This window comes from Hyphomonas sp. (assembly GCF_965284475.1).
Taxonomy (GTDB): domain Bacteria; phylum Pseudomonadota; class Alphaproteobacteria; order Caulobacterales; family Hyphomonadaceae; genus Hyphomonas.
Map to the genome: position 1 here is coordinate 961,418 of NZ_OZ260087.1, position 54,031 is coordinate 1,015,448.

Here is a 54,031-nt window from a genome sequence, read left to right on the forward strand (position 1 = left end):
CTGGCGCAACCTCTGGTCTACCGATGACCTCAAGGCCACTTATGAAGGTGCCATCGCCGCCATGCGGGCGAGCCGCAAGGCCGCCGCCAGCCTGCCACCCGACGCCGCCGCCCGCGAGACTCTGCTCGTCGGCCAGTCCGTCATCCGCACAATCAACCTCGATCCCCTCCTGCCGGATGACATCGGCGACGCGGACCTGTTCCGCCAGATGGTGATCGAGATGGACGCCTATGACGCCTTCGGCCGGTCCTGTTGGGAGAGGCTGGGCTAAGGCGCCCCCAAGGGAAGCATCCCGGTTCGGTACGGCCCACCTGAGCGCGAAATCCTTGCTCACGGGCGCAGCTTGTGGCTCAATCCTTTTCAGGAACAGTCACTTGGGGCTCGGGGGAGCAAGACAATGATCCTGTTTGTGCATGGCGTGCCGGACACGCCTTTTCTTTGGGGCCCGCTGATCAAGGCGCTTGGCCTGAAACCGGACCAGTGGATGGCGCCTGCCCTGCCCGGCTTTGGCTGCCCGGTTCCGGAAGGCTTCAAATGCACGAAGGAGGCCTATGCAGACTGGCTGGTCGGCCAGATGGACGCCGTGGGACGGCCGGTGAACATTGTCGGCCATGACTGGGGCGCCCTGCTCACCTTGCGCGCCTGCTCCCTGCGGCCGGACCTGGTGGAAAGCTGGTGCGTCACCAATGCCGTAATCGACAGCCAGTATTCCGGCCACCGCATGGCGCGCATGTGGGCGACGCCCCTGCTCGGCGAACTCGTGATGGCGGGCATGCGGGACAGCGCCAAGCTTGAGGCCGCACTGGCCGAAGGCGGCATGCCTGCGAGCATGGCGGCGCATGAAGCCCCGCTGGTCGACAAGACGATGCGCCGGGCGATCCTCAAGCTCTACCGCTCTGCCCGCGGCCTGCGATTCTCGGGTGACTGGGAGAATGACCTGGCAAACCTGCCTGCCAAGGGACAGCTCTACTGGGGCGAGACCGATCCCTTTGTGGATGTCTCCGTGGCGCAGCGTTTCGCAAAACGCTGGCAGTATCCCCTACACATCGAGCCGGATGCAGGCCATTGGGCCTGTGCCGAACACCCCGGCAGCTTCGCCCTCGTTCTCAAGGAATTCTGGGCCACCAAGCGGATGATGTAATATGGCGCGCGCCTAGGCTGCTTCCGCTTTCGGATTGCCGAGTTCCATCTTCACGCGCTCGGCCAGCTGTCGGGACGTGAATGGCTTGGCCAGAAAGGAAACGGCGCGGTCATCGTCCAGCTGCTTGGCAAGGTCGCGCTCGGCATAGCCGGAGATGAAGATGACGCGGGCATGGCCCAGCAACTCCTTCGCCTCGCGGATCAGGGTCGGGCCGTCCATGCCAGGCATGACAACGTCCGAGATAACCAGGTCGAAGCTACCCGGATTGTCTTCAAGCACTTCCATGGCTTCTTCGCCATCACAGGCTTCCGACACGTCATAGCCGCGCTTGCGCAACTGGGTCGCGGTGATCGCGCGCACGCCGTCTTCGTCCTCGATCAGCAGGATGCGGCCGCGTCCGGAAATATCCATCGGGCGATTGGCCAGTTTCTCCGCCTGGGTGATTTCAACAGGTGCCGGAATGTCTTCAGCACGAAGGGCAGGCAGGTAGATCTGGAATGTCGTCCCCTTGCCCACACTTGAGATAGGGCAGATATAGCCGCCCGACTGCTTGATGATGCCATAGACCGTGGCAAGGCCGAGGCCCGTACCAACGCCGGCTTCCTTGGTGGTGAAGAAGGGCTGGAAAATCTTGTCCATGACGTCACGCGGCATGCCATGACCGGTGTCTTCCACCTCGATCAGCATGTAGTCGCCATCCTCGACATAGCCAAAGCCCCTGGCCTGCGCATCCTTACCGGTGGCGCGTGCCGTGCGGATGGTCAGCTTGCCACCATTATTGTGGCTGATCATGGCATCGCGCGCATTGGTGGCGAGGTTGATGATCGCCGTTTCAAGCTGGTTCTTGTCAGCCTTGATATGGGGCACATCGCGGCCGTGCTTCACTTCGATCTCGACGCGCTCGTCAAGGATCTGGCGAAGCAGGATGGAAAATTCGGACAGGAAGTCCGTCACGTTGAAGATTTCCCGCTTGAATGTCTGCTGGCGGGCATAGGCGAGGAGCATGCGGACGAGATCCTTTGCCCGGATCGAGAATTCGTGGATCGATTTCAGGTTATTGTAGGATGGATCACCCACAGGGTGGCTGGTCATCAGATCCTCATTATTGAGAATGATGCCCTGAAGCACATTGTTGAAATCATGCGCCACGCCGCCGGCAAGCTGGCCGATGGCCTGCATCTTTTCGCCATGCGCCAGGCGCAGTTCCAGCTCGCGCTGCTCCGTAATGTCGATGACATAGGCAACCGATGGCCGGCCATTGCCATCCAGCGTGACGAAGACATTGACGTGACGCTGTTCGCGTCCGGCCAGTTTCAGGCCGACAGGCTTGTCGATTGCATCGATCAGCGACGTGTTCAGCGCATCCGGGCCGTCTTCAGCCACAAACAGGTTCGCGAAATGACCACCTGGCGTCGCTTCGCCGCCTGTCATTTCCATCAGCGCGCGGTTGGCATCAAGGATGATCGCTCCGTCGACGCTGTCGCCCTGCAGACGCACGGCGCCAAATGGCGCGTCGTCAAACATCGGATCGCCTTCAAGGCGTGGCGGACGCGACGAGGACGCAAAATTGAGGCGCTCTTCCTGGCCGTTCATCACCTGCTGGTTGGCAAGGATGATCGTGCGGCCAGCCGCCTCGGCCCCGCGGCCGGCCCATGTCGTGATGGCCTGGACCGGAACTTCGACGCCATCGCGGGCGCGCAACTGTATATCCGCACGTCCGGGCGCGCCGGTCTTGCGGTCACGCGCCAGCATTTTCACGAATTCAGGACGCATGATGTCGTCGATGCGAATGTTCTTCGCCGATTCCGGCAGGCCGAGCAGTTCACGAAGCCATGAATTGGCATAGGTAATCGTGCCATCCGGGCGGGCGGCGAAGAAGCCCATCGGGGCATCCTCGACATAGAGGGATTTCAGATCTGAGGCACCAGTCGCCTCCTGCTGGCCCGCGATCCGGCGGATACGCCAGAGTACACGCTGGCGCGGCAAGGGCGAGACGCCGATTTCGAACTGGGCGGGCACCTGTTCGGAGCCGATCGTGATTGGTGGCAGGACTTCGCGGCGGGCCTGGCCCGCCATCGCCGCCTTGGACAGACGGTAGACCGGTGCGGCAAGGCCCGGATTGGCGCCGAACAGGCGATCAACCGTGACAGCACCGCCGTCCGCCTGACCGACCATCAGGGCAAGCTGGCTGAGTTCGGCATAGGACTGGTTGGCCGCGACGGGCGCGCCGCCCTGATCAGTGATCAGCACCGATTCGTCGAGCGCCTCGATCCAGCCGAAACGGGGCATGTTCGTCTGAACAGCCCGCGCAGCCGATCCACGCTCCGGAAACAGTCCGAGGAACCGACCTGCCCCACGCACGATCCAAAGCAGGAATACCAGCCCGCCGGACGCCATGGTTATGAGCAGGATGGGCCCCGGGGCACCGGACGCTTTCGGCCAGGCGAGCGCAACACTTGCGGCAGCAATGGAAATCAACAGGCAGCCCCAGAACAGCAGCTGCATGACGTCGATGCGACCGCCCCATGCGGACATGCCCTCGTCGCCCGTGGTTTCGCCGTCATCGCCCGTATTGGCTGCCTGCGTCAGTTCCAGGGAATCCATGCGTATTACATCTCCTGCACCGACAGCATCGCAACATGCCGGATCACTATACACTGATTCCGCCGGCACCACGCCGACTCAGCCGTAGCGGAATCCTAATCCAGTTACATTGACACAGCAAAGGTTAACGAAACCGAAAAAAGCGTTAAGACTCACTGTGGAAATTGCACAAACCTCATTTGATTCGGAGCCTCCCCATGATGCGAACCGCCACCGCCATTGCCGCTGTATTGCTTCTGGCCGCCTGCACCACGCCGCCGCCCGCGCAGACTCCTGTCACAGAAACCGTCGCACCCGCCGAAGCAGTACCTGAGGCCATTGCAGACGAAAGCGCCCGCCTGAACACCTGGTTCGAGGCGAAATTCCTTGAAACGGTTGCCCGCAGCCCGATGACGCAAACCTATCTGGGTATCAAGGACGATTATGGACAGTGGGACGATGTCTCCGATGCCCACGCGCTGGGAGATCTTGAGCTTCAGCGTGCCATCGTGGCCGAAATGAAGGCGACGTTTGAGTATGACAGGCTGGACCCGCAGGCGAAATTGTCATGGCGCCTGGCCGAATATGAATTGTCGCAGGCCGAAGCGGCCTTCCCGTTCCGTGGTCACGCCTATGTTTTCAACCAGATGTTCGGCGTCCAGTCGGGAATCCCGGCTTTCCTGGTGAACCAGCACAAGGTCGCCAGCCTGTCGGATGCCGAAGCCTATATTTCAAGACTGGAAGGCATTCCCGCCTATCTTGACCAGAACGTCGCCAACGCGCAGGCTTCAGCCGCGAAAGGCATCCTGCCGCCCCGTTTTGTTTATGACTATGTCCTGTCGGATTCGCGCGGTGTAATCACAGGCTATCCCTTTGTCGACGAAGGTGAGGACAGCCCGCTCATGGAGGACTTCCGCAAGAAAGTCACGGCCCTCGTTGATGCCGAAACAATCACGCAGGACGAGGCAGAGCCGCTTCTCGCGCGCGCGGCTGACGCGTTGCGCGACGGTGTCGGCCCCGCCTACGAGGCCGCCATTGTCGAACTTGAGGCCCAGACCTCTGCCGCAACGACAGATGATGGTGCCTGGAAGCTGCCTGATGCCGACGCCTATTATGCCATGCGTCTGAAACAGATTACCACGACCGACATGACGGCGGATGAAATCCACGAGCTGGGACTGGCAGAAGTCGCGCGCATCCAGGACGAGATGCGCAGCATCATGAAACAGGTCGGCTTTGATGGCACGCTCGAGGAATTCTTCGAGTTCACCCGCACGGACCCGCAATTCTTCAAGCCCAATACGGACGAAGGGCGCTCCGAGTATCTCGCCGAGGCAACAGCCGCGATCGACGCCATGCGTGAAGACCTGCCCACCGTGTTCAAGACCTTCCCGAAGGCTGACCTGATCGTGAAGGCTGTGGAACCGTTCCGCGAACAGTCAGCAGGCAAGGCCTTCTACTCCCGCCCCGCCCCCGATGGCAGCCGCCCGGGCACCTATTATGCCAATCTCTACCGGATGCAGGATATGCCGACCTACCAGTTGCAGGCACTGGCCTTCCACGAGGGCATTCCCGGACACCATATGCAGATCGCCATGGCGCAGGAACTGGAAGGCATTCCAAGCTTCCGCAAGTATGGCGGCTACACGGCCTATACCGAAGGCTGGGGCCTCTACTCGGAACTGCTTCCAAAGGAAATGGGTTACTATTCTGATCCGTATGATGATTTTGGCCGGCTCGCGATGGAAATCTGGCGCGCAGCGCGTCTCGTGGTCGATACCGGCATCCATGACAGGAAGTGGACCCGCGAAGAGGCCGTCCAGTACCTCCTCAAGAACACACCCAACCCCGAAGGCGACTGCCAGAAAGCCATCGACCGCTATATCGTGATGCCGGGCCAGGCGACCGCCTACAAAATCGGCATGCTGAAAATCGTTGACCTGCGCGAGATGGCCAAAGCCGAGCTTGGTGATGCGTTCGACATTCGCGACTTTCATGATGTCGTGCTGAGAGATGGCGCCGTTCCACTGGCCATTCTGGAGCAGAGCGTGCTGGCGTGGGTAGAGGAAACAAAGGAGAACTAGCGCCATGCGCAAAGGCCTGCTGAAACCGGCAGCGGCGGGGCTGAGCCTCGCCCTGCTGACCGCCTGCGCGTCGGTGGTTGCGCCCTTGCTCAAGCCGGACGTGAGCACCGAGGTGGCCGAGGTCAAGGCAGGCGACTATTCACTCGACAGGACACATGCCGCTGTCCTGTTCCGGATCAACCACCTTGGTTACTCCACCTATATCGGACGGTTTGAGATGTTCGATGCGAGCCTCACCGGGGACGCGAACGATCCGGCCAGTTCCAGCGTCGAAGCCGTGATTGATATGACCTCGCTGGATATTGCCAATGATGAATTTGCCGCCGAGCTCATGGGCCCTGACTGGTTTGATACGGCGGCCTTTCCTCAGGCGGTGTTCACGTCCACCACGGTCGCGCTGACAGGCGACACGACAGCAACCGTCTCGGGCGACCTGACGCTGCATGGGGTCACGGCGCCCGTTGCGCTGGACGCCACGTTCAATGGCGCCGCTTTCGACCGGTTGCGCGGCGCGGACGTCATCGGGTTTTCTGCGACAGGCCGGATCGACCGGACACAATTCGGCGTCTCGAAATATTCGGGCCTGATTGCCGATGAGGTGGAAATCGAGATCCAGGCCGAATTCATCAGGCAGGCCGACGCGCGCTGATGGGAACATTTTCGGCTTCACGGCGCTAACGCCTGACACGATCACGTTTCAAATCAAGGGGGCCGGGCCATGCTGGCAGGGTTTATTCAGGAAGTTTTTTCGCTATCAGGCCTGTTTACGCTCCTGATGCTGCTGATGCTTCAGGCCGTTCTCGGCTTCGACAATCTTCTCTACATCTCGATTGAATCCAAGCGGGTCGGTGAGGAGAAAGCCCCAATGGTGCGGCGCTGGGGCATCGGCCTTGCGGTCCTGTTTCGCGTCGTATTGCTGTTCATCATCGTCGCCCTGTTCGATGCGCTCGCCGCGCCCCTGTTCGATATCAACCTGCCGGGCATTTTCGTCGGCGAGTTCACGTTCCAGAGCCTGATCACCTTCGCGGGCGGTGCCTTCATCATCTACACGGCAGTCAAGGAAATCACCCACCTGCTAAGCGTTGAATTCATTGAGCACAGTGAAGGCGGCAAACCCAAAACGGTCCTGCAGGCAACGCTCCTGATTGTGGCAATGAACCTGGTCTTTTCCTTCGATTCAATCCTGTCCGCCATGGCCATCGCCAATGAGAAATCCGTCGATGCTGCAGGCGGCATCGTGATCACTTACCAGGTCTGGCTCATGGCGATTGCGATTATCGCATCCGGAATCGCGATGGCACTGATGGCCGATACGGTCGCCAATTTTCTCAAGAAAAACAGGATGTACGAGGTTCTTGGCCTTTTCATCCTCTTCCTCGTCGGGGTGCTGCTTGTCACCGAGGGCGCGCACATTGCGCATCTGACGATCTTCGGCTTCGCCATCGACGCGATGAGCAAATCCAGCTTCTATCTGGTCATCTTCGTACTCGTCGTGACGGATATTATCTCGACCAATTACCAGAAGCGTCTCTGGGCGCAGAGAGAGGGCGAACTGCGCAGTGCCGGGTCGCCGGACGCCTCACGCGCCGCCGCCGAGGCGCACATGGCGCGTAAGCGGAAAGTGCGGTGAAGCTGACCTAGCGCAGGGCCGGGCCGCGTTTCGTGATGCGCAGGGCCATCTGAGCGCCCTTGCGGCCGATCTGCGCTTCGGCGGCGACCGGGCCATTACGTCCACCCGAGAGCAGTTCCACAGGTTGGTCCGCCGGCAGCCCCAGCAGCAGGGTGGAGCCCGCCTTCAGGTCTGTCAGACGCGACAGAGGCACGCTGAGGCTTGCGATCCGGGCGGTCAGCACGGCTGTGACCGCTGCGCCGGATGGGGTGGCGGCAGATGTGGCAGCAGTGCCGAGCGCGTGGGGTGTGGGGGCGGTCGCCACCAGGTCGAACAGGTCATCGCTGGCCAGGATCATCCGCGCAGGCATCCGCACCGAATCAAACCGGACATCGAGATCGATGACGTCTGCCTCACCAGGCCGGGCAAGGGCGGCGGCGAAATCGGCATCGGTTTCGATGCGCGAGAAGCTGAGCGTCGGAGAGATACCTGCCCCGAGCGGGCGCACGAGGCCCTCTAGCAGGGCGGCATCAAGCGGTGTCAGTTCACGTGGCGCGAACGGACCAGGCTTGCCGCCGCAGGCGCTCTCGATGAGAGCTGCAGCCAGCGGCGCACTGAGGCTGAGCATGGCAATGATCTCGCCACCAGGCGCGGCGAAACAGGCAATGGCGCGGCCCATCTCGCCGGAATGCTGAGCCAGCGCCGAGGCGAATGTGCCCGCTGACGCGTCTGTGACTGTGGCGGCAGCACGCAGGCCGCAACCCTGGCGGAATGCCAGTGACAGGCGCGCGGCCAGGCGCAGCGCGTCTTCGGGCAGGTCCGCTCGGGCTGTGTGGGGCTCGTCGAGGTCTGGTATCGGGCGCGGTGTGATGGTCTTCGCCGGCGGGGGGGCCGGTTCGGGCGCCATGTCCGACAGGTCCGGGCGCAGGAGTGCCTCGATCTCGGCCGAGCTGAGCTTGCCGCGAAGCACAGGCTTGCGCGCCGATTGTTCAAAGGTTTCGAAGCTTGTCGGCATATCGAGCATTACCGCGGTTTCACGCCTTGGAGACATGTCCCATCCGTCATCGGCAGTGGCGGGCAGAGGTCGGTTCATGGGCGTTGGCGGCTTCCGGTGGATCAAGTGGACATTGTGGCCCCAAGAGGGTTAACGCTTGGTTAGGACTTTTCGCCAGCTGCAGTGTTCGCAACATGCCAGGCAGGGGTGCGTGTTAATGGATTCAGGTTCAAAGTTAAACAAGCACTGCTTGAGTTAAGGCCCTGATTACTCTCAAGTAAGGGAACGTTTGGACCTTGATGCGATCATCCCCTTAACGCACGAGGCACGACGCAGAATCGCCGCGGCGTTGGGTTGATGGGAAAAAGGCGGCGGCACTTCCGAAAACCGGGAGGCCGCCGTTCTCTTTTGCAACTTGCGAATAATCGCGATCAGTCGTCGCGAAGGGTGCGTTCCTTGCGCTCGTGACGCTCCTGCGCCTCGAGGCTGAGCGTTGCCGTCGGGCGCGCTTCCAGGCGGCGCAGGCCAATTGGCTCACCCGTCGCCTCGCAGAAGCCGTAGCTGCCATCGCTGATGCGGCGCAGGGCGCTGTCAATTTTCGAGATCAGCTTGCGCTGACGGTCACGGGTACGCAGTTCCAGTGCCTTGTCGCTTTCGGCAGAGGCCCGGTCGACAATGTCAGGCAGGGAACCGGATTCGTCCTGCAGATTGTGAATCGTCTGTTTTGCGCCGTCGAGAATGTCCGCCTTCCAGTTCTCGAGCAGCCGCCGGAAAAAAGCCAGCTGACGCTCGTTCATGAACTCCTCGTCGTCGGAGGGGCGGTAGTCGTCTGATAGTTCAATACTCATAGCAGACTCCTTTAATCAGGATGGGCCCGATATAGAGCGGCAAGCGATTCATCGCAATCGCCGTCGCGCAGTTATTTTTCCCAATGTTTTCAGTTAATTGTGGCGTTAACACGCATAAATGGTGGTATTGTGACATAAAGAACAGGCTCCGGAGGCACCTTTCCAGAAGCAATTAGCAGGCCAAGGCTTGATCTTTGGGGCGACCCCGCGCTCTATGAAACCTCGTCCAAAGTGCAGCTTTCGCAACGGTTTCAGTGCTCATGGCCCGCCGACGGAAAAGATCAATCCGCTCCTCCGGTTGGATGCAGGCCGTGATTTTCAACTCACTGCTCATTCTCATGCCTGTCATCGGAGCACAGATACTCGGTGGAGCCTTTTCAGGCGCCACCTTCTCTGATGCGCCCTCCGTCGAGGCGATTGATCAGACACGCCACAACATGGACGAAGCCTTCACCGCGATGGCTCCGCGTAACGCCGCTGATAAATACAAGTTCTGGCACGACATCGTCTCGCGTGAACTTACCGCCCGCGATGTCACGGCCGCGCGTGGCTTTCTCATGACCGCGCCCCAGATGTTGAGCCGCGACGAGGTGAAGGAGTTGATGGTGGCGGCCAATGCCGAAGTGACCGGCACCGAGGACGAACGCATCGCCATGGCCGCCCTCCGGAAGCTGCCTGTCGATGTCAGCCAGCGCTTTGCTGCTGCGCTGGGGTCCGCACGCAATCAGAACACACTGGCCGAACCGCCGGAAGAAAACGGTGAAGACGTGCCGTCCGAGGCAGCAACTGAGGAAGATCCGGCCGCGGAAGAAGAAGCGCCCGTTACGGAAGCCCGGTTTGCCCTTCTGGGAACGCATGCCGATCTTGCCAACCATTCCGAACGCTGGCTGGAGGGCGACCGTGTCGACAAGCTCGTCCTGAAGATTACCGGCATCGGTCTGGCCCAGGCTGGCCAGCCCGATGCCGAAATTGAAACGAATATCCGCGCACTGTCGATCCTGAAATCGGCGCGCCGGTCCCGGCGTATCACGCCTGAATTCACCGAATACCTGACCGATCGGCTGGATGATGCGTTGCCCGACGCCGCCCTGAAGCCGGCCCTGGAAGAGGCCTTTGCAGAATTGGCCACGACAAAGGTGCGGGTCGAACGCGTCAGGGCGGCATATAAAAGCGCCATTGACCCGCATGGCCTGGCGCGGCTGGAGACCGATCTTGCCCAGATTGACCGTATCGGATCGCTGACCAATCCGTCAGCGGCAGTGACGCTGGTCGAACAGGTGAAGGACAGTGCCGATCTGCGCCGTGTGCGCCTCATAGCAGAGGCCGGTGGCGACAGGTCCGTGGCGCTGGTCAAGCAAATGGGACCACACGCCTTGCGCATTGCCGATACCGGTGTGCGCTGGACGCGCGAGCTGGTACTGCAGTTCATGGGACTGACCGCTGCGGGCCTTGTCATGTTCTGGGTGACGCTATCGACATTCCGGCGCAACTTTCACCGGCGCCCACGCCTCGAAGCGCCGCAATAGGCATCAGCCGAGGCCGAAGGCGCCCTTGATGCCGTCGATCAGCAGCTGCACCGACAGCGCCGCCAGGATCACACCGAGGATACGCGTGAGCGCCCCGGCCACACTGGCCCCCATCAGGCGCACAATCGGGCCTGCCGCCAGGAAGATCACCAGAGTCAGAAGCAGGTTCAGCCCGATGGCCGAGAGCACGACAGCCTTCTCGGTCCATATGGTCGCCTGTGACATGTAGAACATGGCGGTCGCGATCGACCCGGGTCCGGCAATCATCGGGATGCCGATCGGGAAAACGGATATGTCATCGGGCTCGGTATCGTCGTCATGGCCTTCCAGCAATTCTTCGGCGCGATGCTCTCGCCGCTCCGTCCGCTTCTCGAACACCATGTCGAGTGCGATCAGGAAAAGGAGTGCGCCGCCAGCCGCCCGGAAGGCATCAATGGAAATATGCATCGCGCCGAGCAGCCACGCCCCGCCAAAGGCAAAGGCGAACATGATGATCGAGGCGACAAAAGTCGACTTGAACGCCATCCTGCGCCGGTAGGCCGCGTCACCCTGCGCCGTGAGGCTCGCGAAAATCGGTGCCACGCCGGGAGCATCAATCAGCACGAAGAATGTGACGAATGTCGCGGTAAACAGGGAGATCAGTTCTGCGCTCATGCGCGAGGCCCCTAATCCCTCTGGACGGCAGCGTCGAGTATTTCCTGCACAAGTGGAGAAACTTTCACAGCACCGTCACTGGCGGAGAATTGTGAGAGATCCGCCGCACCGGAGGCAAGCGCCACCATCATGCGGTGTCCGCGAAGACGCTGGAGCAGCCCGTCATCGCCGCGATGGCCGTCTGCAATTGCGGTGCGACCATTGCCGAGATCGACAACCAGGCCGTCACCCTGCCCTGCCTCAAGGCGCGTGATGGCCTCGTCGAGACCAAGGCGGCCATCGCCAGACTGGGCGCGCGTGCGCATGAGGCTGCCATCTGCCATCAGCTTGCACCTGCCGTTTCAGCTGTCATCAGCTTACGGCAACGGCTGAGCGCCCGATAGAGATCGGCCGCCGCAACGTCTGCAGATATTTCCAGCACGGTCGCGCGCTCGTCTTCTGTCGAGGCGGCAGCCAGCAGTGCGGCGACGGCTTCCGCCGTCTGTGTATAGGCAGGACCATCAATCTCGCCGAGCAGATACATCTGCATGATCGCGAAATAGACGCGCCGCACGGGCGTCGTTGCCTCATTGGGGCGCAGAATGTCCTTTTCCCGCAGGACCCGGGCCTGGTTTTCCAGAAGAAGCACACCCCGCCGGTCGCCATTGCGGACGACAGCGCCGTTGACCACGAACGTCTCTCCGGGCTTCAGGGAAAGCTTCAAGGGCATTGCAAGCGAATCCAATTCTGCCTGATTTCCTTGAATTTTGCAGAAAGGCGTTAACGCTTGATTGCCAGGCGTTAATCCTGCCAGGCAGCCCGGTGGCGTTATAGTGCCATGCGCCCGTTATCATCGGGCATTTTGGATCATACGGCCTGCACCCACCCTGGAACGTCTTTCCTGCATGGGAATGACAGTCCAGAGGCAGGCGCGACGCTAAGCTGAAGCTGGTGCTCCGTGGCGGCGCGCATGGCCATTCCTCCATACCACAGCTGGCAAGTGGTGCGAAGCTGTTTCCGTAGGGGAATGGCGCGATTACCACTTTTTCACGGAATGTCAGTCTTCCCGCAACGTCAAAGCTTGCTCAGCGAAGCACGCAGCCTATTGTGTCGGCGAAACACGAAAAGAGGACCCCGGCCCATGCGTTTTGAAGGCACCAAGGATTACGTCGCCACTGATGACCTGAAAGTGGCCGTGAATGCCGCCATTGCGCTGGAGCGCCCCCTGCTCATCAAGGGCGAGCCTGGCACGGGCAAGACCGTGCTGGCCATCGAGGTCGCCAAATCGCTCGATTGCGAGCTGATCGAATGGCATATCAAGTCCACCACCAAGGCCAACCAGGGTCTCTATGAATATGATGCGGTCTCACGCCTGCGCGACGGCCAGATGGGTGAAGAGCGCGCCAAGGACGTCAAGAACTACATCAAGAAGGGCAAGCTCTGGGAGGCGTTCACGGCCAAGAAGCGCCCTGTCCTGCTGATCGACGAGATCGACAAGGCTGACATCGAATTTCCGAACGACCTGTTGCAGGAACTCGATCGCATGGAATTCTATGTCTACGAGACCAACGAGGTCGTGAAGGCCAAGGTTCGCCCGATCGTCATCATCACGTCTAACAATGAGAAGGAATTGCCGGACGCCTTTCTGCGCCGCTGCTTCTTCCACTTCATCAAGTTCCCCGATGAGGAAACGATGCGCGAAATCATCGACGTGCACTTTCCCAAGATCAAGAACAAGCTGGTCGGTGACGCACTGACCACGTTCTACGCCATGCGCGAACTGCCGGGCGTCAAGAAGAAGCCGTCAACGAGCGAGCTGCTCGACTGGCTGAAACTGCTGATGAACGAGGATATCGACCTGGAAACCCTGCGCGAGAAGGATCCCGAGCGCCTGACGCCGCCACTGCATGGCGCGCTCCTGAAAAACGAGCAGGATGTCGCCCTGTTCGAACGCCTTGCTTTCCTCTCACGCCGTCAGGACGGCGGCGGACGCCGCGGGCCGGCGGGCTGAGGCACGTTCTGCAAGAGTGTCGAAACTGAAAGAGGCGGGCCCGTGATAAAGCCCGCCTCCTTCAATTTTGCAGTGCAGCAGTCCAGCCGCCCCTAATGCCCGAGAATATCCATTTCGGCCTGGGCTTCCTCGCGCTCCAGCGCGTTGGCGCGCTTGTTGACGTCTTCCCGGCTCTTCAGGAAGTCGGCCATCTTTGACTTGTCATGTCGCTCGTCGAGCCAGGTTTTGACGGCAATGGTGATCCAGATCACATGGAACAACAGGCCAAAGCCAATGGCGACCTCACCCGGGATCGGACCAATGTGCGCGCGGCGCACGAATTGCGACCAGGTTTCGACATCAGTCGGGTGGATCGCGATCTTCGCAAAATAAGCGGCGCCGAGAATGGCGAACAACCAGCCATAATTGCGGCGCAAACGGCGGCCGATGGCCCGTATGTTTGAAATCCGGTATTGCGGCTTTTCGTAATCGTCCGACAGGGCCGTGCCACGATCGACCGGGATGCGTGCCCCTTCCCCGCGCAGCATCGGCACATAGAAGGCTATTTCCAGCACGCGCGCACGAAAGCGCCAGACGTAGAAAAACCGATAGCGGCGTGATTCCAGCGTCAGGAAGACGATGCAGAGCGCGCCAACAAGCACGATGGGGAACGGCGAGGCCTGCGCACTGGCAAAGGCCACAGACAGGCCGATACCGGTCGAGATCACGGCCCAGTTCGTGGTCTGGTCGAGGCGCTGGCGCCAGACGGTCGAACGGTAGACTTCCGCGCGGTAGAGGTGCGCTATGGCGCCCACTTCCTTGCTGCCGCAAATGGCTTCGGGTGGATCGCCGTCAGGATCGGCCATGTCATTGTCAAACTCGGTCATTGCGGCCCCTTATGAACCGGTTCCCCTCTGGCGGAAAGCCTGACTGACAATCTGTCTCACTTACGGGCGCTGGCAATAGCCAAGCGTGACAATCGGGCCATAACCTTCCAGCGCATGGCGGACATGCCGCGTATCATCAGGATCAGCCTCTGACCGTATCCGGCTGGCCAGATGACCAGCATTGCCCGCGATCCGGGCCCGCCAAAGGGCATAGCGCAGACTGTCCGGCGCTGACGTCAGGGCAACGGCCCGGTCAAAGCCGGACAGATCGCAGCGCTGCATGGACAGTTCGGCCAGCGCATGCCCGAAATCGCCCTTCTCGAAATCATCACCCAGGCCGCCGCGCGTGGTCTTTGTCTGCGCCAGGTCAAACATGGCCGCCATCAGGCGGCGCCTCGTGGCGTCATCATTTGCGAGGCGCACACCCGCCGCCATGATCTCCGGCCGGCCAATATTGAACGGCGTGATCCCGGAGCGGGCACGCTGCTCGAACCCGCTCCAACCGGCCTGCGCAATCACGGCCTTTGCCTGGTCCCTGGCATATTCGTTGGGGGGTGTTCGATGGCGCGCACTGGTCCCAATGCGCATTTCCCATGATTTCAGGAGTGCGGCATCATCCGCGCGGCTGACCGTTTCCAGGAATGCCGGCTGGAGGCGCGCCTGCTTTTTGGCCGGCAGCGCGCCTGCCGCGTCCCAGATCGCTTCAAACATGCATTTGGCTTCGCCCGGGCCGCTGCAGGCCGTTGGCGCAGCCTGGGCCAGTGGCACAAGGGACAGGGCGGCGAGCAGGATCAGGATGGCCTTCAACATGGCCTGGTTCCTAAGCCATGACGGGTGAACTGGACATGACCGCCCTGCTTTTCGCTGCGTCAGCTTGGACATGGGCCCCAAGGCACGTTATCTTTTGGCCTCAAGACAGGAAAGACGCCCCATGTTCCTCAACTTCTTCAATGAACTGCGTGAAGCCAAAGTGCCGGTCACGCTGAAGGAATACCTGATGCTGATGGAGGCGATGGACAAGCAGGTCATCAATATGGAAGTGACCGACTTCTATTACCTGTCGCGCGCCGCCCTGGTGAAGGACGAGCGAAATATCGACAAGTTCGACAAGGTGTTCGGCCACGTCTTCAAGGGCCTCGACAGCATGGCAGATGCCGTCGATGTCACCGACATTCCCGAGGAATGGCTGCGCAAGATGTCGGAGAAATTCCTGACCAAGGAAGAGATGGACGAAATCGAGGCCATGGGCGGCTTCGAGAAGCTGATGGAAACGCTGCAAAAGCGCCTCGAAGAACAGAAAAAGCGCCACGAAGGCGGAAATAAATGGATCGGAACGGGTGGTACATCGCCGTTCGGCGCCAATGGTTACAATCCCGAAGGCGTGCGCATCGGGCAGGAAAAATCCCGCCACCGCCGCGCCGTGAAAGTGTGGGACAAGCGCGAATTCAAGAATTACGACGACAATGTCGAGCTTGGCACCCGCAACATCAAGGTGGCCATGAAGCGTCTGCGCAAATGGGCCCGCAAGGGCGCACCGGACGAGTTGGACCTCGACTCAACAATCCGCAACACGGCCCGCAAGGGCTATCTCGACATCGAGATGCGCCCGGAAAAGCGCAATGCCGTGTCGGTGCTCCTGCTGCTCGATGTCGGCGGCTCGATGGATCCCTATGTCCGCGTAATGGAAGAACTGTTCTCGGCGGCAAGGTCCGAGATCAAGAACCTCGAATACTATTACTTCCACAACTGCCCCTATGAGGGCCTGTGGAAAGACAATCGCCGCCGCATGAACAATCGCATCCCGACCTGGGACGTGCTCAACAAGTTTCCGTCCGACTATAAGGTCATCGTCGTCGGCGATGCAACGATGAGCCCCTACGAGATCACCTATGCCGGTGGCTCGGTGGAGCACTGGAACGAGGAAGCCGGCGGGATCTGGGTCCAGCGCTTTGTGCAACGCTTCCCCAATCTTGTCTGGCTTAACCCGGTCAAGGAGGGCGCGTGGGAATATACCGGTTCGATCAAGCTGATCCGTGAGTTGATCGGCGAGCACCGCATGTTCGAACTGACGCTGTCCGGCCTCGATGAAGCCATGAAAGAGCTTGGCCGCTAGGATTTACAGGCAAGGCCACATGCCCTCTACTCATCTGCAACAAGAAGCAGACACGGGAGGCCGCAAATGGCGCGTATCAGGGCAAACGGTATCGAGATCGAGTATGAGGAAACCGGGTCACCCAATGACCCGCTGATGCTGCTCGTCTCCGGGTTTTCCGGACAATTGACCCGCTGGCCCGATGCCCTGAAGCGCGGGCTTGCCGATGCCGGGCGCCGCGTCGTCTGTTTCGACAATCGCGACATCGGCCTCAGCACGGAATTTTCCGGAGCCGTGCCGCCGGCACCCCGCGATATCGTGCAGGCCATTTCAGGTGGCACGCCGCCCGAAATGGCCGTGCCCTACCTCCTGAACGACATGGCGGACGATGCTGCCGCGCTGGTCACCGCGCTCGGTGCAGACAAGGCCGACGTCCTCGGCGTGTCGATGGGCGGCATGATCGTGCAGCTGATGGCTCTCAACCAGCCGGAGCGTGTGCGCACGCTGATCCCGGTGATGACCACGTCGAGTGCACCTGACCTGCCGCGCAGCACGCCCGAAGCCCAGGCGGCCCTGACAGCCGTGCCCGAAACCCGCAGGGCCGAGGCAGTCGCCGACCTTGCCGTCAAGTCGCGCCGCGTCATCGGTTCGCATGATGAGATCCGCGCCACCGATGAGGCCATCCGGGACCAGACAATAGCCGACTTCAACCGTTCAGACCGCCCGATGGGGGTCGCCCGGCAATATGCCGCCATCGTTGCCCAGCCCAGCTGGTATGAACGGCTCGGCACAATCACCCAGCCGACCCTAGTCCTGCATGGCGCAATGGACCCGCTGATCCGGCCCGAAGCGGGCCGCGACATCGCCAGCCGCATTCCCGGCGCCGAACTCGAAGTGTTCGAGAAATGGGGCCATGATCTGCCGGACAGGATCGTGCCGGCACTTCTGAACCGGATTGTCCCGTTCCTGGGACGCCATCTGCCAGACGCGGCGCGGGCCGATATCGCCTGATTTCCCAGCGGTGACGTGCAAAGCCGGCCGCGTGTGGCCTCAGTTGGGGTGAAGTCGAAGCCAGTCGCTGCGCGTGATCTCCCACACAAGTGACGCGCGTGCCGTGCCGTCAGGACGCACGCTTTCGACCTCGCCTTTGCGCGTGAACCCTAAACCGTCCAGCATACGCTGGGTCGGCACATTTTCATGGCTCGCCGTTTCGCAGATCACGTCCAGCTGGAGCGCCTCGAACATCCAGGCAAAACTTTCTGCCGCCCCTCGCGACCCCCTGCCCTGATGGTGCAGTGACGGATGCAGCGCCCCGCCCAGTTCGCCGGCCGCCCATTGCGGCCAGACCTGGATATCGCTGTAGCCAAGAATGACATCCGCCTCGCCGCGCACGAACAGCAGGCCCTCGCCCGCCGTGCGCTGGACGAGGTGTTCCTGGACGAAGGCGCGCACGCTCGCCTCGGTCAACGGACGCGGCAGGCTATAGATCGGCGCGTGCACGGCCGGATCGGACAGGAAGGCGAGAAGCGCTGGCGCGTCGTCAAGCGTCGCCAGTCGCGACGCATCGGGCGCACTCCCGAGATGCGTGACCTCTCGCACCGCAGACCGGATCGCCCTGATCCGGCTTGCCGGTACGTTAATGCGTGTAATCGGAATGCTGTCGGCCATACGCCATATTAGTATGCGTTGCGATCCATGTCCGTTTCATAATCGTCGCGGTCGCCGGGCAAAAGCAAGGGCAGGATTTTCCACACCACGCGCCGATTGACCTTTGCGCCGTTCCCGCCCAAAGCCTGAACATGACCGATACGCCCACCCCCCGCAGACATGGCAAGAACGCGTTCCTGTTTGTCCTCATAACTGTCGCCATCGACATGCTGGCCTTCGGACTGATCATCCCGGTCATTCCAAGCCTGGTGCAGGAGATGATGCATGTTTCGCCGGAGGATTCCACAATCTGGCTAGGCCTGCTGGCAGCGACCTATGCCCTGATGAATTTCCTGTTTGGCCCGACCATCGGCGCCCTGTCCGACCATTTCGGCCGGCGATCAGTCCTGCTTGTTTCGATTGGCACGCTCGCCATCGACTTTCTCATCATGGGCTTTGCCACTTCGATCTGGCTCCTGTTCATCGGGCGGGCCCTGTCAGGGGTTTCGGGTGCAACCTATTCCACGGCGAACGCCTATATCGCGGATGTCACCGAACCGTCCGAGCGCGGTCGCGCGTTCGGCATGATCGGCGCCGCATTCGGGTTCGGCTTCGTGTTCGGGCCCGTGCTGGGGGGCTTCCTGGGCGAGATCAATCCACGCGCGCCCTTCTTTGCGGCAGCGGGTCTGGCGGCCGTCAATTTCTGCTATGGCCTGTTTGTCTTGCCGGAATCGCTGGCAAAGGCTGACCGGCGTTCCTTTGACATCGGGCGCGCCAATCCATTTGGAGCGGTCAAACACTTTTCCAGACTGCCCCAGGTGTCATGGTTCCTGCTGGCGGCAGGCATCTTCTTCCTGGCGCATACTGTCTACCCGGCCACCTGGTCGGTTCATGGCGAGATCCGCTATGACTGGAGCCCGAAGGAGATTGGGTTCTCGCTAGGCCTTGTCGGCGTGGGCGCGGCCATTGTTCAGGCTGGCCTGATGGGGGTGATCCTGAAGCGGTTCGGTACAGTGCGCACGGCGTTGCTGGGCATGTCCATCAGCGCCCTGGTCATGTTTGCCTATGCCTTCGCCGGACAAGCCTGGATCGTGTATGCGATCATCCCGATTGGCGCGCTGGGCGGTGTGACCGGTCCGGCCATCAATTCGCTGATGTCGACGCTGACGCCGCGCAATGCGCAGGGAGAGCTTCAGGGCGCGAGTGCCAGCCTGAACTCGCTGGCGATGATACTGGGCCCGCTGGCAATGAATGGTGCGCTCTTTTACTTCACCCGCGACAGCGCGCCGTTCAGCTTTGGCGGCGCAGCCTTCCTGCTGGCGGGCCTGCTGACCATGCTCGCAATCGTCCCGTTCATGCGCGGCGTGCGCGAAAACCGGGGCGCCTTGCCAGCCGCCGCAGAATAAAAAAGGCGATCCGGCTCAGGCCGGACCGCCAGATGGTTTGAAATCGGGTTCAGATCGCGAAGGCGCTAGCCCTTGCTCTTCATCAGCATGCCGGCGATCAAGCCAACCACACCACCGCCGACGCCGCCCTCGAGCAGGCTGTTAATAATGTTCATGGGCGATGTTGCCCCGGCTGCGGCGTCTCCCAGGACCTGCACATTTGCAGCATCAAGTCCGTAATGAGCGGCTATTCCGCCGAGAATGCCGCCGATAATACCCCCGGTGCCACTGCCTCCGGTCAGCTTGGAAATGATTGGTCCGAGCACGGTTCCGCCGATGGCGCTCAGAATGAGCGGTAGATATTGTTCCATAGTTTTGCCCTCCCATGGGTCGTGGTTGGGGGCTCTTGTCGGCCCCTCGAAAGAAAGACAACCGCGTTTTCCAGGACAGGTCCAGCCATTTCGGCGCATTTGCAAGTGTTGCAACTTGCCGGACACACGGGCAAAGAACGCTCGGATGACCTACCAGCGCCCCGCCCTTTTCCTCGACCGCGACGGCGTGATCAACGTCGACAAGGGCTATGTCAGCAAGGTGTCGGACTTTGAATGGATTACCGGCGCGGCCGAGACAATTGCTGCCTTCAAGGCGCGCGGATGGTTCGTTTTCGTGGTCACCAATCAATCCGGGATCGCGCGCAACTTCTATGCAGAGCACGACATGCACACGCTGCACGAATGGATGCTTGGCGAGCTTGCCGGAAAGGGCGCTGCCATCGACCGCATTTACTATTGCCCCTATCACGAGGAGGGCGAAAATCCGCGCTACAGACGTGACAGCTTTGACCGCAAACCAAAGCCCGGCATGCTTCTGAAGGCGATGGCCGACTTCCCCGTGAAGCGCGAGTCCAGCTTCCTAATCGGCGACAAGCAGACAGATATTGATGCAGCCCGCGCGGCGGGTGTGGCGGGCTTCCTGTTCACGGGCGGCGACCTCGCGCAGTTTGCCGAATGGACGCTAGCCGGTTTCGAAGAGGGCAATCGCGGATGAAGACGATTGGCATAATCGGGGGCATGGGCCCTGCCTCGACCATGATCTATTACGAAACACTGTGCGAAATCGCGCGCGCCCGTTCGGGCGGAAATGCAAGCGCAAGGGTGATAATCGACGCGCTCGATTTCGGCGAGGTGCAGGCACTGCAGCAATCGGGAAACTGGGACGAGGCCGGACAGCAGCTCGCGGACTCCGCCCTGCGGCTTGAGCGCGCCGGCGCGGAACTCGTCCTTCTCGCCACCAACACGATGCACAAGGTCGCCGCACCACTGCAACAGGCCCTGTCCGTGCCATTCATTCACATCATCGATGCAACGGCCGCGCGCCTGCGTGCCGAGGGCCGTCATGTGCCCGCCCTGCTCGGCACAAGCTACACGATGGAAGAACCCTTCTATCCGGATCATTTTGCCAGCACGTTCGGTGCACCGCCCGTTGTCCCGGAACCGGCGGAACGCGACGACATCCACCGCATCATCTTCGACGATCTCGTCAAAGGTGTCGTGACCCCGGAAACGACGCGCCGCTATGTCGATATTGTCAGGGCGCTCGCAGCACGCGGCGCTGACAGTGTGATCCTCGGCTGCACCGAAATCGGACTTGTCCTGAACGCCGCCAACAGTCCCCTGCCCGTCTATGACAGCGCGCGCATCCATTGCGAGGAAGCGATGCGCGTTGCAGCAGCTTAGACGCGCTTCAGCGTCTTCGGGTCAAGCCCGCCCATCCTGCAGACTTCTTTCCACTCCGACGCCAGCACGGGCTGCACGGACAGGCGGAATGATTTCACAAGGCTCATCTCGGCCAGCTTCGGATTGGCCTTCACATCTTTCAGCGTTACCGGCTTTGGCATGTCAGCCAGTGCACGAATGTGGACACAATCCCACCGCTCATCGTCGGTTGTGGAATCCGGCGCGCTGAGCGCGCAGACCTCGGCAATGCCCACCACTTCAAGCCCCTTGTTGGAATGGTAGAAGAAGACCTGATCACCCAGCTTCATGTCGCGCATGAAATTGCGCGCCGTATAGTTCCGGATACCGGACCATTCCTCGCCAGCCTTGCCCTTTGCCTTTTGCTGGTCCCAGCTCCAGGCATCGGGTTCGGATTTCATCAGCCAGTATTTCATAGGGGTCTCCGGTTGTTCCGATCCCGCTTGATCTAGGCCGCGCCGGGCGATCCGTCCACCCGCGCGGGGGGGGTCAGGCCAGCTGCGCAAGCGCTGCGCGGACAAGCCGGTCATAGGCGGGCCAGCCCTTGTAGGCGCCGAGATCCGGGTCGATACCGTCCCACGCCGCTGCGAAGGCTTTCCGGTGACGCGCATCCGGCAAGGCCGCCGATAGCGGGTCGATGCAGACACGGATGGTGAACAGGACAGCGCCTGTCCCGGGCAGTTTGGAGATCGTCTGGCGCTCGACACGAAAGTACAGCAGGTCAAGCACATCCTCGTCCGGCATTGCGCGCGCCATCGCTTTCAGCGGGGCGCTGCTCGGCGTGAACCGTGCAGGGCTCGCCTGGACTGTCCAGTTGAACCGTTCCAGCACCGTGCCGGGCCGCAGCGCATCGAACATGCGCGAAATGCGCGACACCAGTTCCGGATTGGCGTCAGGCACGGTGGCGTGAAGCCCGGCCAGCGGCTGGCCGATCTTTTCCGCAAGTGACCAGAATGTCGGCGCGACAAGGCTCGCGGCGCGCAAGACCCAGTGCCCGCGCTCATCGGGCAAAAGGATACAGAGATCATCGGACACGCGTGACGCCGCACCTTCCAGCGGGCTGCCCCATGTGTCATGGCCAGATCCCGTTACGGCCCGAACAGCGTTCGCCGCTTCGGCCACGGCCTCGGGCACGCCCGTATCGGCAAACACCTGTGCCCGGTGCGTCCGCATCAACACGGTCTTCTCGGGCAGCCAGGCTTCGGCCTCGCTGTCGGGCGCCAGCCATTTGTCCGGATCTATGGGTTTCAGGCCGGGCGCGAGGCCTGGCGGTCCTGCAAGGTAAGGCAGGTAGGGGGGTGTTCGCATGGTGTCAGGCTGCGCGGGCAGCGCCCCAGCTGACGAAGCCCGCCACTTTCGGCGTTGAGGGCAGGTACATGGTCTCGGCGTCTTCCAGCGTGAAGCCCGCCTCGGTGAGCAGCGCACCGGTATCGCGAGTCAGGTGGCATCCGCCCGCCAGCGGCTTCCAGATGGGCTCGATCCGACGCTGCCATTTGGCAACGCCTTCATCGGGCGCCAGCCCGTGCTCCGAGAACAGGATACGGCCTTCCGGCTTGAGTACGCGGCGCGTCTCGGCCAGCGCGGATTTCCAGTCGGGGATCGTGCACAACACGAATGTGATGACCGCCGTATCAATCGAATTGTCTTCGAGGGGAATGGCTTCTGCCCCGGTCTCGAGGAATTCGATCTTGCTGCCGATACCGAGCGCCCCTGCCTCGCGGCGCGCCTTGACCAGCATGCCGGGCGAGGGCTCCAGCGCAAACAGGCGGTCAACCTTGTTGGAATCATACATCGCGAAATTGGTGCCGGAACCGCACCCGAGCTCGAGCACACGTCCCTCTGCCTTCGGAACAACCTTCTCGCGCTGCTTCATGATCGGCTTGGTGCCACAGGCACACGCAATCATGTTCGGGACGACATACCGCTCCCAGGGATTCATATCAGCCACCGTTCGTCGACTGGAAGCCGGGATAGGCTCCCTTCTGGATCAACGACTTTGTCGCCTCGGTCGGCCGGGCAACGAGCGCATCCTGGGTGATGTTAACATTATATTCGAAGCCGTCACCCATCGGCTGGTATGTCGCCGATCCGTATTGCGCATCTATGCCGAAACGCTGGCCTTGCTTCTCGGCAATCGCGTGCACATCCAGCCCCGGATTCTGGGACAGTGCGATACCATTCGTCTGCGCATCGGTCACGGCTTCGTATGAAAACCTGCGTGCATCGCGCCCTTCAAGGTATTCGAGCCGGTAGATCGAGTCATAGCCCAGCATGTTGGCGACGGGCTGGAACTTGATGACCTGTGCCCCAATCTCGAACTGGTCCCCGCGCAGGACAGGTTGCGCACCAGTCGACTCAAGCAGTTTGGCGCCATCTGCAAAGGTGACATCGACGAGGTAGGAGCCGGGCGTCCCGGCGACTTCGGCAAACTTGATATTGGCCACATCGCGCTCAAAGGTCAGGCGTTTGTAAGTTTGGAGATTGAGTCCGGCAAAGGCGACGATCCCGGCAAGACCCAGGAAGCCCACGCCGAAAAGCAGCCGCCCGCCACCTGCGAGCGGTTTGAGGCTTGCCAGTTTCCCGAAGCCGGCAAACAGCAGCATCAGGCCAATGACGCCCGCCACGGCTGGCAAAATCCACCAGATCAATCCCATCCCAAGTCTCCATTTTTATGCTCAGACCGCCCACCCGCCGGCTCGGCTTCCTATTTCTGACCTATATCAGCGCGATGACAAGACTTCAGCAACCTTGTTCAGTCCGATTGCCTTGGCCGCAATTTATGCAGGATGAACGGTCAGGGCTCCGATTGCGTTCCATGCCACATAGGCCGCAACGACAAGGATCATTGCGGCAAAAGCCGACCGGGCAGTCCGCACCCGTTGGGACAGGATGCGTGAAATGGCGATGCCGGCAAGTCCGCCCACTGCGCCCCCGGACAGCAGGAGGAGCACGAGGCGTCCATCCACCAGGCCCGAAATTGCGTAATTGGCCGATGTCGCGGCGCCGAACAGGGCCACCGACACCAGGGACGACGCCGTTGCGTTCGACATGGTCATGCCTGCAGCGAGCATGAGCCCCGGCACGATCAGGAAACCGCCACCAATCCCGAAGAAGCCTGCCGCCATGCCCACGACAAGCCCAAGGGGCGCAATGCGCATTGTGATAGACGGGGTAAGGTGCACGTCGGGATCGCCTGCAAAGGCGGGCTTGCGGAACATCGACAGGGCAATCGCCGCCATCGCAATTGAAAAGGCGAGCAGGAGCTGGCTGCCATCAATCTGTTTGGCAATCGTGGACCCGCCAATGGATCCGGCGAATCCCGAAATGGCAAATACGATCGCGCAGGGCCATTTCACCTTACCCCCGCGCCAGTGCCCCAGCAGGCTGAACAGCGCAATCGCGGCCACCGCCGCTGCTGACGTACCAATCGCGATGTGCGGGTCGGTAACACCGACGATATAGAGCAGGAGCGGCGCAGCCAGAACCGAACCTCCACCGCCAAACGTGCCAAGGAACACGCCAATGATCGCGCCGCTCGCTATGGCCGCGAGGATCACCATGAGCGTCAGCTCCATCATTGCCCGGCTCGCTTTGCGGGACGCGCCCACGGTGCGGGCGCCTTACGCCCGGGCCGCGTCTCACCCGGCGCATCGCCATCAAGCGCGAAAGGACAGACCGCGAGGCAGTCCTTGGATTCGCTGGCGGCTCGCGCCTGCACCAGCAATTCCGGGCAATAGATGGTTGCCAGCGTCGCGATCACGCGGATCGCCGCCGGGTCGGCAATGGAATAGAAAATGGACTGGCCTTCGCGACGCGTGCGCACGAGGCCTTCCTGACGCAGGACGCCAAGGTGCTGCGACAGTGACGATTGCGACAGGGCCGTTCCCTGGCGCAGGTCTCCCACGGATATCTCCGTGTCGCCAAGGCGGCACAGGATCATCAACCGATGAGGATTCGCCATGCTGCGCAGCAGGCTGGCGGCCTCTTCAGCCTTGTCCTTGAATATGTCGGCATCGAGCAAAGAATTCATCATGGATCATATATATTAGCTCTTGTTAAATTAGCAATACCTAATATATGAGGATTGAAAGGATCCTCCCATGCCTCAGATCAAAGCTTTCTTCGACGACAAGACCTCAACCGTGACCTATCTCGTGTGGGATCCTGCAACCCGCGCCGCTGCGATCATCGACCCGGTGCTGGACTATGAGCCGCACGCTGCACGCCTGACGACGCAATCGGTCGATACCGTTCTGGATGTGGCCGACGAGCTTGGCCTGAAAATTGTCTGGGCGCTCGACACCCATGCACATGCCGACCATCTCTCGGGCGCGCACCATGTGCGCAGTGTTACGGGGGCGCGGGTCGGCATCGGTGCCCGCATAACCGAAGTGCAGAAGGTGTTTTCGTCCATGTTCCACGCGACGGATGTCTGCCCGAATGGCAGCACATTCGACGGCCTGTTCCAGGACGGCGAGACGTTTGCCCTGGGTGACCTGACGGTGCGCGTCATCCATACACCCGGCCACACACCGGCCTGTGTGACTTATGTTGTCAATGACGCAGCCTTCGTCGGCGACACATTGTTCATGCCGGATTACGGCACGGCACGCGCAGATTTTCCGGGCGGCGATGCCGCCACGCTCTACCGCTCGATCCACCGCATCCTCGACCTGCCGCAGACGACACGCGTATTCGTCGGCCACGATTACCTGCCAGAAGGGCGTGACAAGCCTGCCTGGGAAACAAGCGTCGCAGAGCAGCGGGCCGCCAACGTGCATGTGCATGATGGTGTCCACGAAGCCGACTTCGTCGCCATGCGAATGGCGCGCGATGCAACGCTGGACGCGCCGCGTCTGATCCTGCCATCGCTGCAGGTGAACATCCGTGGCGGCGCCATGCCGCCTGCGGAAGACGATGGTCAGGTTTATCTCAAGATACCGGTCAACCGTCTGGGTGTCTGACATCGCGCAGGGGCAGGTCTAAAAAGCCTGCCCTTGGCGGCCAAAGCCTGATAACGGGCTGGCATGGCTTTTCGCGACTTTCTGCTTCTTTTCGCCGTGTGCCTCGTCTGGGGACTCAACATTGTTCTCACGCGCTGGGTGGTCGCCGATGTCGGCGTGCCACCCCTGTTTTTTGCGGCCATACGCTTTGCGGGCGTTGCCCTATTTCTCATTCCGTTCCTGCGGCCCAAACCGGCCGATCTCAAGATGCTGTTCGTTATCGCCCTGCTGATCGGCTCGGTGAATTTCGCGCTCCTGTTCATGGGCCTGCAGAATGCCGAGGCCTCCGCAGCCGCCGTAACCGGCCAGCTCGGCGTACCGATCTCGACGCTCATGAGCATGGCTTTCCTCGGCGAAACCATTGGCTGGCGGCGCGGGCTCGGCATCATGCTCGCCTTCGCAGGTGTGGTGCTGATTGCGGTGGATCCCGGCAGTTTCGGCGTATCAGTTGGACTGCTCTATATCGTCGCTTCGGCCTTTATCGGCTCGGCGGGCGGCATCCTGATGAAGCGGATGAAACCGGTCAGCGGCCTGCAATTGCAGGCCTGGGTCGGCCTCTTCAGCTTCCTTCCTCTCTTCCTCGTTTCAGGCCTGTTCGAGTCGAACCAGGTCGAGCGCTACATGGCGGGCGGCTGGCAGGTCATCCTCGCCAGCCTGTTCGCGATTGTCGGCGTGTCGATCTTCGGACATGCTGCCTTCTACACACTGATCAAGAAATATGACGTCTCGCTTTTGTCGCCCCTCACATTGATGACACCGATCTGGGGCGTTATTTTCGGTATCGTCCTGCTGAATGAACCGATCACGGCCCGGCTTGTGCTCGGTTCAGTCATCTCGCTGACGGGTGTGTTCGTGATCGCGGTACGCCACAATACCCGGATGCCGGAGGCAGCCTTTGGCAAGAAGATCGGGCCCGGAGACAGCTGATGCAGTTTGATCCGTCACCCAGCCCGAATTTCAATGAGCGCAAATTCCCGGTCGACATGCTGGTGCTGCACTATACAGGCATGGCAAGCGGCGCGGCGGCACGCGACCGGATGTGCGATCCGAAGACTGAAGTGTCAGCCCATTACATGGTCTGGGAAGATGGCCGCATCAGTCAGCTCGTCAGTGAGGACAAGCGCGCCTGGCATGCCGGCGTGTCCACCTGGCAGGGCGATGACGACCTGAACTCGCGTTCCATCGGTATAGAGATCGTCAATGGTGGCCACGATGTGCCCCTGCCGGACGGTACATTGCCGCCCTACCCCGACGCTCAGATCGCGGCCGTCATTACCCTTTGTCAGAACGTCCTTTCCCGCCACGCGATCCCGGCAAGCCGCATTGTTGCGCATTCAGACATCGCGCCAGCGCGAAAGTCTGACCCTGGCGAGCATTTTCCCTGGGAAAGACTGGCCGATAGCGGCATCGGCATCTGGCCCGCCACCGCGATGGATGATGAACCAGCCACCGCCCTGCGCCCCGGTGAAAGTGGCAAGGCAGTCAGCCGCCTGCAGGAAGACCTGAAAGCCATCGGTTATGGACTGTCGGCAACGGGCACCTACGATGACCCGACCCTGCTGACAGTGCGGGCCTTCCAGCGTCGCTGGCGACCTGGCCATCTGTCAGGCGTGGCCGATGTCCGGACGCAGCACCTGGTCCGGCGCGTGCGGGAACTCAGCGGCCGCTAGGTCACCATCTCAACCTCGTCTTCGCCCTCTTCCGCGACAAGCCCTTCCTCCGGGATGCGACTGGCCCATTCGGCTGTCAGCGCCGCACCGAGCAATAGTGACGCGACCGATACCGACAGCCAGATAAATCCGAGAATGACCGAGGCCAGCGCGCCATAGAACGAGTCCAGCGCGGAGAACTTCAGATAGATATGGAAGGCCCAGGTCGCGCCCATCCAGGCCAGCGCACCGGAGGCAGCCCCGGCAACTTTCGCACGATGGCCCTTGATGCGCCCGTGCAGCGAAAGGGCAATGATCATGTAGAAGATGGCAAAGCACGCAATCCCCTTGCCGAGCCAGAGGCGTGAGGCAAGGTCGGACAGGCCCTGCGCGACCTCAAACGCGACAAAGCCCTGGTTCTCGGTGATGAATGAGGCCATCAGCTGCAGGGCCCCGAGGATCCAGACAGACAGGATCAGCAGTGCCGTCATCAGGATCGACACACCCTGGAAGCGGATGATCTTGCTCGCACGCTCGCTGCCGGTCACCATGCGAATGCCGGTAATTGCCGCCTTGGCCCCGGAACTCGCCGTATAGAACACCACAATGATGGCGCCGATGGCCTGCAGCGTCAGCGTGCGCGCCGTCATGCTGCGAATCGTATCGAGATCGGCCTTCGACAGCGGCGCCACGGCCGAAACCAGCACCTGGTCGATCGTGTTCGATAATTGCTGGCTGACATCCGCCGGCAGCAGGGTGAACAGCAGGGTCACTGTGAGATAGATCAGCGGGAAGATCGAGAACAGCGCATAAAAGCTGATCCCGCCCGTCACGATACGCACTTCGGGCTTGGACAGGCGCACCATCGCACACCAGAGAGGGATCAGCAGCCAGTGTTTCGCCAGTTCAGGCACCGGCAGTCGGTTGATCAGGTTGCGCATACAGCCTCCGGGAGGATTCGATCAGGCTTTGTATCGATGCCAGTGTGAACCGATCTGGACCATAAGGCCACATTTGATCCTTTCTTGCACTGCGAACAGGTTTCATCTATTTTGCTTTCTCAATCCCCGTATTGCCGCGGCTGCTGACCCGACAATATGAGGAACGAAACATGTCACACCCTGTCACCCGGGCAGCGCGCCGCGTGCTTGCCCGCAAGTATGGCGACCGCAAGGTGGAGCCCACCTATCGCGGCTTTGCCGAGAAAAACTGGAAACTCGTCTATTTACGCCATAACAAGCTGCACCGTGCACGCCAGCTCGGCAAAATCTGGCCGCCCAAGGAGTGGAAGAAGCTGACGGCCGATATCGAGCCCGTGAAAGTTCTGTTCGTGTGCAGCCGCAACCAGTGGCGCAGCCCGACCGGCGAAGCCGTCTTCGCGCGCGTGGACGGTGTATCCGCCCGTTCGGCTGGTACCGCCAGCAATGCCCGCCGGAAAATCTCGCTCGCCGACATCCGCTGGGCCGACCTGATCCTTGTCATGGAGGACAAGCACAAGTCCCGCCTCAGCGCCGACTTCCGTCAGGAAGTAGCCTACAAGCCGGTGCACATCCTCGATATTCCCGATAACTATAAATACATGGATGCGAACCTGATCGAGCTGATCCGCGCCAAGGCCGGGCCCCTGATCTTTGATCAGGGGTGAACGCTCTGCAGGACTCGAACTCCGGCCAAATACCCGCTATATGCGCGGTCATGACCAGACGGCCAGGCAATCGCTGGTGGTGGGGTAACCTGCCATTGGAGGAAAGTCCGGGCTCCAGGGAGACAAGGCGGCGGATAACATCCGCCCGGCGCGAGCCGAGGGAAAGTGCCACAGAGAGCAGACCGCCTCCCGCTTCGGCAGGAGGTAAGGGTGAAAGGGTGGGGTAAGAGCCCACCGCAGGCCTGGCAACAGGTCTGGCAAGGTAAACCCCGCCTGGAGCAAGACCAAGTAGGGGGCGCATACGGGATGTCTTCAGCCCGCGCCCCGGGTGTGTCGCGAGAGGCAGGCTGCAAGGCCTGTCGCAGAGGAATGGTTGCCGAACCGATGTCCCGAGAGGGCGCGGGGAACAGAACCCGGCTTACAGGCCGTCTGGTCATATCTGCGCCGGCAAGGCGCAACTAAAGCGTGTGCCGTCAGTCAGGTCTGGTCCCCTGTGGCGTTTTCAGACATTGAGACCGGCCTGCATTTCCTCGCGACAGACTTGGTAGAATGTCCGTAAGCCTCAAACAGGTCGTCATTCGGGATGACGGTATCGGAGTGGAAACGACCCCCTCCAGTCATACCGGTTTGGGCACCGACCTCATCAATATGATCGTCCGGCAGATCGGCGGCAAACCGGTGTCAGAGCAAACATCGCGATCCTGCTTCACACTGACAGTCCCTCTTCCCATAAACCAAACCCGGGCAAGGCAGGCGCGCTCCCGATGACGTTCGCCTGACAGCCGACCCATGACGAATTGAACGCGGGAGGTGGGACTGCCACTCAAGATGTCGTCCTGTTTCTCCAAGACCCTTACGCAAGGCGTCCCTCTCAGCCTTGTGTAAGAAGCACTGTGGCGTTTGAGGGATGCACCAGACGCCACGGTGCTTGCTTTCCAGATTGTCTCCCTACCCCGCCTTCCCCGCATACGTGTCCGTCGCGCGGATCAGCTGGTCGAGAATGCCCGGTTCGGAGTAGGCGTGCCCTGCCCCCTCAATCAGGTGAAAGTCAGCCTCAGGCCAGGCCTTGTGCAGCGCCCAGGCAAACCGCGCCGGGCATGGCATGTCATAGCGGCCATGAACGATCGTACCCGGAATATCCTTCAGCCTGCCTGCATCGCGCAGCAGCTGGCCCTCGTCCAGCCATCCGGCATGCGTGAAATAATGGTTCTCGATCCGCGCGAAGGCGAGCGCAAATTCATCCTCGCCGAACACATCGCTGGTGGATGGCTCGGGCAGCAGCGTGATCGTCTGGCCTTCCCACTGGCTCCAGGCCAGCGCGGCCTCGATCTGCACGGCCCGGTCATCGCTCGTCAGCCGCTTGCGATAGGCCGCTTTCAGGTCACCGCGTTCGGCCTCCGGGATCGGCGCCAGGAACCGCTCCCACTTGTCGGGAAACATTTCCGAGACGCCGAACTGGTAATACCAGTCCATCTCCGCCTTGGTCAGCAGGTAAATACCGCGCAGCACCAGCTCGCTCACGCGCTCCGGATGAGTCTCGGCATAGGCCAGCGCCAGTGTGGAGCCCCACGAACCGCCGAACACCTGCCATTTGTCGACCCCCATCATCTCGCGCAGCCGCTCGATGTCCGCCACGAGATGCCATGTCGTGTTCGCCTCCAGCGAGGCGTGCGGCTTTGACTTGCCGCAGCCGCGCTGGTCGAACAGCATCACGTCATAGAGCCTCGGATCGAACAGGCGCCTGTGGCTTGGCGCAAATCCCCCACCCGGCCCGCCATGCAGGAACACGGCAGGCTTCGCACCCTTTGTGCCTGACCGCTCCCAATAGATCACGTGGCCATCGCCGACATCGAGATGCCCGGAAGCATAGGCCTCGATTTCGGGATAGAGGGTTCTGAGCTCAGTCATGGCGGTGACCTTTACAGGGCAAGATGGAAGAACTGGTTGAATTCACTCTTTTCATAGTCGCCGAAGGCACCGCCCTCAACGAAACCGGAACGGCGGTACAGGCTCAATGCCGCGTCAAAGGCGGGGCCGCTGCCGGTCTCGAGGCTCAGCCGGTGATAGCGCCGCGCCTGTGCCTCGCCGATAATATGCTCCAGCAAATACGCGCCGACGCCCTTGCGCATGTGCGCTTCATGCGTGCGCATGGACTTGATCTCACCTCTGCCATCGCCCAGCGCCTTGAGCGCGCCCATTCCCGCCAGCGCATCGCCGTCCCAGACGGTGTAGAAGCTGATCTCCGGGGCCTTGAGGCCCGTCAGGTCGAGCGCGAACACATTGCCTGGCGGTGAACTGGCATGCATGCCATCGAGGTGAACGCGCAGCAGGTCCAGCACGCGCGAATCCTCGAAATCACCCGGGACAATCTGCATCCGTCCACCTCAGCTGCCAGCGCGCATTTCGGCGATGAAGGCATCAGCCTCGGCAATCGACCGTTCCATCTCGGCAATCAGGTCAGCCACATCGGATTCCAGGTTCGCAGTTTCCGCCCCCAGCGAGGCAATCGCGCGGGCATTCAGGTTATGCTTCAGGAACAGGACGCGATCATGAAACACGGCCAGAACCGGGTCCATCGAGGCTGCGGCCTTGTCCATCTTGTTGACCAGCGTGTCGTAGCGCGCTTCGGTGGCGGCCTTCTGCTCGGCCGATGCCCTGCGAAGGGCCGGATCGGAATAGGTCTTCAATTCGCTGTCCCATTCCCTGAACAGATCGCGCGCAACACCCTTCACGTCCCGGATGCGGGCGCGCACCTTGTCGGCCTTGTCTTCCGACCGGTCATAAGCATCCGACAGCGTGTCATAGGTCGACTCCAGATCACCCCCGTCGATATCGACCACTGAACGGAAAGCCTCCAGCGCATTGGCAAACTCTGCCTTCGCATTCTCCTGGCTGACAGCCGCATCGGTCACGCGTTGCACCAGAAGGTCCCGCTTCTCAAAGCCGATCTGTTCCATCGCGCCGTAATAGGTGGAGGCACAGCCCGCCAGGGCCGAGGTCGCCAACAGTGCGCCAACCAGGCCTGCGCGGATAAATGTGGTCATGTGACAATCCCCTTGTGCTTCAGTGCAGTCTTGCCGCGCTCCGGCCTTCGGGTCCAGACATGACCATCCGATCCTTTCATGAACCTGCCGTAATGTGATCGCATTTGGCGTATGCTATGGCCGGATGGACGCACTGGCCCGCCTCCCTGCCGCCCTCTTCCGCCGGATCGACGCGGACCCGCGCCATTGGCAGATCATCGCCCTCTTCGGCCTCTTCCTCTTTTCGTACACGACCAGCAGCTTCGGCGCCGATCCGCGCGCGCTCGCCTTCTCCTTTTCCGGTGCCATGCTTGCGCAGACGCTCGGCACGGCCCTCCTGAACCTGCGCGCGGGCAAGGCCCTGCTTGACGGCTTTGAATGGAAATCCGCCATGATCACCACGATCGGCGTAACCGTCCTGCTGCGCGCCGCCGACCCCTGGATATGGTTTGCCGCGACCTTCACGGGCATCAGCCTGAAATTCCTCATCCGCGTGAACAACAAGCATGTCTTCAACCCGGGCTGTATCGGCATCGTCTTCATGATGCTCCTGCTTGGACGTGAGGCCTGGGTCTCGCCTGGCCAATGGGGCCAGATGCCCCTCATCGCAGGCTATGCTCTCGCCCTCGCTGCGCTCACCCTCTCCTCCGCGAAGCGCCTCGACATCGCCCTCGGCTTTCTCGGGACGTTCGGGGCTATCCTGTTCGCCCGCGCCGCCTGGCTGGGCGACCCGATGGCGATACCCCTGCACCAGATGTCGTCCGGTGCGCTGCTGGTCTTTGCCTTCTTCATGATCACGGACCCGCGCTCAACACCCGACAGCCGCCCCGGCCGTATCCTCTTCGCGATGGCCGTCGCCAGCCTTGCAGCATGGTTCATCATCGGACCCAACCAGCGCGGCGCCCCGCTGATGGCGCTCGCCGCGCTCGCCTTCCTGACACCCCTGATCGACCGTTTCATGCCAGCGGGCCGCTTCGAATGGCCGTGCGACGCACCGCCTGCCGGACCCGGCCAGCGGCGGCCCGCAATCACACCTGTACGGATGACCCCCTGGGGGACAAAGGAGACACGATCCCATGAGACTTAAGCACTTGATTGCAGGCCTCGCCCTGCCGCTTGCCGGCCTGGCCTTGGCTGCCCCCGCCAGCGCGTTTTGCGGCTTCTATGTCGCCAAGGCCGATACGGACCTGTTCAACGACGCTTCCAAGGTCGTGCTCGCCCGCGATGGCGAACGCACCGTCATCACCATGGCATCGGACTTCCGCGGCGATGTCTCGGAATTCGCCATGGTCGTCCCTGTCGTCGACATTCCCGAGCGCGAGCAGATCAATGTCGCCAATCCCGCGCTTGTCGATCATCTCGATGCCTACACAGCCCCGCGCCTTGTCGAATATTACGATGAAGACCCCTGCGAGATCGAGCGCCGTTACGAACTGATGCGCGATTCTGCAGATATGGCGGCCCCACCGATGACGGGCGCCATGGAGGAAGCAGAAAGCCTCGGTGTCACGATCGAGGCCGAATATGAAGTCGGCGAATATGACATCCTCATCCTCTCTGCCGAGGAATCCGATGGCCTGATCACATGGTTGAACCAGAACGGCTACAAGATCCCTGACGGCGCCGAGGAAACCGTCGGCGCCTATCTCAAACGCGGTATGAAATTCTTCGTCGCCAGGGTCAGTCTCGAACGCCATGACGGATCAGCCATGCTGCGACCGATCCAGGTGGCATATGAAGATGAGGACTTCATGCTGCCGATCCGGCTCGGCACGGTGAATGCCGAAGGCAAGCAGGAACTCTTCGTCTTCGCCCTGACGCGTGAAGGCCGCGTCGAGACCAGCAATTACCGCACCGTGAAATTGCCGTCCGACATGGATGTACCGATCTATGTGAAGGACGAATTCTCAGACTTCTACAAAGCCATGTTCGCGCATCAGGTGGAGAAGGAAAACGGCAAGGCCGTGTTCATGGAATACGCCTGGGACATGGCCTGGTGCGACCCTTGCGCTGCAGAACCGCTCAGCCAGTCCGAATTGCGCGAGCTTGGCGTGATGTGGCTGGACGAGGCCTCAGACAGCCCCGCCCCGCGCGGTGGTTTTGGCCCCGCACCGGTCGATGTGTTCGTGACACGCCTTCACCTGCGTTACGACTCCACGACATTTCCTGAAGACCTGACCTTTCAGGTCACAGGCGACCGTGAGAATTATCAGGGCCGCTACGTCCTGCGTCACCCATGGCGCGGCGACTATCAGTCGTGCAAGGCGGCAGGTGACTATGCCAATACGCTCGTCAAGCGATGGGACGAGGAAGCGATCTCGCTCGCAAAGCTCACAGGGTGGGACGTGAACGCAATTCGTGATAAAATGGCTGAAGGCGGTTTTTCGGCCAGCGCTCTCAAAGGAGTGGAAATCGAAACGCCAAATCCGAAGAAATCCTGGTGGCAACGCCTGTGGGGAAACGGCTGATCTGCAACATTTATCGCAGGTTGCAAGAATGAGAAAAAGCCGTAAGACTCAAAAGCGAACAGTCCTTGATTGGGAGGCGGGCCCTTCCGATTCACTCTGGAGTTGACTATGCCGCGACCAGCAGGGGCTCGGAACCACGATTTTGAAGAGAAGCGCAGCGCGCTCGTTGACGGGCTCACGCGGTTCGCTGTCACAGCTGAGCTGCGCCGACCGTCGCTGCGACAGTTCGCCATCGCCGTCGAGGCGTCCGAACCTACGCTGCGCCACTATTTCCAGGATCGGCGAGGCGTTGTGCTGGCCATCCTGGAGCGCATGGGCAAATTCGGCCAGGCCGTTCGCAAGGACTTGGCATCGCCGTCTGAAAACGTCGCAGGCGCGGTGAAAAGCTATTACAAAGTTGCAGCACCGGGCGCACAATTCGATCTCTACACGCGTGCGCATGCGTTCGGCCTGATCGAGGGAATCGCTGATGAAGCCACCGGCAAGGCCTATCTCAAATACATGCTGGAGCCGGCCCTGACTGTCATCACCGATAAACTGGCCAGTACGCCCGACGCGCCTGCTTCGGCGCTGAAACAGCGTGCAGCGGCCTTTGCCGTCCTCTCTCCTCTCATCCTGATCGGAATTCACCAGATGCTGCTGGGCGGCGCCGAGGAAGCGCCACTCGACAGCAGGTCAACCATCGACCTGTTGCAGACCTGGCTTGGCGAAGCCATTTCCGAATAGGCATCGCAATGCGATCCTTGGCGGTTTCTGCCAATACGCCCGGCGTCCGTTTCAAGGCGTTCACGCCACGTCTTTATCCCAAAGGAGTTGAGCCGGGACGATCCACTCGCCAAGTGCGGCGCATTCGAACGATGAGGCCAAAAACTCATAAACTGCAGTAAATATTATAGGTTGCCTCATCACTGAATGGTCGTATGAATGGATTGAGAATGGTTCTTGATTGAGAGCCAGACAATTCACTTTGGAGTTGACGATGCCGCGACCGATTGGGGCTCGAAACCATGACTTTGAACTAAAACGCGCAGCACTTGTCGATTCAATGACGGGATATGCACTGGAAGCTGACCTTCGGCGACCGTCGCTGCGCCAGTTCGCGATCGCCGCCAAGGCCTCCGAGCCGACCCTTCGTCACTATTTCGATGATCGCCAGGGCGTCGTTGAAGCCATTCTGGAGAATATGGGCAAGCGCGCCACATGGATATGGGATGTGATCGCCCATCCGGCGGGCAATCCGACTGAGGCGATTGAAGAGTATTACCGCGTCGCCGATGCCGGCATGCGCTACGGCCACTTCACGCGCGCGCATGCCTTCGGACTGATTGAGGGCATCGCAGACGACAACGCAGGCCGCGCCTACCTGAAATTCCTTCTGGAACCCGGCCTCAAATCAATCATGGACAAGCTGGAAGCTACGCCCGACGGACCGGCGTCGCGCGATGCCTTGCGCACGGCGGCCTTCGCCATCATGGCGCCACTGCTCTTCATGTCGATACACCAGAAACTCCTCGGCGGAGAAGCCGACTTTCCGATCGATAATCAGGCGACCATCCAGCACCTGCAGTCCTGGCTGGGCCGCGCGCTCACGTCCGGCTGACCGTTCAGCCCATCGCGGTTTCGATGGCAGCAATCTCTTCGTCGCTTGTCGCCCATGAACAGACAAAGCGGTGGTGGCCACCCGGCCACGGATAGAAAGCCGCTCCGGCTGCGGACAGCCGTTCGGCCAAGCCGTCAGGCAGGCGCACGAACACCTCATTCCCGTCGGGCTTGTAGGCAAGCTGAACACCGGGCTGGGCGATCAGCCCCGCTGCCAGCCGGGTCGCCTTGGCATTCGCCCGGCCGGCCAGGTCCAGCCACAGGCCACCATCGAACATGGCTTCAGCCTGAGCTGCGATGAAACGCATTTTTGGCGGCATGTGCCCCGATCGTTTGGCGCGGGCCTGAAGCTCTCCCCACTTGTCACGCGCCTTGCCAAACAGGATGATGATCTCGCACCCCATGGCCCCGGTCTTGGTCAGGCCCAGCGTCAGCACGTTCACGCCCGCTTTCCAGGTCATTTCAGCGGGCGTCGCACCTGTACTGACAAGCGCATTGGCCAGCCGGGCCCCGTCAAGATGCACGGTCAGGCCATGACCATGGGCCAGCGCGGCGTAGCGATGGATCTGGTCTGCACTGTAGGCAAGACCACATTCCGTCAGATTGGTCAGCGAGAGGACAGCCGCCGGAGTCTCGTGAACAAAGCCTGGCTGGATCGCTGCGAGCGCCGCGCGCAAGACATCCTCGTCAATCTTTGCGCCCTTCCCCGTCAGCAGGGAAAGTTTGCCACCACCGGAAAAGAATTCCGGAGCCCCCCGCTCATCGCGCTCGATATGCGCTTCCTCATGGCAGAGAACGGCACCGGTCGGCGGGCAGAAGCATGACAGGGCCAAAGCGTTCGACGCCGTGCCTGACGCCGTCATCCAGAAATCGAAATCCTCGGTTTCAAACACGCTCTGCAGCTGCAGGCGCACGCGCCGCGTCACGCTGTCGGCGCCATAGCTTGGCTCGGTTCCGGTATTCACACGGGCCATCGCGGCAAGAACATTGGGATGGGCAGGTGCGGACGTGTCAGATGAAAAGTTCATGTGGCCTCTGAGGGTTCATTCCGGAATCCAGGGGAACGGTTCGCGTCATTCAGATTTGCGTATCCGGCGTCTGCCACATCAGATGCTGTCCACCGTCAGATGCAATCATCTGGCCGGTCACACTGGACGCGCTGATCAGGTAGCGTAGCGCCTTCACAATCTCTTCCGGGCTTGAGCCCTGCTGCGTCAGCGTCGCGCGCTGCTCATTCGCGAATGCCTCCGCCGACTGATGTACGCTGCGTAGGGTCGGCCCCGGCCCGATGGCATTCACCCGCACATTGGGTGCCAGGGCCTGAGCCAGTGTCCGGGTCGCCTGCCACAGCGCCGCCTTCGACAGGGTGTAGGTGAAAAATTCCGGTGTCAGCTTCCATACCCGCTGGTCGAGAAGATTGACCACCAGGCCGCGCTCACCCTCCGGCAATCCATTGGCCAATTGCTGCGCCAGATGCACTGGCGCACGCAGATTGGTTTCCATATGCGTGTCCCACCCATCGCGCGTATGGCTTTGGGCACTGTCATGATTGAATGCCGAAGCCGAGTTGACCAGCAGGCTGACCGGCTGGCCGAACGCGCCGCGGGCAGCGGCCATCAGGCCCGCCGTCTCGGTCTCGCTGGCAAGGTCGGCCCGCACGAGCGCCGCACGGCCCCCTGCCGCCTCAACCGCCGCTCTGGTTGCCTCCGCCCCATCCCTGGATTTGCGGTAATGGACGATAACCGCCCAGCCGTCCTGTCCCAGCGCCTCCGCCATCGCCTTGCCGAGGCGCGCACCCGCGCCTGTCACAAGGGCGGTGCCGGGCGTCATGTGCCTGCCGGCTGGAACAGGCCTGAAATATTGAAACCGTTGATCAGGCCATAGATGTAGATGGCATAGATGAGCAGGAGCAGGATGCCGACCAGACGCCCGATCCGGGCCTTGGTCAGAATCAGCACGGCGATGATCGCAGCCGCAAGGCCCATGGCCCAGTGATCATACTTGACGAATTGCGGCGCGACCTCGATCGGGCCGAAAAATGATACGATCCCGCCAGCCCCGAGGATATTGAACACGTTGGAACCGAGCACATTGCCGATCGCTACATCGGCACGCTTGCGCAAGGCCGCCGCAACACTGGCACCGATTTCCGGCATTGATGTACCAACGGCCAGCAATGTCAGGCCGATCCATTCCTGCGGGACATTGTAGAATTCCGCCACGCCGACACCGCCCGCGATGATCAGCTGGGCACCAAGGATCAGTCCGCCGATACCCAGCGGCACATAGACCAGCGCGCGGCTGATGCTGATATCTGGCGCATCTTCCAGCGACACGCCCGGGTCAATGCCATGCGCAAGGGCGCGGCGGGCGGCAATGAACGTATAGCCGCAATATCCGAACAGGATGAGCACGAAGAACAAGCCGACACCCGCGTGCAGCGGCATGATCGCGGTCAGGCCGATCCACAGCACTGTTGCAAGCAGCATGGCACCAAGCGCGCGTCCCTGCCCGCTGCCGCCCGCAACGAACGGATAGATCAATGCCGGAATGCCCAGAACCAGGAAGACGTTGGCGATATTGGAGCCGACAATATTGCCGAGCGCCAGGCCTGCCCGGCCCTCCAGGGCGGCATCGAGTGACACGATCATTTCAGGCGCGGATGTACCGAACCCGACAATGAATATGCCCGCGATCAGCGGCGAAACACCCAGACGACGCCCAACCGCAACCGCACCATTCACCAGGAAATCGCCGGCGAAAGCCATGATAACGAGCCCCCCGACCAGGGCGGCAATCAGGGTAAGGTCTGGCATTTGCGTCCCTAGTCGAGGCGCTTGAATTCAATGAGGTTCAGAATGCCGAAAACAAGCACAATTATGCCGATGGCTATCAGGGAGGGATGGATCATTGCACCGTCTCGCTTTTTTGTTCTTTAGAATCTGTTTCTGTTCTGGCCCCGTCCATAGCGCGCGTTGCGGCGATTGGCGAGCCTCATTCGACACGTTACGGTGCGCCATGCCCAGCCTTCGTACACGTCTGTTTCAGTCATATGCCCGGCTGCGCCGCCCAATGACACTTGGCGTCCGCGCCGCCGTCGAAAATGCTGACGGACACGTCTTCCTCGTGCGCCATACCTACGTGAAGGGCTGGTACATGCCGGGCGGTGGCATCGAGCGTGGCGAACCGGCTATTGACGCGCTGCGACGCGAACTCGTGGAGGAAGGCGGCATCAAACTGACCGGCCTGCCAGAACTGGTCGGCTTCTACTCAAACCATCATGTGTTCCGCAATGACCATGTCCTCCTTTACCGGATCGCGCATGGCACATGGGATGAGACGGAGGCCACCTCGTTCGGTGAAATCGCTGAAACAGCCTGGGTCGACCCGATGCGTCCGCCTCGGGACGCAACGCCAGGAACAAGGCAACGACTGGCAGAAATCTATGGCAATGCGGGCACCAGCCCCTATTGGGCCGCACGAACCACATAATTGCCCCGCCGCACCGACACATCGGGAACCCGGCCGCTTGCCTCGAACGCATTCCACGCCGGCGCCAGGGCCTGCCAGAATTCGGCATGCTCATTGTCCACATGCAGCTGCAGGTTATCCGGCGTCATCGGGAAAGGGAAAATGTGAACCGGAACGGCCGCCTGCCCCCCTGAAAAGGCCGCCTGCATCAGCGTCCATATTTCCTCGATGCCCGCATCTGTCATGGCAAAGCACCCGATCGAGACACACGCACCATGCACCATGAGAAAGCTGCCCGTGCGTCCGTTTGCACGGTCATACGCGTTCGGAAAACCCAGATTGAATGACAGGTGATAGCTGGATGCCGGATTCATGGCAGCAGGATGGACCGTATAGAACCCCTCCGGGGCCTGCCCGTCCCCCTCCTTTATCTTGGGTCCGAGACTGCCGGAAGCGCTGCACACGGGCCATGTGCGGAAAGCGCGGAACGTCCCGTCACCGGCGGCGATGAAGGCGGTCAGTTCCGCAGGCGCCTTGGTAATCCGCAAATAGACAGGCTGGCCGAGGATAAGGCCTTCAGCATCCATATCCTCTTCAAGCGATGGCGCACTGCGGGCATAAGCGTCATCGGACCGCGACGTTCTTGGTAACTCGTCGGCCCCCGCGAAGGCGAACAGGGCAGGAAGACAAAGAAAAAGAAGCGCCGCCAGTATGAAGGCGAGAAACTTGATCTCGGAGGACACACGCTTTCTCATCTGACCAGCTTTCCGGTCCGATTGAGGCCGATAGCGGGCTGAATGCTGGCCGTGCTGCGAAATCTCCGCCCCAATCCTGCCTTGGGTGTTAACGCGCCATTAAGGGGAACGGTTTAGTCTTGCTTGCATGGCTGGTTGCTTCCCCTCCCGGCCATGCGTGAATGAACTCATTGCAGGCAATCCGGCCCTTCCCCTTGTCCGGTGCGCCAATCAAGCAAACGGGACGTCGGCTTTCTTCCCCTTGGGCCGGCGTCCTTTTGCGTCTGCAATCAGTCTGAGCCCCTGGCCGCGCGGATATAGCGCCAGCCCGTCAGCAGGGACAGAGCCGCCGCCACCCACAACATACCCACCAGCAGCGCCGCGCCGACGGTGAACAGAAGCGGCGTCGACCCCGTCGCGTCCCCGGCAAGATCAGCCGGCGCAAAGGCCAGGGGCAGCATCAGGCCGATGATCGCGGCCATTTCAAACCCGGTCTTCCATTTGGCGAGGTCTGACGGGTCAACCACCGCCTTGCCTGCGGGCGTCGTGCGCAACCAGGTCATGAAAACATCCCGCGCAATGATGGCGGCAGCCGGCAAGTAGATGAACCAGCTCTTCAGGACCATTGCGAGGCCGAGCAGCGCTGCGCCGACCAGCAGCTTGTCGGCAATCGGATCAAGCCATACGCCGAAACGGCTCTGGGCCTGAAGCCGGCGCGCAAGATAACCATCGAGAAAGTCCGTCAGCGCGCCCGACAGGAAACCCAGCAGCGCGAACTGGTGCCAGAGTTGCTGCATGATGTTCTGGCGCAGAACCTCGTCAGGCAACACGTCAGGCCCCGCCGCCGCAACGGACTGGCCGGCCAGCTCAGCGTTCCATATCCCCCAAAGGACCAGGCCCGCGAAAACACAGCGGGCAATCGTCAATGCATTGGGAATCCATTTGAAACTCATCGCGTCCATCTGCCAGTGCTGGCCCATGGGGGCAATGGCGCATGGCATTGCGCGCATATTCAATGCCACAGAAAATACGTGCTGTTTCGTCCGTCAGCCCTGACTGAACGCCTGGAAGACCAGGAATATTACTGCCGAGAGCCCACCGGCGGCAGGCACCGTGACCAGCCAGGCCGCGATAATCGTCATGAAGTGGTGGCGCCGCACGAGGCGACGATAGCGAGGCTGGTCTTTGGTCGGTTTGGGTTCGCGATCCGGATTACGCGGATTGCGCGCCATGTATTCGCGGCGGCGCCGGGAGTTGGCCGTGTACCATTCCCGAAAGAAGCCGACACCGAACACGGCGCCCACGGCGATATGCGTCGAACTGACGGGCAGACCGAGTGCCGAGGCAACGATCACCGTGATCGCAGCTGACAGTGCCACGCAGAATGCACGCATCGGGTTGAGCTTCGTGATCTGGTCACCCACCATGCGGATCAGCTTGGGGCCGAACATGATGAGGCCGAAGGAAATGCCCAGCGCGCCAATCGCCATCACCCAGAGCGGGATGCCCACCTTGGCCGCCACGGCGCCCGATTGCGCGGTCGACACGATCGCCGCAAGCGGACCGATGGCATTGGCAACGTCATTTGCACCATGTGCAAATGACAAAAGCGCCGCAGAGAAGATCAGCGGCAGCTTGAAAAGTTCCCGCAGGGACTTGTTGCGGTTTTCCATGCCCTTGGACTGGCGCCTGATCAGGGGGCTCGAAACCATCCAGGCCAGCATTGCCATGGCCAGGCCGATCAGCCCTGCCGTCTGCAGGTTGATGTCCATGATATGCTTCAGGCCCTTGGTCGCCAGATAGGTCGCGAATGCCCCCGTCATGATGGCAACCAGCAAGGGCACCCAGCGACGGGCCGCAGCAATCTTGTCGTCCTGGTAGATGATCGCCGTCTTGATAAATGCGAGGAAACAGGCGGCGATGATGCCGCCAAGAAGCGGGGAGATAACCCAGCTCGCCGCAATCTGGCTCATGGTCGGCCAATTGACAGCGCTCAACCCTGCTGCCGCGATCCCCGCCCCTGCAACGCCGCCGACAATGGAGTGCGTCGTCGATACGGGCGCGCCGACGAGGGTCGCGAGATTGATCCACAGCGCCGCAGCGATCAGCGCCGACATCATCGCCAGGATGAACGTCCCCGAATCGGCCAGGCCCGACGGATCAATGATCCCTTTCGACACCGTGCCGACAACGTCACCCCCGGCAATCAGCGCGCCGGCACTTTCACACACGGCCGCAATGGCCAGTGCCCCTGCCATAGAGAGGGCTTTTGACCCAACGGCAGGGGCCACATTGTTCGCCACATCATTGGCGCCGATATTCAGCGCCATATAGGCGCCGATCGCGGCAGCCGCGACGATGATAAAGGATTCAGGTGCACTGCCTGTCAGGATCGTCGCGAAAACGGCGCATACCGCAATGAAGACCAGAGCCAGGCCGGGCATCAGAAGCGAGCGGGAGAGTGATTGCGATGCCTGCTCGATCTGACCGACCTTCGAAAGATCCTTGTCGAGGGTCGGTTTCATTCCGCTGGATTGAGGCATGTCCTGCTATTCCCGTCTTTCATTGCCATGATGAGCCGGGCGTTAGCATGGCTTTTCAAAGCATGACAGGATTCGTGTCCGTATTTTGGGAGGACAGACTGTATTTATACGTCGATTCCTTAACGCCCATCAGGGCGTGAAGTTTCGCAACAGGGCACTCAGTTCCGGCGCCTTGACCCTGATCGCTGCCTCGTCCGGAGAGAACCAGCGCAGTTCACGCTCACCCGATTCGGGAAAATCTTCTGCGAGCTCGCTGACTTCCAGTGCGTAAAGGGTGGCATTGCATTCCATCCGCGCGCCACAGCCAATTGCCTTGTCATAATGGAAGCGGCCAACAGGCTCTGCCTTCAGGGTTCCGCTTGCGCCGGCCTCCTCATAGGCCTCGACTGCAGCCATTTCCGGGTCGGGTCGGCCGGGCTCTGGCCAGCCCTTCGGCACCATCCATTGCCCGCTTCTCCGGGTCGTCACCAACAGGACTTCATGCCCCTCTCCGGCACGGCGCCAGCACAGCGCAGCCACCTGATGCGCAGATGGCGGGCGTAACCACGCCCCTGTCACGAAGTCGGAGAGCTCCCGCTTGATACTGTTAATTGTAACTTCCATGACATTATTGTGACGACGTTCGCTGCACGCTGCAATAGCAGGCATGCAGTATTACTCGCTTGTAAGGCGAGTCGCCCTGCATCAGCCACTGTGGAAATGCCCGTATATACGCTCAGCAAGGGATTCGTTGACGCCCTCGACCGCCATCAGGTCGGCGACCTTGGCGCGCGATACGCCCCTGGCCGATCCGAAATATTGCAGCAATGCTTTCTTCCGTGCCGGCCCGATCCCCTCAATTTCGTCGAGCGGCGAGCGGGCAATGTCCGCCGAGCGTTTCGCCCGGTGCGCACCGATAGCCCAGCGGTGCGCTTCGTCTCGCAGCCGCTGGAGGTAATAGAGCACCGGCGCCGTCTCTGGCAGCTTGAAGGGCGCCCTGCCCGGCCGGAAAAACTGCTCACGTCCCGCATTGCGGTCCACTCCCTTGGCAATCGAGACGAGGTTCACGTCGTCTGGCCCGAGACCCAGGTCGCCAAGCGCCTCCAGAACGGCATTCAACTGCCCCTGCCCGCCATCAATCAACACAAGATCCGGCCAGTTGCGGTCATTGCCCACCGCCTTCTCTTTCAGACCTCGTGAGAACCGGCGGCGCATCACTTCGCGCATCATGCCATAATCATCGCCCGGCTCGATCGTCACATCCCTGATATTGAACTTTCGATATGCCGTCTTCATGAATCCGTCCGGTCCGGCCACCACCATGCCGCCAACGGCATTGGTGCCCTGGATGTGGGAGTTGTCGTAAATCTCGATCCGCTGCGGCACCGTCTCCAGGTCGAACACTTTGGCCACTTCGTCCAGCAACCGCGTCTGGCTTGCCGTCTCGGCCAGCTTGCGCGTCACGGCCTCGGTCGCATTGCGTTCGGCCTGGGTGACAAGGTCCCGCTTTGAGCCGCGCTCTGGCCGACGTATCTCGATCCGGCGATCCACTTTCAGTTCCAGCGCCTCGCCGATCAGGCTGGCCTGATCGGGCATCTCGTTGACAAGGATCAGTTTCGGCGGCGGGCGCTTGTCGTAGAATTGCGCCAGGAAAGCCGCGAGCACCTCTGCCACCGTCTGGTCACTGTCATGGCGCGGATAATGCGCCGTCGCGCCCCAGTTCTGCCCGGCCCGGATGAAGAACACCTGTACGCACGAAACGCCCCCTTCCATGGCGATCGCGAAAATGTCCGCCTCCTCCAGCCCGTCCGGGTTCACGTCCTGCGTCGCACGCACATGTGCCAGCGCGCGGATCCGGTCGCGCAGGCGCGCCGCCTTCTCGAATTCCATCGCCTCGGCCGCCGCGTCCATCTCCCCGGCCAGCCGTTTCTGCAGGTCGGCCCCCTTCCCGCGCAGGAAGTCAGCCGCCTCATCGGCCAGTTCGGCATAATCCTCCTTCGAGATCAGCCCCACGCAGGGCGCGGCGCAGCGCTTGATCTGGTGCAGCATGCAGGGCCGTGTGCGGGCATTGAACACGCTGTCCTCGCAGGTGCGCAACAGAAACGCCTTCTGCAACGTATCGAGGGTTTGCATCACCGCCCCGGCGCTGGCGAAGGGGCCGAAATAATCGCCCTCATTATGCTTTGCGCCGCGATATTTCTTGATCTGCGGGGCCTCATGATTGCGCCGGATCAGGATATAGGGAAACGACTTGTCATCACGCAGCAGGACGTTGAAGCGCGGTTTCAGGCTCTTGATCAGGCTTGCTTCCAGCAGAAGTGCCTCGGTCTCGCTTTCGGTGACGACAAATTCCATCCGCCGCGTCAGCGAGATCATCCGCGCGATCCGCTGCGTATGCCCGCCCAGGCGGGTATAATTCGACACACGTGCCTTCAGGTCACGCGCCTTGCCGACATACAGCACCTCGCCGCCATCGCCGAACATGCGATAGACACCCGGCCGACCTGGCAGCCGTTTCAGATTGTCCTTGATGACGTCAACGCCGCGAAGCGTGGGTGCACCATTGTCCTGTGATTCCATGGCTTCACAGATAGCGCCTGCATGCCCGCCTTGCGAGACCTAGAACAGTTTGCGCAACAGAAGGTCGACATTCAGGCTGGAATCGAATGTCATCCCGAAGCCGAATGCGAAGATCATGACGATGATCACGGCATAGGTGAATTGCGGGCCGCTCCTGGCTGCGCGTCTGGGCCTCTTCCTTGGGCGCACCATCAGGCACAACAGGATCATGATGAACACACAGAGCCCGGCGATCCGCTCGGCATCGCTCAGACGTGAAGTCCATATCGAGAATTCGTGCGCACCATTATGCGCTTCCCTGACGATGAGGTTCCAGATCCTGTCGATCGGAATGATGTCGGACGAAGAGACCATGGCCTCAGAGCTTTCCTCCAATACACGAACGGATGCGACAGACCCGAGCGCGACATTGCATAATCGCACTCATGGTTGAAAACCTGATAAACAAATCCGGTAAAATTGATCCAATCGGCAAAAATTGCACAGCAATGACGGCTCGCGGGGCAAGGCCCTGCGTCTCGCCGCCGCATCACGCCCAATAGGGGAAAAGCTTGCCCCGACGTCCCGCGCAGACTATGGCCAAGCGACCCAGGAAATCTCAATCGCCACAACGGGAACCATAGATAATGTCCGCAGATATCCGCCTCAGCGACGCGCTGGACCGCGTCAAGCCATCCGCCACAATCGCCGTTACGACCAAGTCCGCAGAACTCAAGCGTGCCGGACATGACGTGATTGGCCTTGGCGCCGGTGAGCCGGATTTCGACACGCCGGACAATATCAAGGATGCCGCCATCAAGGCCATCCACGAGGGCAAGACCAAGTACACGCCGGCCGACGGGCTGCCGGAGCTGAAAGAGGCCATCTGCGCCAAGTTCGCCCGCGAGAATGGCCTCGCCTACAAGCCCTCGCAGGTGCATGTCGCGCCGGGCGGCAAGCCGGTCATCTATAACGCGCTCGTCGCCACGCTGAATCCCGGCGACGAGGTTATCGTACCGGCACCCTACTGGGTGTCGTATCCGGAAATGGTCCTGATGGCTGGCGGTGAGCCCGTCATCGCGCCTTGCGGCCCGAATACGCACTACAAGCTGACACCGGAAGCGCTCGAAGCCGCGATCACGCCGCGTACCAGGTGGATCATTCTCAACTCGCCGTCCAACCCCACCGGCGCGGCCTATACACAGGCCGAGCTGCGCGGCCTGGCCGACGTGCTGCTGCGCCATCCGCATGTCTGGATCCTCACGGACGATATGTACGAACACTTGGTCTATGACGGCTTCGACTACTGGACCATCGCCCAGGTCGAGCCCGGCCTCTATGACCGCACGCTGACCATGAACGGCGTGTCCAAGGCCTATGCCATGACCGGCTGGCGCATCGGCTATGCGGCCGGCCCGGAAAAACTGATCAAGGCAATGGGCAAAGTGATCAGCCAGACGACATCCAATCCCTGCTCGATCAGCCAGTATGCGGCGATTGAAGCGCTGAATGGCCCGCAGGACTTCATGGCCGAACGCCGCGCCGTCTACCAGCAGCGCCGCGACATGGTTGTTGCGGGCCTCAACAGATGTGAGGGCCTGCACTGCCCGACGCCTGAAGGCGCTTTCTACGTCTATCCTTCCTGCGCCGGCGTCATCGGAAAGACTGCCCCTTCCGGCAATGTGATCAACACGGACGAGGATTTCGCGACGGAACTGCTCGAAACGGAGAAAGTCGCCGTCGTGTTCGGGGCGGCTTTTGGCATGTCCCCGGCGTTTCGCATCTCCTACGCGACATCAACCGAAGCCCTGACCGAAGCCCTGACGCGCATTCAGCGCTTCTGCGCCGCACTAATATAGATTTTTCCTATGGATTGACCTTGGCGTATCGATTGGCGCAGGCCGGATCGAATACCCACATCTTGCGTATAAGCGTCATGCTAACAGGAGAAAATCATGCCTATTGATATCGGAATGAACGACAAGGCCCGCGAAACCTCAGCCCAGGCCCTTCGCGTGCTGCTCGGCGAAACCTATGCACTCTACGTCAAGACACACGGCTACCACTGGAACGTGACGGGTCCGCGCTTCAACTCGCTGCACGCCATGTTCATGACCCAGTATACCGAGCTCTGGACCGCACTTGACGAGATTGCCGAACGTATCCGCGCCCTTGGCCATTTCGCGCCCGGCTCATCGTCCGAAATGCTGGAAGAAGCGACGATCAAGCCGGATAATGGCGTGCCGGAGGCCGAAGCGATGCTGTCCAATCTCGTCAAAGGCCATGAAGCCATCAGCCGTGCCGCCAAGATCGGTCTCAAGGTTGCCGAGGAAAACAATGACATCGTCACCGTCGACCTGATGACGCGCCGCGCCGACATTTCGGAAAAAACCGCCTGGATGCTGCGCGCCAACCTCTAGCGAAATGCCGTAATCTGTGACATCGCGGGGTGGATCCGAACAAGGCAGCCGCCCCGCAATGCATCAAGTCCTCACGCTCGCGCTCGTCTGTCTTGCCCTGTCGACAGATGCCTTCGCTGCCGCCCTTGCGCGCGGCGCACAGCAGCGCACGCATGACGCCTTGCAGGCTGTCCGCGTCGGGTCCGTTTTCGGGCTCAGCGAGGGGCTCATGTTCCTGCTCGGCTGGGGGCTGGCCCAAAGCGTCGCCGCTTATGCCGAAGCCATGGATCACTGGATCGCGCTTGTGCTCCTCGCAGCCATCGGCACGCTCATGGTGCGTGAAGGCCTGCGCAGCGAGCCGGATGAAACCGCCTCCGACACACCATCCCTCGCCCGCCGCACCGCACTCGGCACCGTGCTGACCGCCATCGGCACCAGCATCGATGCCGCAGCCGTCGGCGTGGCCATGGCGCTGTCGGGAACAAGTGTCTGGCTCGCACTGGGCATCGGCTTCACCAGTTTCGTGATGAGCGCGCTCGGCTATCTGATCGGTCCGGCGCTCGGCGTGCGCTTTGGCCAGCGCGCCGAGATTGGCGGCGGCCTGGTGCTGATCCTCATCGGGCTGTCGATCTTCTACAGTCACATGACCGGCGGCTGATCGGCAGGCAAAAAAAACCCGGCTGCGAATGAACGCGCCGGGTTTCAAGTATTGGGCCCCGAAGGGGGGAGGAAACGCCCAATCGGAGGGAGATTGGGAAATGCCCGGGGCCCAAGGCATACAGGTTAAATAGGCCTTGCAGGCGCCGATGCAAGCCGCAGGTCCGCAGCCCAACCATGCAAAAATGCATTTCATCAAATGTTCATATTAGCTTTGATGCATGGAAGGCCGCCGCAGCGCCTCCGTTTCCGCTGTGACAAAGTCGCGGAAAGCCGCCACGCGCTTGGACCGGCGCAGGTCGCTTGGGTACACAAAATACAGATCGAAGATCGGCCCGACATGGTCCGGTAGCACCTTGACCAGCCGTGGCATCGCGCTGGCCATGTAATCCGGCACATCGGCAATGCCTAGCCCTGCATCCACGGCGCGCAACATGGCAAACACATTGTTCAGCTTCAGTGAAGCAGGGCGCGGCGGGCTGTCATCGCGGCCGACGCGGCAGGCAAAACTCATCACTTTCAGCAGCGAGCTTTCGTCGCCATAGGCGATGATGCGGTGATTATCGAGGTCCTGCGGTGTACGCGGCACCCCCTTTTGCTTGAGGTATTCCGGCGCCGCATACAGGCTGGTCGCGACCGTACCGAGCTTGCGCTGGATCAGGTCCGCCTTGTCCGCCGCCTCCAGCCGGATCGCGCACTCGGCTTCCAGCTTGAGAAGATCATAATTCCGGTCCTCAAGACGCAGGTCGAGATGCAGGTCCGGATGCCGGCGGGAGAACCCGCCCAGCCGTGGCACCAGCCAGGTGGAACCAAAGGCAATCGGGGCCGAGACGATCAGTTCGCCCTGCGGCGTGTCCTGCTGGTCCTTCAGCGCCGCTCCCGCAGATGTCGCCGCCGCAGCCATCTCCATTGTTGATCGATACAGCGTGTGTCCGCTATCGGTCATGACCAGTCCGCGCGCATGGCGCTGGAACAGCGAAACGCCAAGCTGCTCCTCCAGCGCGGCAATCTGGCGCGACACAGCCGACTGGGAAATCCCGAGACGCTCGCCCGCAGATGTCAGGCTGCCTGCTTCAGCGGCCGCGTGAAATGATCTAAGCTTACCCCAGTCCATGGGGAGGGTTTGTGACGCCACTTTAACGCTGCGGCAAGTGGAGATTCGAGCGACTCGCAGAAATCGCACAGTCCCGTTAGGGTGGGTGACTCATGTGCGAAGGAAGACTGCATGCGCGACCCGTTCCTGATGAAGCCTGTTGGCACCGTTCGCTGCACCCGTTCCGAGGCGACAGACGATGACTGGGACGCCGAGTCGACCCGAATCGAACTCGACACGACAGTGTTTGACGATGAAGCCTTGATGGGCCTGGACAGCTTCTCCCATGCTGAGGTCATTTTCCTCTTCGACCGGGTGGCAGATGCGAAGATCGTCACAGGCGCGCGCCACCCTCGCGGGCAAACCGATTGGCCGAAAATCGGCATCTTCGCCCAGCGCGGCAAGAACCGCCCCAATCGCCTCGGCGCGACGATCTGCGAAATACACGCAGTCGAGGGGACGGTACTGCATCTGAAGGGACTCGACGCGATTGACGGCACACCGGTACTCGACATCAAGCCCGTCATGTCGGGTTTCCAGCCGCGCGGAGAGCTGCGTGAGCCCGGCTGGGCGAAAGAGATCATGCAAACCTATTGGTAGCCGGCCGCGCCAGGCAGCTTGTCTGGATTGCGCATGACGTAGAGCCATGCGATCCGCCCGGACACGTCCGGCGCCAGTGTCAACACAAAGTCGATCCGCTCGCCGAGCCAGCGCACCAGCGCCGGCCTGCGATTGACTTCGACAAGTTCCAGCCGCCAGCCCGTTACCACGGCCGACCTGCGCATAACGGATGTGAACACTGTCAGGATATCCTGCGCGCCCACCAATGGCCGCAGCGCCGCGCTCGCCTTGCGGCCTCCATCGCTAAGCGCCACCGCGTCCGGCGCCAGCAATTGCTGCGCTGCCTCGAAATCATCGGCCGCTACCGCTGACAGGAAGCGCGCGATCAGCTCACGCACCTGCGCATCCGGCGTGTCGAACCGCGGCCCGCTTTCATGTAGCCGCCTGTGCGCCCGGCTGACCAGCTGGCGGCACGCGCCTTCAGACTTGCCCAGCAACGCCGCGATCTCGTCATACCCGGTATCGAAAGCCTCACGCAGGATGAAGGCCGCCCGCTCTGTTGCGCTCAGGCGCTCCATCGCCCAGAGCAGCGCCAACTCGCATTCCTGTGCAATTTCGAAGCGAGCACCTGCCGCCTGCGCCTCAGTGGCAAACAGAGGTTCGGGAAGCCATGGCCCCGGATAGGCCTCCCGCTTGGCCCGCGCCGCACGCAGCGCATCGATCGCGATATGTGTCGCTGTCCGCCGCAGCCATGCAGCCGGATTGTCGATGGCAGCCGGATCGATCAGCGACCAGCGCAGCCACGTGTCCTGCACGGCGTCCTCAGCCCCGGCACGCTCGCCCAACATCCGGTAACATAGCGCGACAAGCCTGGGCCGTTCCGCCTCGAAGATGGCTGTAGCCGGATTCATGACACCTTGCTGACTTCCACAGGCACATCGCCAAATTGCAGCCGCGTGCAGGTCATGCCGTGACCCAGGCCGCGTTTGAATACAGGATACCACCTGCCGGTCGCCGCCGCGAATGAAGCCGCCACGACTGCCTCCCTGCCAAACCCGGCCTCGATCTCGTCGCGCAGTTCGTCCGCCACCAGATCCCCCGAAATCGCGGCCTTCGCAAACCGGAAACCCAGCCCCACATAGCCGGCTTCTGCATCCCGGCCTTCGGCGCAAAGCTGCAGCTGGGCCGGGTTGCCGCCCGCTTGTGTCACCATGTTGACGACAAGCTGTGCACACGGCCCGCAATCACCGTCCAGGGTCGACGCCAACATGGCGCCCGCCATGACTTCGCCCGCTGCCGGCGGCCCGCGAAATCCGGTCGCATAGGGAAACGCCGCCATGCGCATCCCGGCCCTGGATGAGGTGCTGATCACGTCATGCATATAGGCAGTGTCATAGTCGTAGCGCTTGCCGAAGGCACGCGCCTGCCTCGCCAGGAACCAGCGGATCATCGCGCTGCCCTCCCCGGCCGGAACTGCAGCGCCGCCATCAGTGCCAGCCAGGCTGGCAACTGGATGCCGACAAGATTGACCAGCGCGATCTCATCGAAAGGCACACCGCGGCCCAGCCAGATCCAGATATGGAACAGGGCATGGAAACAGGGCCAGGCCGCGCCGAACACGGCGGCCGTGACGTTGCGCTTCCAGGCACCCCAACCGAGCGCCCCCGCGCTGGCCAGATAGGCCAGTGCCACATCGCGGATGAAATGCAGGTTGAATGGCCCCATCATCGCCACGCCGGGCGTACCTTCATACCAAGCATGCGGGGCGAACCATAAATAGCCAGCCAGCCCCAGATTCATTATCGCCACACCAATCAATATTCCGCGCCACATCGGTCATTTCCTTTTTGCTGCCCCTATGACGAAGCAGCATCCGATTTTGTGACACGGGATCAAAGCCGCACCGCTGTCAGTCCTTCAGCGCGCTCAAGGCTGCCTCTCGTACGGCGGCCACTTCCGGCGATGCGGCAATCCGCACAATCTCGCTCAGCAGGATATCGAGGTCCTTGCGCGCGGTGCGGTGATTGGTGATGTTCACCCGGATCGCCGTGCGTCCGTGCAACTGGGTCGTCGACGGCGCCGCTATGCCCTGCTCCTGCAGCTGAATCACGATCTCGTCATTCATCGCATCCAGCACAGCATCCGGCAGGCCATGGACCACGTGGCGGAAGCAACAGATATTCAGCGCCACCGGCGCCAGCAATTCCAGGCCAGGCGTCATGGCAACCTGCTCGCCCAGGTATGACGCCTGGTAACAGTTGCGGGTGATCATCCGCCCGAGGCGGTCAGTGCCAAACTCCGCCAGCTGCGCCCAGACTTTCAGGGCCCGGAAACCGCGCGACAGTTCCGGCCCGTATTCCACCGGCCACGGGTTGCCGCCGGCCAGGCCCCGCTCCTTGGCCTTCAGGTAATCAGGCCGGTCGGTAAAGGTCGCGCGGTGGAGCGTTTCATCCCGCACCAGGGCAAAGCCCGCATCGTAATTGACGTGCAGCCATTTATGGAAATCGAATGCCAGCGAATCCGCGCGCTTTATTCCGCTCAGCCTGTCCCTTGCCCGCTCTGACAGCACGCCCAGCGCCCCGAACGCGCCGTCAATGTGGAACCAGAGGTTTTCCGCTTTCGCCAGGTCTGCGAGTTCATCCAGCGGATCGATCGCGCCGACATTCACCGTGCCCGCCGTGCCAATCACCACAAACGGTGTGAGCCCGGCTGCCCGGTCCGTCGCGATCGCAGCCCTAAGGGCATCCATGTCGATCTCGAACCGGTCGTTTGCCGGAATGCGCCGCAGGGCATCGGTCCCGAGGCCGACCATGTCAAAGGCCCGCGCCACGCAGGAATGGGTCTCGGTCGATGTGTAGCCGACCAGCCCGTGCCCGCAGACGCCGTCCCTGCGGCTGGCAAAATCGAGGCGGGCATCGCGCGCCACCTTTATCGCGATGATCGTGGCCATCGACGTGCCTGACACCACGATGCCGCTGGCTGCTTCGGGAAACCCGAACAGTTCCCGGCACCAGCTGATCACCTGCTTCTCGACATAGATCGCACCATGGTCGCGCCCGCCGACATTGGCATTCATCGAAGATGCCGCCATCTCGGCGAGAATGTTCGAGGGTGTGCCAGAGCCGTGCACCCAGCCGAAGAAGCGCGGATTGGTATTGCCGGCCCCGTAAGGCAGCAGGGTCTCCATCCGGCTTATGACATCATCCGTCCCCAATCCCTGCCGGGGCAGCGGCGATTTCAATGCATCCTTGATATCAGCCGGCAGCTCGGTCCATACGCGGCCCTGCCGGCTGGACTGCATGCGGTCGAGGGCGCTTTCCAGCATGCGGTGCGCCTGCGCCCGGAATTCATCCCAGTCTTCAGGGTCGAGCGATTCCTGCGGTGTCGGTTCGTCATAGGGCTTGTCGGTCATGGCAGCCTATTCACCTGCTTTCGTCCGACATGCAAAGCACTTACCAAGCGTCATGTGCAATAC

Annotated in this window: 59 protein-coding genes and 1 other RNA gene (1 of these 60 only partly in view); 26 read left to right on the forward strand and 34 right to left on the reverse strand. The window is 61.4% G+C overall.

From position 1 onward, the window contains the following. Positions 1–271, forward strand: the 3' end of a protein-coding gene (locus ACQ66M_RS04465) for a hypothetical protein (RefSeq protein WP_430402170.1). The gene continues 533 nt to the left of window position 1, outside the view; 271 of the gene's 804 nt are visible here — the last part of the coding sequence; its start codon lies beyond the left edge, outside the window; it ends in the stop codon at positions 269–271. Positions 272–397: 126 nt separating this feature from the next. Continuing rightward, positions 398–1,141 carry an alpha/beta fold hydrolase gene (locus ACQ66M_RS04470; protein ID WP_430402172.1) on the forward strand — a complete coding sequence of 248 codons (744 nt, stop codon included), beginning with the start codon at positions 398–400 and terminating at the stop codon, positions 1,139–1,141. 12 nt (positions 1,142–1,153) lie between these two features. On the opposite strand, the gene ACQ66M_RS04475 is transcribed toward ACQ66M_RS04470, so the two are convergent. After that, a complete protein-coding gene (locus ACQ66M_RS04475) occupies positions 1,154–3,745 on the reverse strand; it encodes a response regulator (RefSeq protein WP_430402174.1) in 2,592 nt (863 codons plus the stop codon). A 197-nt stretch (positions 3,746–3,942) separates the two neighbouring features. On the opposite strand from ACQ66M_RS04475, the gene ACQ66M_RS04480 reads away from it, so the two are divergent. The 3 genes from ACQ66M_RS04480 to ACQ66M_RS04490 all read left to right on the forward strand — a co-directional run bounded on the left by ACQ66M_RS04480 (position 3,943) and on the right by ACQ66M_RS04490 (position 7,438). Next, positions 3,943–5,808: a DUF885 domain-containing protein gene (locus tag ACQ66M_RS04480; protein WP_430402176.1), complete on the forward strand. Its 1,866-nt coding sequence runs from the start codon at positions 3,943–3,945 to the stop codon at positions 5,806–5,808. A 4-nt stretch (positions 5,809–5,812) separates the two neighbouring features. After that, entirely contained in the window at positions 5,813–6,457 is a 645-nt protein-coding gene (locus tag ACQ66M_RS04485; RefSeq protein ID WP_430402178.1) for a YceI family protein, read from the forward strand. A gap of 69 nt (positions 6,458–6,526) precedes the next feature. Continuing rightward, positions 6,527–7,438, forward strand: coding sequence for a TerC family protein (locus ACQ66M_RS04490; protein ID WP_430402180.1), 912 nt, complete (start codon positions 6,527–6,529; stop codon positions 7,436–7,438). Between the two features lie 7 nt (positions 7,439–7,445). On the opposite strand, the gene ACQ66M_RS04495 is transcribed toward ACQ66M_RS04490, so the two are convergent. Continuing rightward, complete coding sequence (locus ACQ66M_RS04495) at positions 7,446–8,510, reverse strand: FliM/FliN family flagellar motor switch protein (RefSeq protein WP_430402182.1); 1,065 nt, start codon at positions 8,508–8,510, stop codon at positions 7,446–7,448. Positions 8,511–8,842: 332 nt separating this feature from the next. Then, positions 8,843–9,259 (reverse strand): RNA polymerase-binding protein DksA, encoded by a 417-nt coding sequence (dksA, locus tag ACQ66M_RS04500; protein ID WP_045698416.1) that lies wholly within the window; start codon positions 9,257–9,259, stop codon positions 8,843–8,845. A 302-nt stretch (positions 9,260–9,561) separates the two neighbouring features. On the opposite strand from dksA, the gene ACQ66M_RS04505 reads away from it, so the two are divergent. After that, entirely contained in the window at positions 9,562–10,785 is a 1,224-nt protein-coding gene (locus ACQ66M_RS04505) for a hypothetical protein (RefSeq protein WP_430402184.1), read from the forward strand. Positions 10,786–10,788: 3 nt separating this feature from the next. Here the strand turns inward: ACQ66M_RS04505 and ACQ66M_RS04510 are convergent, their stop codons facing one another. From ACQ66M_RS04510 to flbT, 3 genes are read right to left on the reverse strand one after another with little or no spacing between them, the layout of a single operon-like run. Next, the gene (locus ACQ66M_RS04510; RefSeq protein WP_430402186.1) at positions 10,789–11,439 is read right to left on the reverse strand and encodes a MarC family protein; all 651 of its coding nucleotides are present in this window, start codon (positions 11,437–11,439) and stop codon (positions 10,789–10,791) included. 11 nt (positions 11,440–11,450) lie between these two features. Beyond that, entirely contained in the window at positions 11,451–11,762 is a 312-nt protein-coding gene (locus tag ACQ66M_RS04515) for a hypothetical protein (RefSeq protein WP_350174387.1), read from the reverse strand. Further along, positions 11,762–12,148: a flagellar biosynthesis repressor FlbT gene (flbT, locus tag ACQ66M_RS04520; RefSeq protein WP_430402188.1), complete on the reverse strand. Its 387-nt coding sequence runs from the start codon at positions 12,146–12,148 to the stop codon at positions 11,762–11,764. The genes ACQ66M_RS04515 and flbT overlap by 1 nt, the downstream gene beginning before the upstream one ends. Positions 12,149–12,559: 411 nt before the next feature. Here flbT and ACQ66M_RS04525 point away from each other — a divergent pair, with 411 nt between their 5' ends. After that, entirely contained in the window at positions 12,560–13,429 is an 870-nt protein-coding gene (locus ACQ66M_RS04525) for an AAA family ATPase (protein ID WP_045698425.1), read from the forward strand. Positions 13,430–13,521: 92 nt separating this feature from the next. Here ACQ66M_RS04525 and ACQ66M_RS04530 read toward each other — a convergent pair whose 3' ends face one another. Next, positions 13,522–14,295 (reverse strand): DUF2270 domain-containing protein, encoded by a 774-nt coding sequence (locus tag ACQ66M_RS04530; protein ID WP_350174391.1) that lies wholly within the window; start codon positions 14,293–14,295, stop codon positions 13,522–13,524. Between the two features lie 60 nt (positions 14,296–14,355). Continuing rightward, positions 14,356–15,105, reverse strand: coding sequence for a hypothetical protein (locus tag ACQ66M_RS04535; RefSeq protein WP_430402189.1), 750 nt, complete (start codon positions 15,103–15,105; stop codon positions 14,356–14,358). A gap of 121 nt (positions 15,106–15,226) precedes the next feature. On the opposite strand from ACQ66M_RS04535, the gene ACQ66M_RS04540 reads away from it, so the two are divergent. Continuing rightward, positions 15,227–16,408, forward strand: a complete 1,182-nt coding sequence (locus ACQ66M_RS04540; protein WP_430402191.1) for a vWA domain-containing protein — start codon at positions 15,227–15,229, stop codon at positions 16,406–16,408. Between the two features lie 66 nt (positions 16,409–16,474). Beyond that, positions 16,475–17,398 carry an alpha/beta fold hydrolase gene (locus tag ACQ66M_RS04545; protein ID WP_430402193.1) on the forward strand — a complete coding sequence of 308 codons (924 nt, stop codon included), beginning with the start codon at positions 16,475–16,477 and terminating at the stop codon, positions 17,396–17,398. Between the two features lie 39 nt (positions 17,399–17,437). On the opposite strand, the gene ACQ66M_RS04550 is transcribed toward ACQ66M_RS04545, so the two are convergent. Beyond that, positions 17,438–18,055 (reverse strand): GNAT family N-acetyltransferase, encoded by a 618-nt coding sequence (locus ACQ66M_RS04550; protein ID WP_430402195.1) that lies wholly within the window; start codon positions 18,053–18,055, stop codon positions 17,438–17,440. Between the two features lie 131 nt (positions 18,056–18,186). Here ACQ66M_RS04550 and ACQ66M_RS04555 point away from each other — a divergent pair, with 131 nt between their 5' ends. After that, positions 18,187–19,440 carry a TCR/Tet family MFS transporter gene (locus ACQ66M_RS04555; RefSeq protein ID WP_430402197.1) on the forward strand — a complete coding sequence of 418 codons (1,254 nt, stop codon included), beginning with the start codon at positions 18,187–18,189 and terminating at the stop codon, positions 19,438–19,440. A 65-nt stretch (positions 19,441–19,505) separates the two neighbouring features. Here the strand turns inward: ACQ66M_RS04555 and ACQ66M_RS04560 are convergent, their stop codons facing one another. After that, positions 19,506–19,790, reverse strand: coding sequence for a hypothetical protein (locus ACQ66M_RS04560; RefSeq protein WP_430402199.1), 285 nt, complete (start codon positions 19,788–19,790; stop codon positions 19,506–19,508). A 145-nt stretch (positions 19,791–19,935) separates the two neighbouring features. On the opposite strand from ACQ66M_RS04560, the gene ACQ66M_RS04565 reads away from it, so the two are divergent. Then, complete coding sequence (locus ACQ66M_RS04565) at positions 19,936–20,466, forward strand: D-glycero-alpha-D-manno-heptose-1,7-bisphosphate 7-phosphatase (RefSeq protein ID WP_350174405.1); 531 nt, start codon at positions 19,936–19,938, stop codon at positions 20,464–20,466. After that, a complete protein-coding gene (locus ACQ66M_RS04570) occupies positions 20,463–21,155 on the forward strand; it encodes an aspartate/glutamate racemase family protein (RefSeq protein WP_430402201.1) in 693 nt (230 codons plus the stop codon). The genes ACQ66M_RS04565 and ACQ66M_RS04570 overlap by 4 nt, the downstream gene beginning before the upstream one ends. Here ACQ66M_RS04570 and ACQ66M_RS04575 read toward each other — a convergent pair. From ACQ66M_RS04575 to ACQ66M_RS04600, 6 genes are all read right to left on the reverse strand, one after another. Beyond that, positions 21,152–21,589, reverse strand: coding sequence for an EVE domain-containing protein (locus ACQ66M_RS04575; RefSeq protein ID WP_430402203.1), 438 nt, complete (start codon positions 21,587–21,589; stop codon positions 21,152–21,154). The two genes, ACQ66M_RS04570 and ACQ66M_RS04575, sit on opposite strands and share 4 nt — an antisense overlap. A 73-nt stretch (positions 21,590–21,662) precedes the next feature. After that, the gene (locus tag ACQ66M_RS04580; RefSeq protein ID WP_430402205.1) at positions 21,663–22,481 is read right to left on the reverse strand and encodes a heme-dependent oxidative N-demethylase subunit alpha family protein; all 819 of its coding nucleotides are present in this window, start codon (positions 22,479–22,481) and stop codon (positions 21,663–21,665) included. Between the two features lie 4 nt (positions 22,482–22,485). Further along, the gene (locus tag ACQ66M_RS04585; protein WP_350174413.1) at positions 22,486–23,112 is read right to left on the reverse strand and encodes a class I SAM-dependent methyltransferase; all 627 of its coding nucleotides are present in this window, start codon (positions 23,110–23,112) and stop codon (positions 22,486–22,488) included. 1 nt (position 23,113) lies between these two features. Further along, the gene (locus tag ACQ66M_RS04590; RefSeq protein WP_350174415.1) at positions 23,114–23,827 is read right to left on the reverse strand and encodes a hypothetical protein; all 714 of its coding nucleotides are present in this window, start codon (positions 23,825–23,827) and stop codon (positions 23,114–23,116) included. Positions 23,828–23,950: 123 nt separating this feature from the next. Beyond that, positions 23,951–24,748, reverse strand: a complete 798-nt coding sequence (locus tag ACQ66M_RS04595; RefSeq protein WP_430405120.1) for a sulfite exporter TauE/SafE family protein — start codon at positions 24,746–24,748, stop codon at positions 23,951–23,953. Further along, complete coding sequence (locus ACQ66M_RS04600; RefSeq protein WP_350174417.1) at positions 24,748–25,206, reverse strand: ArsR/SmtB family transcription factor; 459 nt, start codon at positions 25,204–25,206, stop codon at positions 24,748–24,750. The genes ACQ66M_RS04595 and ACQ66M_RS04600 overlap by 1 nt, the downstream gene beginning before the upstream one ends. 67 nt (positions 25,207–25,273) lie before the next feature. On the opposite strand from ACQ66M_RS04600, the gene ACQ66M_RS04605 reads away from it, so the two are divergent. From ACQ66M_RS04605 to ACQ66M_RS04615, 3 genes are all read left to right on the forward strand, one after another. Then, a complete protein-coding gene (locus tag ACQ66M_RS04605) occupies positions 25,274–26,137 on the forward strand; it encodes an MBL fold metallo-hydrolase (RefSeq protein WP_430402207.1) in 864 nt (287 codons plus the stop codon). Between the two features lie 63 nt (positions 26,138–26,200). After that, positions 26,201–27,103, forward strand: coding sequence for a DMT family transporter (locus tag ACQ66M_RS04610; RefSeq protein WP_350174421.1), 903 nt, complete (start codon positions 26,201–26,203; stop codon positions 27,101–27,103). Next, on the forward strand, positions 27,103–27,846 hold the full coding sequence (locus ACQ66M_RS04615) for a peptidoglycan recognition protein family protein (RefSeq protein WP_350174423.1): 744 nt from the start codon (positions 27,103–27,105) through the stop codon (positions 27,844–27,846). The genes ACQ66M_RS04610 and ACQ66M_RS04615 overlap by 1 nt, the downstream gene beginning before the upstream one ends. Here the strand turns inward: ACQ66M_RS04615 and ACQ66M_RS04620 are convergent. Then, entirely contained in the window at positions 27,843–28,766 is a 924-nt protein-coding gene (locus ACQ66M_RS04620) for a YihY/virulence factor BrkB family protein (RefSeq protein ID WP_350174425.1), read from the reverse strand. The two genes, ACQ66M_RS04615 and ACQ66M_RS04620, sit on opposite strands and share 4 nt — an antisense overlap. Positions 28,767–28,936: 170 nt before the next feature. Here ACQ66M_RS04620 and ACQ66M_RS04625 point away from each other — a divergent pair, with 170 nt between their 5' ends. Both ACQ66M_RS04625 and rnpB read left to right on the forward strand, forming a co-directional pair. Further along, positions 28,937–29,470 carry a low molecular weight protein tyrosine phosphatase family protein gene (locus ACQ66M_RS04625; protein ID WP_350174426.1) on the forward strand — a complete coding sequence of 178 codons (534 nt, stop codon included), beginning with the start codon at positions 28,937–28,939 and terminating at the stop codon, positions 29,468–29,470. 54 nt (positions 29,471–29,524) lie between these two features. Further along, positions 29,525–29,907: RNase P RNA component class A (gene rnpB / locus ACQ66M_RS04630), an RNA gene on the forward strand. Between the two features lie 511 nt (positions 29,908–30,418). Here rnpB and pip read toward each other — a convergent pair. Genes pip through ACQ66M_RS04645 form a run of 3 tightly spaced genes read right to left on the reverse strand, consistent with a single transcriptional unit; the run spans position 30,419 to position 32,514 of the window. Then, the gene (gene pip, locus ACQ66M_RS04635) at positions 30,419–31,378 is read right to left on the reverse strand and encodes a prolyl aminopeptidase (RefSeq protein ID WP_430402209.1); all 960 of its coding nucleotides are present in this window, start codon (positions 31,376–31,378) and stop codon (positions 30,419–30,421) included. 11 nt (positions 31,379–31,389) lie between these two features. Then, the gene (locus ACQ66M_RS04640; protein WP_350174430.1) at positions 31,390–31,845 is read right to left on the reverse strand and encodes a GNAT family N-acetyltransferase; all 456 of its coding nucleotides are present in this window, start codon (positions 31,843–31,845) and stop codon (positions 31,390–31,392) included. Positions 31,846–31,854: 9 nt separating this feature from the next. Next, positions 31,855–32,514, reverse strand: a complete 660-nt coding sequence (locus tag ACQ66M_RS04645; protein ID WP_350174432.1) for a DUF2959 domain-containing protein — start codon at positions 32,512–32,514, stop codon at positions 31,855–31,857. A 94-nt stretch (positions 32,515–32,608) separates the two neighbouring features. On the opposite strand from ACQ66M_RS04645, the gene ACQ66M_RS04650 reads away from it, so the two are divergent. The 4 genes from ACQ66M_RS04650 (at position 32,609) to ACQ66M_RS04665 (ending at position 36,561) form a co-directional block, all read left to right on the forward strand. Beyond that, positions 32,609–33,580, forward strand: a complete 972-nt coding sequence (locus tag ACQ66M_RS04650) for an RnfABCDGE type electron transport complex subunit D (protein WP_430402211.1) — start codon at positions 32,609–32,611, stop codon at positions 33,578–33,580. After that, positions 33,570–34,961 carry a DUF2330 domain-containing protein gene (locus ACQ66M_RS04655; RefSeq protein ID WP_350174436.1) on the forward strand — a complete coding sequence of 464 codons (1,392 nt, stop codon included), beginning with the start codon at positions 33,570–33,572 and terminating at the stop codon, positions 34,959–34,961. The genes ACQ66M_RS04650 and ACQ66M_RS04655 overlap by 11 nt, the downstream gene beginning before the upstream one ends. 108 nt (positions 34,962–35,069) lie before the next feature. After that, entirely contained in the window at positions 35,070–35,687 is a 618-nt protein-coding gene (locus ACQ66M_RS04660; protein ID WP_430402213.1) for a hypothetical protein, read from the forward strand. 319 nt (positions 35,688–36,006) lie between these two features. Next, a complete protein-coding gene (locus tag ACQ66M_RS04665; RefSeq protein ID WP_430402215.1) occupies positions 36,007–36,561 on the forward strand; it encodes a hypothetical protein in 555 nt (184 codons plus the stop codon). A 4-nt stretch (positions 36,562–36,565) separates the two neighbouring features. On the opposite strand, the gene ACQ66M_RS04670 is transcribed toward ACQ66M_RS04665, so the two are convergent. Genes ACQ66M_RS04670 through ACQ66M_RS04680 form a run of 3 tightly spaced genes read right to left on the reverse strand, consistent with a single transcriptional unit; the run spans position 36,566 to position 39,376 of the window. Further along, positions 36,566–37,588: a threonine aldolase family protein gene (locus tag ACQ66M_RS04670; protein ID WP_350174442.1), complete on the reverse strand. Its 1,023-nt coding sequence runs from the start codon at positions 37,586–37,588 to the stop codon at positions 36,566–36,568. A gap of 49 nt (positions 37,589–37,637) precedes the next feature. Next, a complete protein-coding gene (locus ACQ66M_RS04675) occupies positions 37,638–38,390 on the reverse strand; it encodes an SDR family oxidoreductase (RefSeq protein WP_350174444.1) in 753 nt (250 codons plus the stop codon). Continuing rightward, positions 38,387–39,376: a calcium/sodium antiporter gene (locus ACQ66M_RS04680; protein WP_350174445.1), complete on the reverse strand. Its 990-nt coding sequence runs from the start codon at positions 39,374–39,376 to the stop codon at positions 38,387–38,389. Before ACQ66M_RS04680 ends, ACQ66M_RS04675 begins: the two co-directional genes overlap by 4 nt. Before the next feature lie 256 nt (positions 39,377–39,632). Here ACQ66M_RS04680 and ACQ66M_RS04685 point away from each other — a divergent pair, with 256 nt between their 5' ends. Beyond that, positions 39,633–40,052: an NUDIX domain-containing protein gene (locus ACQ66M_RS04685; protein ID WP_350174447.1), complete on the forward strand. Its 420-nt coding sequence runs from the start codon at positions 39,633–39,635 to the stop codon at positions 40,050–40,052. Here the strand turns inward: ACQ66M_RS04685 and ACQ66M_RS04690 are convergent. The 6 genes from ACQ66M_RS04690 to ACQ66M_RS04715 all read right to left on the reverse strand — a co-directional run bounded on the left by ACQ66M_RS04690 (position 40,028) and on the right by ACQ66M_RS04715 (position 46,221). Further along, on the reverse strand, positions 40,028–40,786 hold the full coding sequence (locus tag ACQ66M_RS04690) for a murein L,D-transpeptidase family protein (RefSeq protein WP_350174449.1): 759 nt from the start codon (positions 40,784–40,786) through the stop codon (positions 40,028–40,030). The genes ACQ66M_RS04685 and ACQ66M_RS04690 overlap by 25 nt on opposite strands. Positions 40,787–41,055: 269 nt before the next feature. Continuing rightward, positions 41,056–41,745 (reverse strand): CDP-diacylglycerol--glycerol-3-phosphate 3-phosphatidyltransferase, encoded by a 690-nt coding sequence (pgsA, locus tag ACQ66M_RS04695; RefSeq protein WP_430402217.1) that lies wholly within the window; start codon positions 41,743–41,745, stop codon positions 41,056–41,058. Between the two features lie 66 nt (positions 41,746–41,811). Beyond that, a complete protein-coding gene (locus tag ACQ66M_RS04700; protein WP_430402222.1) occupies positions 41,812–43,290 on the reverse strand; it encodes an inorganic phosphate transporter in 1,479 nt (492 codons plus the stop codon). Positions 43,291–43,437: 147 nt separating this feature from the next. Then, positions 43,438–43,911, reverse strand: a complete 474-nt coding sequence (locus ACQ66M_RS04705) for an NUDIX hydrolase (RefSeq protein WP_350216265.1) — start codon at positions 43,909–43,911, stop codon at positions 43,438–43,440. An 81-nt stretch (positions 43,912–43,992) separates the two neighbouring features. Beyond that, positions 43,993–45,867 carry an excinuclease ABC subunit UvrC gene (gene uvrC / locus ACQ66M_RS04710; protein ID WP_430402224.1) on the reverse strand — a complete coding sequence of 625 codons (1,875 nt, stop codon included), beginning with the start codon at positions 45,865–45,867 and terminating at the stop codon, positions 43,993–43,995. A 39-nt stretch (positions 45,868–45,906) separates the two neighbouring features. After that, positions 45,907–46,221 (reverse strand): hypothetical protein, encoded by a 315-nt coding sequence (locus ACQ66M_RS04715; protein ID WP_430402226.1) that lies wholly within the window; start codon positions 46,219–46,221, stop codon positions 45,907–45,909. Positions 46,222–46,493: 272 nt separating this feature from the next. Between ACQ66M_RS04715 and ACQ66M_RS04720 the strand changes: the two genes are divergently transcribed. The 3 genes from ACQ66M_RS04720 (at position 46,494) to ACQ66M_RS04730 (ending at position 48,903) form a co-directional block, all read left to right on the forward strand. Next, complete coding sequence (locus ACQ66M_RS04720; RefSeq protein WP_350174461.1) at positions 46,494–47,705, forward strand: pyridoxal phosphate-dependent aminotransferase; 1,212 nt, start codon at positions 46,494–46,496, stop codon at positions 47,703–47,705. Positions 47,706–47,801: 96 nt separating this feature from the next. Next, positions 47,802–48,266 (forward strand): Dps family protein, encoded by a 465-nt coding sequence (locus tag ACQ66M_RS04725; protein WP_350174463.1) that lies wholly within the window; start codon positions 47,802–47,804, stop codon positions 48,264–48,266. Between the two features lie 58 nt (positions 48,267–48,324). Further along, positions 48,325–48,903, forward strand: coding sequence for a manganese efflux pump MntP family protein (locus tag ACQ66M_RS04730; protein ID WP_350174465.1), 579 nt, complete (start codon positions 48,325–48,327; stop codon positions 48,901–48,903). 207 nt (positions 48,904–49,110) lie between these two features. Here the strand turns inward: ACQ66M_RS04730 and ACQ66M_RS04735 are convergent, their stop codons facing one another. Next, positions 49,111–50,037 (reverse strand): LysR family transcriptional regulator, encoded by a 927-nt coding sequence (locus ACQ66M_RS04735; RefSeq protein ID WP_430402228.1) that lies wholly within the window; start codon positions 50,035–50,037, stop codon positions 49,111–49,113. Positions 50,038–50,127: 90 nt separating this feature from the next. Here ACQ66M_RS04735 and ACQ66M_RS04740 point away from each other — a divergent pair, with 90 nt between their 5' ends. Beyond that, complete coding sequence (locus tag ACQ66M_RS04740; RefSeq protein WP_430402230.1) at positions 50,128–50,595, forward strand: SAM-dependent methyltransferase; 468 nt, start codon at positions 50,128–50,130, stop codon at positions 50,593–50,595. Here ACQ66M_RS04740 and sigJ read toward each other — a convergent pair. The 4 genes from sigJ to ACQ66M_RS04760 all read right to left on the reverse strand — a co-directional run bounded on the left by sigJ (position 50,586) and on the right by ACQ66M_RS04760 (position 53,968). After that, entirely contained in the window at positions 50,586–51,467 is an 882-nt protein-coding gene (gene sigJ / locus ACQ66M_RS04745) for an RNA polymerase sigma factor SigJ (RefSeq protein WP_430402232.1), read from the reverse strand. The genes ACQ66M_RS04740 and sigJ overlap by 10 nt on opposite strands. After that, positions 51,464–52,006 (reverse strand): hypothetical protein, encoded by a 543-nt coding sequence (locus ACQ66M_RS04750; protein WP_350174473.1) that lies wholly within the window; start codon positions 52,004–52,006, stop codon positions 51,464–51,466. The genes sigJ and ACQ66M_RS04750 overlap by 4 nt, the downstream gene beginning before the upstream one ends. Further along, positions 52,003–52,389, reverse strand: a complete 387-nt coding sequence (locus tag ACQ66M_RS04755) for a hypothetical protein (protein ID WP_350174475.1) — start codon at positions 52,387–52,389, stop codon at positions 52,003–52,005. The genes ACQ66M_RS04750 and ACQ66M_RS04755 overlap by 4 nt, the downstream gene beginning before the upstream one ends. 76 nt (positions 52,390–52,465) lie before the next feature. Then, positions 52,466–53,968, reverse strand: a complete 1,503-nt coding sequence (locus tag ACQ66M_RS04760; protein WP_350174477.1) for a pyridoxal phosphate-dependent decarboxylase family protein — start codon at positions 53,966–53,968, stop codon at positions 52,466–52,468. Positions 53,969–54,031 lie beyond the last annotated feature (63 nt).

Bases quoted from the DNA above. Each gene is read 5' to 3' on its own strand.
- ACQ66M_RS04470 (WP_430402172.1), top strand. From the start codon at position 398: ATGATCCTGTTTGTGCATGGCGTGCCGGACACGCCTTTTCTTTGGGGC.
- ACQ66M_RS04475 (WP_430402174.1), bottom strand. From the start codon at position 3,745: ATGGATTCCCTGGAACTGACGCAGGCAGCCAATACGGGCGATGACGGC.
- ACQ66M_RS04480 (WP_430402176.1), top strand. From the start codon at position 3,943: ATGATGCGAACCGCCACCGCCATTGCCGCTGTATTGCTTCTGGCCGCC.
- ACQ66M_RS04485 (WP_430402178.1), top strand. From the start codon at position 5,813: ATGCGCAAAGGCCTGCTGAAACCGGCAGCGGCGGGGCTGAGCCTCGCC.
- ACQ66M_RS04490 (WP_430402180.1), top strand. From the start codon at position 6,527: ATGCTGGCAGGGTTTATTCAGGAAGTTTTTTCGCTATCAGGCCTGTTT.
- ACQ66M_RS04495 (WP_430402182.1), bottom strand. From the start codon at position 8,510: ATGAACCGACCTCTGCCCGCCACTGCCGATGACGGATGGGACATGTCT.
- dksA (WP_045698416.1), bottom strand. From the start codon at position 9,259: ATGAGTATTGAACTATCAGACGACTACCGCCCCTCCGACGACGAGGAG.
- ACQ66M_RS04505 (WP_430402184.1), top strand. From the start codon at position 9,562: ATGCAGGCCGTGATTTTCAACTCACTGCTCATTCTCATGCCTGTCATC.
- ACQ66M_RS04510 (WP_430402186.1), bottom strand. From the start codon at position 11,439: ATGAGCGCAGAACTGATCTCCCTGTTTACCGCGACATTCGTCACATTC.
- ACQ66M_RS04515 (WP_350174387.1), bottom strand. From the start codon at position 11,762: ATGGCAGATGGCAGCCTCATGCGCACGCGCGCCCAGTCTGGCGATGGC.
- flbT (WP_430402188.1), bottom strand. From the start codon at position 12,148: ATGCCCTTGAAGCTTTCCCTGAAGCCCGGAGAGACGTTCGTGGTCAAC.
- ACQ66M_RS04525 (WP_045698425.1), top strand. From the start codon at position 12,560: ATGCGTTTTGAAGGCACCAAGGATTACGTCGCCACTGATGACCTGAAA.
- ACQ66M_RS04530 (WP_350174391.1), bottom strand. From the start codon at position 14,295: ATGACCGAGTTTGACAATGACATGGCCGATCCTGACGGCGATCCACCC.
- ACQ66M_RS04535 (WP_430402189.1), bottom strand. From the start codon at position 15,105: ATGTTGAAGGCCATCCTGATCCTGCTCGCCGCCCTGTCCCTTGTGCCA.
- ACQ66M_RS04540 (WP_430402191.1), top strand. From the start codon at position 15,227: ATGTTCCTCAACTTCTTCAATGAACTGCGTGAAGCCAAAGTGCCGGTC.
- ACQ66M_RS04545 (WP_430402193.1), top strand. From the start codon at position 16,475: ATGGCGCGTATCAGGGCAAACGGTATCGAGATCGAGTATGAGGAAACC.
- ACQ66M_RS04550 (WP_430402195.1), bottom strand. From the start codon at position 18,055: ATGGCCGACAGCATTCCGATTACACGCATTAACGTACCGGCAAGCCGG.
- ACQ66M_RS04555 (WP_430402197.1), top strand. From the start codon at position 18,187: ATGACCGATACGCCCACCCCCCGCAGACATGGCAAGAACGCGTTCCTG.
- ACQ66M_RS04560 (WP_430402199.1), bottom strand. From the start codon at position 19,790: ATGGAACAATATCTACCGCTCATTCTGAGCGCCATCGGCGGAACCGTG.
- ACQ66M_RS04565 (WP_350174405.1), top strand. From the start codon at position 19,936: ATGACCTACCAGCGCCCCGCCCTTTTCCTCGACCGCGACGGCGTGATC.
- ACQ66M_RS04570 (WP_430402201.1), top strand. From the start codon at position 20,463: ATGAAGACGATTGGCATAATCGGGGGCATGGGCCCTGCCTCGACCATG.
- ACQ66M_RS04575 (WP_430402203.1), bottom strand. From the start codon at position 21,589: ATGAAATACTGGCTGATGAAATCCGAACCCGATGCCTGGAGCTGGGAC.
- ACQ66M_RS04580 (WP_430402205.1), bottom strand. From the start codon at position 22,481: ATGCGAACACCCCCCTACCTGCCTTACCTTGCAGGACCGCCAGGCCTC.
- ACQ66M_RS04585 (WP_350174413.1), bottom strand. From the start codon at position 23,112: ATGAATCCCTGGGAGCGGTATGTCGTCCCGAACATGATTGCGTGTGCC.
- ACQ66M_RS04590 (WP_350174415.1), bottom strand. From the start codon at position 23,827: ATGGGATTGATCTGGTGGATTTTGCCAGCCGTGGCGGGCGTCATTGGC.
- ACQ66M_RS04595 (WP_430405120.1), bottom strand. From the start codon at position 24,748: ATGGAGCTGACGCTCATGGTGATCCTCGCGGCCATAGCGAGCGGCGCG.
- ACQ66M_RS04600 (WP_350174417.1), bottom strand. From the start codon at position 25,206: ATGATGAATTCTTTGCTCGATGCCGACATATTCAAGGACAAGGCTGAA.
- ACQ66M_RS04605 (WP_430402207.1), top strand. From the start codon at position 25,274: ATGCCTCAGATCAAAGCTTTCTTCGACGACAAGACCTCAACCGTGACC.
- ACQ66M_RS04610 (WP_350174421.1), top strand. From the start codon at position 26,201: ATGGCTTTTCGCGACTTTCTGCTTCTTTTCGCCGTGTGCCTCGTCTGG.
- ACQ66M_RS04615 (WP_350174423.1), top strand. From the start codon at position 27,103: ATGCAGTTTGATCCGTCACCCAGCCCGAATTTCAATGAGCGCAAATTC.
- ACQ66M_RS04620 (WP_350174425.1), bottom strand. From the start codon at position 28,766: ATGCGCAACCTGATCAACCGACTGCCGGTGCCTGAACTGGCGAAACAC.
- ACQ66M_RS04625 (WP_350174426.1), top strand. From the start codon at position 28,937: ATGTCACACCCTGTCACCCGGGCAGCGCGCCGCGTGCTTGCCCGCAAG.
- pip (WP_430402209.1), bottom strand. From the start codon at position 31,378: ATGACTGAGCTCAGAACCCTCTATCCCGAAATCGAGGCCTATGCTTCC.
- ACQ66M_RS04640 (WP_350174430.1), bottom strand. From the start codon at position 31,845: ATGCAGATTGTCCCGGGTGATTTCGAGGATTCGCGCGTGCTGGACCTG.
- ACQ66M_RS04645 (WP_350174432.1), bottom strand. From the start codon at position 32,514: ATGACCACATTTATCCGCGCAGGCCTGGTTGGCGCACTGTTGGCGACC.
- ACQ66M_RS04655 (WP_350174436.1), top strand. From the start codon at position 33,570: ATGAGACTTAAGCACTTGATTGCAGGCCTCGCCCTGCCGCTTGCCGGC.
- ACQ66M_RS04660 (WP_430402213.1), top strand. From the start codon at position 35,070: ATGCCGCGACCAGCAGGGGCTCGGAACCACGATTTTGAAGAGAAGCGC.
- ACQ66M_RS04665 (WP_430402215.1), top strand. From the start codon at position 36,007: ATGACGGGATATGCACTGGAAGCTGACCTTCGGCGACCGTCGCTGCGC.
- ACQ66M_RS04670 (WP_350174442.1), bottom strand. From the start codon at position 37,588: ATGAACTTTTCATCTGACACGTCCGCACCTGCCCATCCCAATGTTCTT.
- ACQ66M_RS04675 (WP_350174444.1), bottom strand. From the start codon at position 38,390: ATGACGCCCGGCACCGCCCTTGTGACAGGCGCGGGTGCGCGCCTCGGC.
- ACQ66M_RS04680 (WP_350174445.1), bottom strand. From the start codon at position 39,376: ATGCCAGACCTTACCCTGATTGCCGCCCTGGTCGGGGGGCTCGTTATC.
- ACQ66M_RS04685 (WP_350174447.1), top strand. From the start codon at position 39,633: ATGACACTTGGCGTCCGCGCCGCCGTCGAAAATGCTGACGGACACGTC.
- ACQ66M_RS04690 (WP_350174449.1), bottom strand. From the start codon at position 40,786: ATGAGAAAGCGTGTGTCCTCCGAGATCAAGTTTCTCGCCTTCATACTG.
- pgsA (WP_430402217.1), bottom strand. From the start codon at position 41,745: ATGGGCCAGCACTGGCAGATGGACGCGATGAGTTTCAAATGGATTCCC.
- ACQ66M_RS04700 (WP_430402222.1), bottom strand. From the start codon at position 43,290: ATGAAACCGACCCTCGACAAGGATCTTTCGAAGGTCGGTCAGATCGAG.
- ACQ66M_RS04705 (WP_350216265.1), bottom strand. From the start codon at position 43,911: ATGGAAGTTACAATTAACAGTATCAAGCGGGAGCTCTCCGACTTCGTG.
- uvrC (WP_430402224.1), bottom strand. From the start codon at position 45,867: ATGGAATCACAGGACAATGGTGCACCCACGCTTCGCGGCGTTGACGTC.
- ACQ66M_RS04715 (WP_430402226.1), bottom strand. From the start codon at position 46,221: ATGGTCTCTTCGTCCGACATCATTCCGATCGACAGGATCTGGAACCTC.
- ACQ66M_RS04720 (WP_350174461.1), top strand. From the start codon at position 46,494: ATGTCCGCAGATATCCGCCTCAGCGACGCGCTGGACCGCGTCAAGCCA.
- ACQ66M_RS04725 (WP_350174463.1), top strand. From the start codon at position 47,802: ATGCCTATTGATATCGGAATGAACGACAAGGCCCGCGAAACCTCAGCC.
- ACQ66M_RS04730 (WP_350174465.1), top strand. From the start codon at position 48,325: ATGCATCAAGTCCTCACGCTCGCGCTCGTCTGTCTTGCCCTGTCGACA.
- ACQ66M_RS04740 (WP_430402230.1), top strand. From the start codon at position 50,128: ATGCGCGACCCGTTCCTGATGAAGCCTGTTGGCACCGTTCGCTGCACC.
- sigJ (WP_430402232.1), bottom strand. From the start codon at position 51,467: ATGAATCCGGCTACAGCCATCTTCGAGGCGGAACGGCCCAGGCTTGTC.
- ACQ66M_RS04750 (WP_350174473.1), bottom strand. From the start codon at position 52,006: ATGATCCGCTGGTTCCTGGCGAGGCAGGCGCGTGCCTTCGGCAAGCGC.
- ACQ66M_RS04755 (WP_350174475.1), bottom strand. From the start codon at position 52,389: ATGTGGCGCGGAATATTGATTGGTGTGGCGATAATGAATCTGGGGCTG.
- ACQ66M_RS04760 (WP_350174477.1), bottom strand. From the start codon at position 53,968: ATGACCGACAAGCCCTATGACGAACCGACACCGCAGGAATCGCTCGAC.